Source organism: Arthrobacter sp. T2-23 (genome assembly GCF_055398325.1).
Window position 1 is genome coordinate 1,641,897 of record NZ_AP027917.1, and the last position, 55,225, is coordinate 1,697,121.

The window sequence follows — 55,225 nt, forward strand, 5'->3', positions numbered from 1 at the left end:
GAAGCCTTCCTCCCGGAACTTGTTGTGGAGCGCCTCCAGCCCGGCGTACTGCGGCGTAAAGCCGCACTGGGAAGCCACGTTTACGACCAGCACTACCTGACCACTGAATCGGCCAAAGTCCGTTTCGGTGCCGTCGTTGAGGGTCAGCGGGATGGAATACAGGGATGTCATTGGGGGTTTCCTCGCGGGTTTGGGTGCAAAGGCGGTGCACCTCGTGGTTCGGCACCGGGGCGCGAGGGTATGGGTCCGCGGGCTGCCGCGGATTCTGGTGCGGCGATGACGTTCCTAGGGTTTGGGCGAGGCGGTGGGTTCCAAGGAGGCTGTCGGCTTCGTGGCGGCCGTCTCCTGCGGGGCTGCCGTCGCCGTGGGCGCGGTCACGGCGGGCGGGGTCGCGGTCACGGCGGGCGCGGTAGCCGGCAGTGTCACATCGTCGGCAGGGGCCGACGGCGTTTCGGTCGCCGTAGGGCTGGGAGGCGGCGCCGGCGTAACGGTCGGGGTGGGCGTTACCTCCGAAACCGTCGGCGTGGGCGTCGGCGTGACGGTCGGCGTAGCCGTGGGCGTAGGTGTGCCGGTCAGGGGCGGCGTGACGGTCGGGGTCGGCGTCGGCGTGACGGTCGGGGTTGGCGTCGGCGTCGGCGTCGGCGTGACGGTCGGGGTGGCTGTGGGGCTGGGAGTGGCTCCCGCGAGCGCACTCGTCGGCGTGGGTGTCACCGAGGCAGCGGGCGAGGCCGCGACGGCGGCAGGTGTTGCCTCCTGAACTCCGCCGGTGACCGCACCGGCCTGGTTTTCGGTCACGGGGACGGCCCAGTCCGCGCTGGCGCTGGCCGGGCTATAGCTGACCATCTGGATGTCGTCGAGCTGGTCCACCTGGCGGGTCGGAAGGAAGTTCCAGTCAAGGGGGTTGGTGTGCGAGCCGTTGAGGATCGTCTCGAAGTGGAGGTGGCAGCCGGTGGAGGAGCCCGTCGTTCCCACCCTGGCAATGACCTCGTCAACGCCCACCGATTCCCCCTTCTTCACGGCGATCCCTTCGAGGTGGTTGTACGTGGTGATCAGGCCGTTCCCGTGGTCGATTTCGACCCGGTTGCCGCCGCCCCAGGGATGCCATCCGACAGCACGCACCACACCGGCGTCGGCGGAATATACCCTGGTGCCGCACGGGGCGGCAAAGTCCTGGCCCCAGTGGAATTCCCCGGCGGTTCCGGTCAACGGGCTGGTGCGCAGGCCAAACGGGGACGATGCCACCAACACCTCGAGCGGGGCCATCAGGAAGCCTTTCGGCGGACGCGACAGGCCCGCCGAGGCAACGCGGAGCTCGACTTTGCCCTCCTTGGACGCCGTCCGGACCGTGGTCCGGGCGAACGAAACGAGGGCGCGGCCGTCCGCGGTCAGCGCATCAGGAACGGTCGGGGCGGACTTTCCGCCCCCATCCGGCGCGTTGCCCTCCGGCTCCAGGAATCCCGGTCCCACGGAACCCGTGGCCCGCGGCGGTTGAGGCGCCTCCCTGGCCAATGTCCCGGCGGGCGCAGTGGGCCCAAAGACCAGCACGGCAAGGGCTAGGCCCGTTGCTGCCGCCAGAGCGCGCGCGACTACTCCTGAAGTTTTGGACCGCTCACTCGTTGAGTTTCCCCAGTGTTTTCCCACGACGTGACTCCTGCATTCTGTCCGCCAGACCCCAATCTCAACGGACTCACCCTCCAATGGGACCACAATCGACTGGGTCTGTGAACCTCCGAAATGCGCGGTTTCCGGCGCTTCCGCGGCATCTTCACGCCACCGTTCGGCGACTTGGGTGGCGTCCCAGTAGCGCTGCCCGCGCAAGCGCGTAGGACCTCCGGTCGGGCCGGGTAAGAATAGGAGTATGCGCAATATCCTCAGGGAGTGGCAGGCCGAGCTCAAGCGGACGTTCACCGGGACCCGGGATGCGTTTCCGGAGTGGGTGGGCCGCCTCGCCGAAGGCTCCGACGCCGGCTACCACCTTCCCGGGTCCGCCGTCTGGGCCGTCCATGGGGATATGCCGACGATTGTCGCCGGCATCCGCGCCCTGCTGATGCAGGCACTGCACCCTGGCGCCCTGGCCGGGGTGCACGACCATTCCCGCTTCCGCGAAGACCCCCTGGGCCGGCTCGCCGGCACCATCCGCTGGATTTTTACGGTCACCTACGGGTCCACGGACGCGGCGCGTGCCGCCTCGAACTGGGTGCTGCGCCTGCACGAGTCGGTCCGCGGTGACTACGTCGACGGCCATGGCGTGGTCCGGCCCTATGCGGCCAACGATCCAGAGCTGCTCCGCTGGGTTCACATCGCCTTCACCGATGCCTTCCTGTCCGCGCACAAACTCTGGGGCCGGCCGATTCCGGGCGGCCCGGACGCGTACGTGCGCGAATGGGCGCAGGCGGGGACCTTGATGGGGGTCGAGTCACCGCCGCTGAGCGAAGCTGACATGCGCCGACAGCTCGATCGCTGGTACGACGGCGGCGAGCTCAGTTCCGGCGACAAGGTCGCCGAGACTGTGGCCTTCATTCGGGATCCCCCGCTCCACCCGGTTCTCCGGCCCGGCTACCGAGTGCTGTTCGCGGCGGCGGTGGCCAGCCTTGAGCCCAAATACCGGGAAATGCTGGGGCTGCAGACAGCACGGCTGGGACCACTTCCACTGCCGGTGAAGCTTGCCACGAAGGCGACGCTCGGAGTCGTCCATCTTGCCTTGGGCCGGGTTGGACCGAGCGAGCAGGCTGCACGCCAACGGCTGCGCCGCCTGGGGTATCCGGGTTAGCTGCGGCCGGGTAGCTGCGGGCCGGAACGCAGCAGACTGCAGGCCTGGGAGCCCAAGCCGGAAGCTCCGGGACGCAAAAAGGCCCCGGTCCAAGGGACCGGGGCCAAACGCGGAGAATGGGGGATTTGAACCCCCGAGGGCGTTAACCCAACACGCGTTCCAGGCGTGCGCCATAGGCCGCTAGGCGAATTCTCCAGTAGCTTCTGAATCAAAAGCAGATACTAGACTACCTGACATTCCCGGCTTCGACCAATTGAGCCCTCCGGTCCGCCCGAAACTTGGGCATGTCCCCCGGCTACACCGGCGGATTCGAGGCAGGCCCGATCGTCGGGTAAAGTAGTCGACGGCCCCTCATGTGGCGTCATCCTGTTGAACTCCCCCAGGACCGGAAGGTAGCAAGGGTAAATGGGCTCTGGCGGGTGCATGGGGGGTCTTTTATGTCTGTGCCGATTGGTAGGGTTTAGCTGTGACTGTTACTACCGCTCTTTACCGCAGATACCGCCCCGATTCGTTCGCGGACGTTATCGGGCAGGAACACGTCACCGACCCGCTGATGACGGCCCTGCGGAAGAACCGCGTCAACCACGCCTACCTCTTTTCCGGACCCCGCGGTTGCGGCAAAACAACCTCCGCCCGGATCCTGGCGCGCTGCCTGAACTGCGCCGAAGGCCCCACGGACACCCCTTGCGGCGTCTGCCCCAGCTGCGTTGAACTGGCACGCGGCGGTGCGGGCTCGCTCGACGTGATCGAGATCGACGCCGCCAGCCACGGTGGTGTGGACGACGCCCGCGACCTGCGCGAACGTGCCACCTACGCCCCGGTCCGCGACCGCTACAAAATCTTCATCATCGACGAAGCCCACATGGTCACCTCGGCCGGCTTCAACGCGCTGCTCAAAATCGTCGAAGAGCCGCCGGAACACATCAAGTTCATCTTCGCCACAACGGAACCGGACAAGGTGATCGGCACCATCCGATCCCGCACCCACCACTACCCGTTCCGGCTGGTACCGCCGGAGCCCCTGATGGCGTACCTTGAACTGCTCTGCAAGCAGGAGAACGTCCCGGTGGCTCCCGGCGTGCTCTCGCTCGTCATCCGCGCCGGCGGCGGCTCTGTGCGCGACTCGCTCTCCGTGCTGGACCAGCTCATGGCCGGCGCCGGCCCGAACGGGCTGGACTACGAACTGGCCGTGGCCCTGCTGGGCTACACCCACGCTTCCCTCTTGGACGACGTCGTCGAGGCCGTTGCCGCCTCCGACGCCGCCACCGTATTCCGCGCCGTGGACCGCGTCATCCAGACCGGCCACGACCCGCGCCGCTTCGTCGAGGACCTGCTCGAGCGTTTCCGCGACCTGATCATCGTGCAGGCCATGCCGGAGAGCGCGCAGTCGATCCTCCGCGGCATGCCGGCGGACCAGATCGCCCGGATGCAGAACCAGGCCCACAACCTCGGCGCCTCCGAGCTTTCACGGGCTGCCGATGTCACCAACACCGCGCTTACCGAGATGACCGGCGCGACGTCGCCGCGCCTGCACCTGGAACTGCTCTGTGCCCGCATCCTTTTGCCGAGCTCGGAACAGACCGAACGCGGGATCGCCGCCCGGATTGACCGCGTGGAGCGGCGCCTGAATTACGCCGGAAACGACGTCGGAACACCCGCAGCCGGGCCGGTGGCGGCACCCGAGCCGGCCCAATCCGCCCCGGTGGCTGCACCCGCGCCCGCAGCGGCCGCCCAGGAAATGCAGCAGCAAAGGCCGCCGCTTACGCCGCCACGGGTCAGCACGAACGACTGGCCGGTGGAGGAATCCGCGGCTGCGAACGGCGCCGCGCACCCCGTTACCGCACCGGCAACGGAGCGCGCCCGGGCAGAACAGGCTGCAGCGGCGGGGCAGCCTGCACAGGAAAGCCGTCCGGAGCAGGCGCCGCCGGCCTCCGTGCCCGATGAAACCGCCAACGCCGCGCCGGCACCCTCGGCACCGGCCGAACGCCCGGCTGCCGACGTCCCGGCAGCGGCCCCGTCCACGGTGCCGTCCGCTCCGGCCGCACCTGCTGCGGGCTCCGGACCCGACGTCGAGGTCCTTCGCCGGGCGTGGCCTGAGATCCTGCAGACTCTGACGAAGATCAAACGCAGCACGTGGGCGCTCGTCGAACCCAACGCCCAGGTCGGTCACTTCGAGGGCCAGCAACTGACACTGTCCTTCACCACCCCCGGGCTCGCCGGTGCCTTTGGCCGCGCGGACCACGCGGAGAACCTGCGCCAGGCAATCCACAAAACAATCGGCATCGACTGCCAGATTACGGCCGTGGCCGGCGGCTCCGGCAGCGCAGCGAGCTCTGAGCCAAACCCAAAAGTTCCCGCTAGCCGGGAGCAAGCGCCGGCCACCTCAGCGGACGTTGCTTGGGGTCTGGCCCCCGCAGCGGCCGGGGGTGTACCCGCATCGGATGGGGCACCCGGTTCCGCGGCGGCGGCCGGAAACGGCGAGAGCCTGGCACCTGGAAGAGAGCCAACGACGGCTGCCCAGGCGCCTCAGCAGCCAGAGCCTCAGCCCGCCGGAGCCGCCGCAGCGAGCACTCCGCAGGCCGGCCCGCAGGCCGGGCCGCCCGCCGGGTCGTCCGGTGGGGCGAATCCTGATGCCGTCGGTTCGTACTCCTACCCGGATGACGATTGGGGCCCGCCGCGGGATGAAGATGCTCCGCCTCTGGACGAAGAGCCGCCGATGGACTGGGACCCTTCGGCCCCGCCCGCCGTCCGGGCCGCTCCCCCAGCGGCACCCGCACCAGCGCGGACCGCACCACGCCCCCGATCCGGCGCAGGCGCACCTGCCGCAGGTTCCGCCGCAGCGCTGGCGCCCGGCCAGGCCGGCACCCCTGCAGCGGCTGCCCCGGACACCGCCGCCGACCCGTGGGCACGCGCCGTCGAGCAATCCCCCGGGGTCTGGAGCGTTGGCACCGAGTTGAACGTCGGGCGGCACCCTTCGCCGGCGACCGCCCAGCAGGCGGGGCAGCAGAGCCCGGAACCGGAGCCGCCGCATTATGAGCCTGCGGCTGCGCAGATTCCGGAGCCGGTCGGTGCTTTCCCGGGCGGCTCGGGACACGCCGGCTCCGCGGAACGCGGCCCCGCGCCGCAGCTCGTCGCGGCTGCCGCCGGACCCGCGGTCATCACGGTTGCGGCGTCCACGGTTGTTGCCACGGCCCCGGTGGGCGTACCTCCGGCCTCCGGACGGCAGAGCCTCTACCAGAGGCTGTCCAACAGCCCCGAAGCAGAGGCCGGCCGCGCCAAGGCGCCGGCGCGCGCGGCAGTTGCCGCCACGAGCTACGAACAGGACATCCCCAGCGCCGACGACGAAACGATCGAGGAATCGGGCGTGTTCGGCCGCGCCGCCGTCGAGCGTATTCTGGGCGGGAAGCTGATCGAAGAGCGCTCCTTGGACGGAAGCCCGCTGGCGCCGCGCTTCTAGCCCTCCCGGCGCCCGACCGGGCCGCCCCTCCCCCAAGCGAACGAGGAAATTGTGTACGAAGGTGCAGTTCAGGAGCTGATCGATGAGCTCGGCCGCCTCCCCGGCGTCGGGCCCAAATCGGCCCAGCGGCTCGCTTTCCACATCCTCGAAGCCGATCCGCAGGACATGAAACGCCTGGTCGAGGCCATTACGACGGTCAAGGAACGGGTGAAGTTCTGCACCGTCTGCGGCAACGTCACCGAACAGGAACTCTGCAACATCTGCCGGGATCCGCGCCGCGACCCCTCCATCATCTGCGTCGTGGAGGAGTCCAAGGACGTCCTGGCGGTGGAACGGACCCGGTCCTTCCGCGGCCGCTACCACGTGCTGGGCGGCGCCATCAATCCGATCGCCGGCATCGGGCCGGAACAACTGCGGATCCGCGAGCTGCTGACCCGGCTCAACGACGGCGCCATCCAGGAAATCATTATCGCGACCGACCCCAACCTCGAGGGCGAAGCCACGGCCACCTACCTCGCCCGGATGCTCAAGTCGATCGGCATCGCCGTCACCCGGCTCGCATCGGGCCTTCCCGTTGGCGGAGACCTCGAGTACGCCGACGAAGTCACCCTGGGCCGCGCCTTCGAAGGCCGCCGCAACGCCCTGAGCTGACCGAGCCGGGACAGCCGTCCCCGGCGCGCCCGGCCCATCCCGCCTCGCGACCCTCGCCACCCTTGTGGCCCGCGTGGCCCGCGTGGCCTTTGAGGCCCTTGCTGCGCGTCCCTCGCCGGGCATGCCCATCCGGTCGGCCCACGGATGGACATGTGCAACGTCCCCGCCGGGCATGCCCATCCGGTCGGCCCAGGAATGGACATAGTGACATTATGTCCATTCCCCGGCGCGAACACTGGGCATGTCCATCCGTGGTCCGGCCGCCCCGCCCCGCGCCGGAGCCAGCCTCGTCCGGCATTTCGGTCACAATTCTTTTCCGGGCGCCGGCGGCGATAAACTCAAGGGAGAGGCCGCCGTCGCCGTTTGGCTGGCCCAGAACCCCGATGATCCAGTGAGGGTGCGCGCATGAGTTTGTCCACTACCGAAGTCCATCCCGGAACGCAGCCGCTGCAACTGCCAGTGAAGCCTGGCGCCACCAAACACCTGGTGGTGAAGAAGTTCGGCGGCTCCTCCGTCGCGGACGCGGACGGGATCAAGCGGGTCGCCCGGCGCGTCGTGGACGCCCACAATTCCGGCGACGAAGTCGTCGTCGTCGTGTCGGCCATGGGCGACACCACCGATGAACTCCTCGACCTCGCTGCCCAGGTGACCGATTCCGCCCCGGCCAGGGAAATGGACATGCTCCTTTCCGCCGGCGAGCGCATCTCCATGGCCCTGCTCGCGATGGCCATCAACAAGTACGGCGCCTCGGCCCAGTCCTTCACCGGTTCCCAAGCCGGCATGATCACCGACGGCATCCACGGCAAGGCCCGGATCATCGACGTCGACCCGCACCGGATCCGCACGGCCCTGGACAAGGGGCACATCGCCATCGTCGCGGGGTTCCAAGGGATGAGCCGCACCACGCACGAAATCACCACGCTGGGCCGCGGCGGCTCGGACACCACCGCGGTGGCGCTGGCCGCCGCCCTCGACGCCGACGTCTGCGAGATTTTCACCGACGTTGACGGGATCTATACCGCGGATCCGCGGGTTGTTCCGTCCGCCCGGAAGATCGACCGCATCTCCAGTGAGGAAATGCTCGAGCTAGCGGCCTCGGGGGCCAAGATCCTGCACCTGCGCTGCGTGGAATACGCCCGCCGCTTCGGGGTGCCGTTGCACGTCCGTTCCTCATTCAGCCAGAACGAAGGCACTTGGGTGCTGCCCAGCGCCGATGACAAGATCACGATTCAAGAGGGAGTTGCCTTGGAGCAGCCAATCATCTCCGGCGTTGCGCACGACCGGTCCGAAGCCAAGGTCACGGTGGTCGGCGTTCCGGACATCCCCGGCAAGGCTGCGGCCATCTTCCAGGTCATCGCCGACGCGCATTCCAACATCGACATGATCGTCCAGAACGTCTCCACCCACGGCACCGGCCGGACGGACATCTCGTTCACGTTGCCGATCGTCGAGGGCGCCGACGCCCTCGCCGCCCTCCGCGCCGCCCAGGCCGAGATCGGCTTCGAGAACATCGAATACAACGAGAAGATCGGCAAGCTCTCCCTGATCGGCGCCGGCATGCGTTCGCACCCGGGCGTCTCCGCACGGTTCTTCGCCGCACTCTCCGAGGCGGGCATCAACATCAACATGATCTCCACCTCGGAAATCCGCATCTCGGTGGTGACCCACGCCGACCTGCTGGACGCCGCCGTCCGAGCCATCCACAAGGCCTTCGACCTGGACAGCGAGGACGAGGCTACGGTTTACGGCGGCACGGGCCGCTAGGACAGCGCCGGAGCACCGCACACAAAAAGGGAGCAGCTACTTAGCTGCTCCCTTTCACGTCCGGCCACCGGGCGGGTTAGACCTGCTCCTTCGGGAGGTCCTCCCGACGGACCGCATAGTGGTGTCCCTGCGAGTCGGTCTCGACTTCGAAGCCGGAGAGATCACTCTCCGAGGCCTGCTCGAAGTCATCGTGCCGATGCACGACCGGCGCGGCATAATCCCCGCGCGAAGCAGGGCCAAAAAGGAACCGCGCCCAAGACGACGGGTGCAGATGCCGACGCAATGCAGCCGCCCTCAGTGCACGTGCCATATTTCCCACCCCCTTTCCTGCTGACAGGCCAAGCGAAAGGTGGCGCGGGCGGCGCCAGTGCCCTCATTTTACGCCCGGCGGCGGCGAAAAGGGCAGGGCGGACGACGGCGGGAAAGGTCCCGCGCAGCGGGTCCCCGGCGTCGATCCGGCCCCGACGTCGACCGGGCCGCAGGTCGACCAGGCCGCGGGTCGGTCTAGCGCAGGGACTTGTCCTGAGGGTTGCGGGGCACCACATAGGTGCTGCCGTCCGGCCGGTGGAGGGTTTCCCACTGCTGAGTCTCGGCCTGCCGCTGGGCTAGCAGCTGGCGGTTCTGCTCCGTCATCTCATGGCCAATCGAGGTCCGGCTGGCGGGGCCGAAAATTGCCCGCAGCTTCCCGGTCGCACGCATGAACCGCTGGGCGGTGTTTTCCTTGGCCATTACCCACTCCTTCGAAACGGACGTAGCACCAGTGTACGCTAATCATTAGCGCACTAACTATTCGAAGGAGGCCTGATGGCCATCGCCGACACCGACTCCGCAACCACCTTGGGCACAACCACCCCCGTGGACGAGGACCTCCTCTTGGAACACCAGCTCTGTTTCGCCCTGACCGTTGCCTCACGCAGCGTCGTGGGCGCCTACAAGCCGGTGCTCGACAAGCTGGGCCTCACCCACCCGCAGTATCTGGTGATGCTGTGCCTGTGGGAATCGAGCCCCCGCACCGTCCGCGACATCAGTGATGCCCTCGCCCAGGAACCCGCCACGATTTCGCCACTGCTGCGGAGGCTGGAAGCGGCAGGCTACATCACGCGGCAACGGGCCGAAGGCAACGAACGTAGCCTCGCGGTGCGGCTGACCCCCCGCGGGGCGGCGCTCCGGCAACAGGCGACGGCGGTGCCCGGCACCATGATGGCGCGGCTGGGCCTGGACCGCGAGCAGGTCGGCGAACTGCATGCCTCGATGATGCGCCTCATCGCGGCCACCCGGGCCGCGGACGAGGGCCACGGCGGCTAGGCCGCCGCGGACACAGCCCCACCCCCTCTCCCCCGGCAGCGATGCGGCAGCGGTGCGGCGTTGGGGCGGCGCTAGAATGAGTGAAACCGAGGAGAGCCGACCATGCGTAAGACCCTGATCCCCACCCTGCTCGCCTTGATCACGGCCGCCGGACTGGCCGCCTGCGCACCCGGCGGCGGGCCTACGCCGAGCGCCTCGCCCACCGGCACCACCTCCGCCTCAGCTTCGCCTTCTGCCAGCAGCCCGGGCTCGGGAACGCCGTCCGCCGACACGGAAACCACCGCCACAGCGCCGTCGCCTTCGGCTGCCGCCCCCACAGCCGGACCCGGGCAGGGCAACGCCGAACTCGCTATCATGGTCACGTCCGCCGAAGGTGGGAAGGCAACGAATTATACGCTGGTGTGCCAGAACGGTGTCCCGGCAGCGGAAAGCCAGCACCCGACCGCCGCCGCAGGTTGCGCCGCCTTGAAGGCGAACGCGGCCCTGCTCAGCCCCGCCCCGCGGCCTACGGACAAGGTCTGCACCCAGCAGTACGGCGGACCGGAGGAGGCGACCGTCACGGGTTCCGTGGACGGCAAGGCTGTCGAAGCCAAGTTCAGCCTGCGGGACGGCTGCGAGATCGCACAGTGGAAGGCCGCCAAGGACATCCTGGGATCCACCGGTGGGACTGTCTAAACTGCAGCACCTCCCGCAGGACGAGTGGCTCCAGCGCGAAGCCGCCCACGTCCAGCGCGTCCGCACCTACGCCGATCCCTACCTCGCCCGGAGGTCGGCGGGCCAAAAACACCCGGTGGAGGACTTCCTCTTCACCTATTACACCCAAAAGCCCGGCCAACTGCTGCGCTGGCATCCCGGCGCCGGCGTCGTGCTCTCCGGAGCGGCGGCAGCGGTGCGCTCGGGCTGGAAATACTACCGGATTCCCGACGCCAGCGAACTCGACGCTGCGGGCCTGGCGCCGGACACGGATGCGGTGACGGTCGACGTCGAACGGTTCCTCAGCGAACGCCGCGACGCCGTGCAGTTTGCCGGCATCATCCTGGCGGGTACGGCCGCACGGCCTGCGCAGTTCGGCTGCTTCGGGCTGCACGAGTGGGCCATGGTCTACCGGCAGGACAAGTTCGAACTGCGGCACGAGTACCTGAAACTGCGGCTGGGTTCCGAGCGGACGGACCGGGTGGTCGAGGACAACCGGATCCGGTGCTCGCATTTCGACGCTTTCCGGTTCTATACCCCCGACGCCGTGCCGCTGAACACCCTGGAGCCGAGCCGCGAGAACCAGCGCAGCATGGAACAACCCGGCTGCCTGCACGCGAACATGGACCTCTACAAGTGGGCGTACAAGCTGGCACCCGTGCTGCCCAGCGAGCTGGTCATGGACTGCTTCGAGCTCTCCTGGCGGATCCGCGCCATGGACATGCGCGCCTCCCCTTACGAGCTGAGCGAGTGGGGCTATCCGCCCATCCGGATCGAAACGCCGGACGGAAAAGCCGAATACGTGGAGCAGCAGCGGGCGTTCGCCGCCGCATCGCAGGACCTGCGCCGCCGGCTGCTGCTCGAACTCGCGCCGCTGCTGACGGCTGCCGGCGCCGCGGCTCCCCCGCTCCCCGCAGCCCAGGAAGGACCCCTATGACCGATCCCGCCGGAGCGACCGCCCCGCACGATGTCGACCTCTCGATCCGCCTGACGGAGGCGCCGGGCACCCCGGAGCACACCTTCCGGCTCGTCGCCGACGGCGGCGCCCCCACCGCCGTCTCCACCCTGCCTGACTCCGTTGCCGCGCTTGAGGCCCTCCGCCAGCATGGCGAGGACATCTTTTTCCCCGTGCCCGGACCGCCGAAGCTGTGCACCCAGCAGTACGGCGGCCCGCAGGTGGCGGTGGTCACCGGGCGCTATCTGGGCCGGGAAGTCCACTGCGAATTCAGCCGCACGGATGGCTGCGAAATCGCCCGCTGGCGTGCCCTCGCGCCGCTTTTGGGCGGCACCGCGGGATCAACCGGCGCCAGCTGAGGCCCCTGGTTTAAACGGCAATGGCCGGCGGTACCGACCGCCGGCCATTGCTGTTTTCAGGTGTTGACGCGCCTAGACGGCGTTGTTCGGTGCCTTGAGCAGGTCACCATTCTGGAGCTTGCCCTTCTCCTTCTTCACCTTCTTGCCCTTGTCCTTCTTCGCCTGGTGGTCCTTGCCGCTGTTTCCGGCGTCACCGCTGTCGCCGGGACCGTCATTGCTGTCCTGGTCCTCAGACGTCGGCGGAACCACCACGGCACCGGCCGGGGTGACCAGAACGCTGACGAACGTCGGCTCGCTGGCGCCGGCGTAGGTCACTCGACCGATGTAGGACCCCACCGCCAGGCCCTTCCAGTTCAGCGTGACCTGCCCGGACTTGCCGTTGGCAAGCCGCAGCGGATTGGGGCTCAGGGTGGCGTTTCCAACGTTGGCGCCCAAGACGGCGGCGTCCACGCTCGCCTTCGTGGCCTGATGATTCGGGCTGGCGAAAAGGTTGACGAAGATCCGGTAAGTTCCCGGAGCCGGGTTGGGGATCGACAGCGACTCACTCGCCGACGAGGTGGCGACCTGCACCAGCTGGTTCGCCGGGTTCACCACATACATGTCGAAGTCCGCGTTCGGATCCGAAGAGAGCACAGAGAACTTGGCCAGCGGGGCGCCGGCAGGTACCTGGACGGTCTTTCCGAAGTTCGACGCGTCTGCGCCAAGGATCGCGTCACCCGGGACCAGTTCAATAGCGGAGGAGTCCGCCTTGGACAGCCCGTCCAAGGTCATGTTAATCGGGTTGTTGCTTCCTGAAACCACATTGATGGCACCCGAACCGTTGCCGCCCTCGGAAACAAACGCTACGTCAGATGCAGCGACCACCGCCTGCGGGCGGACCGCAATCGGGGACGAGACGTTCTTGTTGGCGCCCTGCCAGGTCAGTGTGCCCATGGCGAACTTGCCGAGAGCAGCGTTCTGGTTCTCGAAGGACACCTTGAACGTCTTCTTGTCTCCGGCCGCGCCGAAGGTCAGGATGGACGGCGTCACCGTGACCTTGACCCCCGGGAGATCAGTCTTGACCCGGTAGGTGCCCGGGGTCAGTGCGGTCAGGGTGCGGGTGACCTCGATCTTGCCCGTGAGGTTGCCCAGCGCGAAGGACGGAACGTTCATGTCCCGGGGCTTGGTGCTGCCCAGGTCCGGCATGCCGAGGTCGACGCCGGTGCCCTGGATGAACTTCAGGTAGTCCTCGTCGTTGGCGTCATAGACCAGGCCCGGATCCAGCACGCGTGCCGGATCCACCTCGCCTGCGCCCGTTGCGAAAACGTCCGTGTCCTTGCTTCCGTTGGCGAGCTTGACGTCGCTGGCGGTTGTCATCATTGCGGACTTGACCATGGCCGGGGACCACTTCGGGTTCTTGCCGAGGATCAATGCGCCGAATCCGGCCACGTGCGGTGCTGCCATGGAGGTTCCGGACATGAAGCCGAAGTTGTCCCCACCCGTACCGATCGGTGAGACGCCGGCCAGGACGGCAACGCCGGGAGCGGCGACATCCGGCTTCAGCAGGTCCGAGCCGGTGGCGAGCAGCGGGCCGCGGGAGGAGAAGCCGGCAATCTGCGGCTGGGCCTCGAGCGGCAGACCGGTGGTGTCTTTATTGACCAGGGACACGGTGATCGCCGGATTGGCGGTCACCTTGGCCTTGATAGCGTCGGTGGCCGGCGGGTTCACGTGCACGGTCGGGACGGAGTGCTTGTCAGTGTCCAGGGAGGAGTTGCTCAGGTTCACCAGGATCATGCCGACGCCGCCGCCGCGCTTGACCTCTGCGCTCTTGGCAACGCGGTCGAAGACACCGCGGTCACACACCACAACCTTGCCCGCGACCTTGGCCGGGTCCAGCGTATCCGGGCCACAGAGCGCGGCGTTGGCGTTTCCGGCGGTGGCGGCGGCGTTGGCAGCCAGGACAATGCCGGCGCCCTTGACCTCGCGGTTCATGATGCTTGCGCCGCGGAACTTGGTGCCATCGGCGAATTCCACCGTGCCCTGGAGTTCCTGGGAGAAGCTGCTGGCGGCGACCGTGGTCAGCCAGGGTGCGCCGTGGTTGACGGTGCTCGCGGTGGGACCGGAGTTGCCCGCCGAGGCAGCGACGAAGATGCCCGCGGAAGCAGCAGACAGGAAGGCCATCGAGACCGGGTCCGTGGTGGTGGTCGTGGAGCCAGAGATCGAGTAGTTCAGGACGTCAACGCCGTCCACAACGGCCTGGTCAATGGCGGCCACGGATGCCGACGAGTAGCAGCCGCCCGTGTTGGGATTCGTGTCCTCCCAGCACACCTTGTACACAGAGAGCTTGGCGGCCGGGGCCATGCCACTGGTCAGGCCGAAGCTGCGGCCGTCAACGAACGTCTCCACGTTGGCGTTGCCCACGGCGGTGCTGGCCGTGTGCGTGCCGTGGCTGGCGACGTCGACCGGGGAGATCTTCTCCAATGGCGACCGATTCTCCGGGGTGACGTACTTGAGGAAATCATCGGCGAAGTAGTGCGCGGCAAGCACCTTCGAGTTGCAGGCCGACCCGTCAAAGTCCGCGCCGGTGCCTACACCCTTCTGGCATTCGCCGATGAAAGTGTCGCCGTCGGACTTGAGCATGGCGATCTTGCCGTCGCTGGTGCGGTACGGCACTCCAACCACCGGGTCGCCAACCAGCGGTTTTACCTCTTCACCGGCGAAGAAGGCGCTGCCGGGCGTGTAGCCGGTGTCGATGACACCGACGACGACGCCCTTGCCGGCGGCCTCCTGGCCGCCGAACTTGGTGTTCCAGGTGCCGTTGGCGCCGCTCAGCTTGAGGAAGTCCGTGCTCGAATAGTCAGGCGCGTTTTCCGTATCGGGGGCAACCACCAGCACGTCCGGGTTCTTGGCCAGTTTGATGGCCTGGTCCGAGGTCAGGTTCGCGCTGAAGCCGTTGACCGCCGAGGTGAAGCTGCGCTTGATCGCAACGTTCTGCTGCGCCGCTACCTCGTTCTGCTTCTGCTCAAGGTGGGCCTCATACTGCCGGACGGCTGGCTTCTTAGTATCCAGCTTCTTGCCCGACTCGGGTTTGGTGGGCGCAAGGCCCGGTGTTCCGCCGTCGTAGGTGGCCGCTGGTTTCTCGGCCAGCACGACGATGTAGCGGCCATCCGAGTAGCTGGCGGGGTCGAGATTCTTCTGCGCGATCCCTGCGACGGCGGAGCCCTGGCCCGGCGCGGCGGTGGCGGGCGCGATAGCGACTGTGGAGAGGAGAACCGGCAAGCCCAGGGTCAGCGCCGCTGCCCTCCGGAGTCCCCCGCTTCGAAGGAAGCTCTTTCCTGGTGATTTCACGAGTGATTAGAACCTTTCAGAGGGTACGGTCCCGGCGCCATTGCCGGGGACGACGGGCTGGTTCGGGAAGCGGGAACAGGAGTTGACTCTCGCCCACCGGCGGATACCAGCCGATTCATACAGTACAGACCGAGAGCCGGATATGACATAGAACACAACAACAAATCTGGTTTGGTCATATTGGTCGACAAGGCCAGTCGTTCCGGGGCATGGCAAAGCCGGGATGGCCGTGCCATCCCGGCTGGGTCCCGCCCGGCGGCGGGGCAATATGGGGTTGTTACACGCTTACGGCTGGCGGGGGCTACTGGCGGGGCGTCCGGACAACCTCGCTGATCCAGGCTTTGGTCTTCGCGTCCAGCGGGCCGGCCACGTTGCTAGCCCGGTACGCACGGTCGGCCTTGATCTTCTGCAACACCATCCGGCCGAGGCCCGCGAAGACGGCGGCAGCGACCACGGGAAGCAGGACGGATCTCTGTTTCTCAGCCATCCCCACATCCTACTGAGCGCCATCGTCGCAGACCATAGGAACGCCCACAGCGGAGAACGCTGGCGCGCCGGAGCCGGGCGCCGCCCGGGGCGCCGCTGCCGCCGCCTGGTCACGAATACGGCGGGACCCGCGGGGCCCGGTAGAATGAGCGTGCAAGCTCGCGGAGCGCCCGTTCCATGTTGTCCTTCAACACAGTTGTCCTCACCGGATAACGGACCGGCGTGAGACGGCACTACTCCGCTGCGCCCTTACCCAATGCTCACGCACAGGAGTTACCGGATGCCCCGGATCGTTGTCGACGTCATGCCCAAGCCCGAGATTCTCGACCCGCAGGGGAAGGCCATCGTGGGTGCACTGCCCCGCCTGGGCTTCACCGCGTTCAGCTCTGTCCGCCAGGGCAAGCGGTTCGAACTGACCGTCGACGGCGAGGTGACCGAGGAGATCCTGGCCCAGGCCCGGAACGCGGCGGAAACCCTCCTCTCCAACCCGGTCATCGAGGACGTCGTCAACGTCGAGGTCGTCGAGGCCTGAGATGACTGAACTCCCCCTGATCGGCGAGGCCGTCGCCGTCGCCGCGCAGCCCAGGCTCGCCGGTGCGCGGATCGGCGTCGTCACCTTCCCTGGCACCCTCGATGACCGCGACGCCGCACGCGCGGTCCGCCTGGCCGGCGCCACCCCCGTGGCGCTCTGGCATGCGGACACCAGCCTCGGCGACGTCGACGCCGTCGTGATCCCCGGCGGTTTCTCCTACGGCGACTACCTCCGTGCCGGCGCCATCGCCCGCTTCGCGCCGCTGATGGCCAGGATCATCGACGCCGCCAACTCGGACGCCCGGCTGCCCGTCCTCGGCATCTGCAACGGCTTCCAGATCCTGACGGAGTCGCACCTGCTACCCGGTTCGATGATCAAAAACGACCACCTGAAGTTCCTCTGCCGCGACCAGATCCTGCGGGTGGAAAACAACGCCACCGACTGGACGCGCGACTACGCCGCCGGCCAGGAGATTACGGTGCCGCTGAAGAACCAGGACGGCCAGTACATCGCGGACGAGAAGACTCTCGACGCCCTGGAGGCGGAGGGCCGCGTGGTGTTCCGCTACGTCGGCTGGAATCCGAACGGCTCACGCCGCGACATTGCCGGCATCTCCAACGCCGCCGGCAACGTCGTGGGCCTCATGCCGCACCCCGAGCACGCCGTCGAGACCGGCTTCGGCCCGGAGACGGGCGCCGGGACCGAGGGCCTCGGCTTCTTCACCTCTGTCCTGAACACGATCGTGGGAGACAACAAATGACGGAGACCCCGGCAGTGGCGGCGCCCGAGCAGACCGCCAGGAAGTTCAACATCGACACCGTGGAGAATGCGGCGAGGACCCCTGACGTCGACCTTCCCTGGGCCGAGCTGGGCCTGAAGGAAAACGAATTCAACGAGGTCGTCAAGGTCTTGGGCCGCCGCCCGACCGGCGCCGAGCTCGCCATGTACTCGGTGATGTGGAGCGAGCACTGCTCCTACAAGTCCTCCAAGAACCACTTGCGCCAGTTCGGCGAAAAGGTGACCGAGGAGATGAAGAAGGACATGCTCGTGGGCATCGGCGAGAACGCCGGTGTCACGAACCTGGGCGACGGCTGGGCGGTGACGTTCAAGATCGAGTCGCACAACTCGCCGTCGTTCGTGGAGCCCTACCAGGGCGCCGCGACCGGCATCGGCGGCATTGTCCGCGACATCATCTCGATGGGTGCCCGCCCGGTGGCCGTGATGGATCCGCTGCGCTTCGGCGCCATCGACCACCCGGACACCGCCCGCGTCATGCACGGCGCCGTGGCCGGCATCGGCGGCTACGGCAACTCCCTGGGCCTGCCGAACATCGGCGGCGAGATGGTCTTCGACTCCGTCTACCAGGGCAACCCGCTGGTCAACGCCCTCGCGGTCGGGGTCATGCGGCACGAGGACATCCGCCTCGCCAACGCCTCCGGCAAAGGCAACAAGGTCGTGCTCTTCGGCGCCCGCACCGGCGGCGACGGGATCGGCGGCGCCTCCGTGCTGGCCTCCGAATCCTTCGATGACACCAAGCCGTCCAAGCGCCCTGCCGTCCAGGTGGGCGACCCCTTCGCCGAGAAGGTCCTGATCGAGTGCTGCCTGGAGCTGTTCAAGGGTTCCCTCGTTGAGGGCATCCAGGACCTCGGCGCCGCGGGTATTTCCTGCGCCACGTCCGAGCTCGCCTCCAACGGCGACGGAGGCATGGAAGTCGAGCTGACCTCCGTCCTGCTCCGCGACCCCACCCTGACGCCGGGCGAGATCCTCATGTCAGAGTCGCAGGAACGCATGATGGCCGTGGTCACTCCGGAGAACATTGCCGCGTTTGAAGCGGTGATGGACAAGTGGGCCGTGGAGTACTCCTGGCTGGGGGAGGTGACCGACACCGGCCGCCTGATCATCACCTGGGAGGGCGAGGTGATTGTCGACGTCGACCCTCGCACCGTCGCCCACGACGGCCCGGTCTACGACCGCCCGTACGCCCGCCCGGAATGGCAGGACTCCGTCCAGGCCGACTCCTTCACAGGCTCCGTGCAGGACACCGGCCGCCCGGCCGCCCCCGCTGAGCTGGCCGCCGCGGTCACCGAACTCGTCGCGTCGCCCAACATGTGCAGCAAGTCCTGGATCACCAACCAGTACGACCGCTACGTCGGCGGCAACACCGCCATGGCGTTCCCGGACGACGCCGGCGTGGTCCGCGTGGACGAGGAAACCGGCCTGGGCGTGGCTCTGGCCACCGACGCCAACGGCCGCTACACGTACCTCGACCCGTACCACGGCGCGCAGCTGGCGCTGGCCGAGGCATACCGCAACGTCGCCACCTCCGGCGCCGTGCCGATGGCCGTCAGCGACTGCCTGAACTTCGGCTCCCCGGAAGATCCCGACGTCATGTGGCAGCTGGCCGAAGCCATCCGCGGCCTGTCCGATGCCTGCATGGTCCTCGGCATCCCGGTCACCGGCGGCAACGTCTCGCTGTACAACCAGACCGGCACCACTCCCATCCACCCGTCCCCCGTGGTCGCCGTGCTGGGCAAGCTGGACGACGTCGCCCGCCGCACCCCTTCGGGTTGGAAGGAAGACGGCCAGGCCATCTACCTGCTGGGCACGACGGCGGCGGAACTGGACGGCTCGGAATGGTCCAACCTGCGCGGACACCTCGGTGGCCTGCCGCCGGCGGTCGATCTGGCCGCCGAACGCGAACTCGGCGAAATCCTAATCAACGCCTCGCGCGACGGCATGGTGGACGCCGCGCACGACCTCTCCGAAGGCGGCCTCGCGGCGGCTCTCGTGGAGTCCTCGCTGCGCTATGGTGTCGGAGCCCGCATTTCGCTCCAGGACGTGCTGGACCGCGACGGCGTGGACCTGTTCACCGCGCTGTTCTCCGAGTCCCAGGCCCGCGCCATCGTGTCGGTGCCCCGGTCCGAGGAGATCCGTTTCAAGGACATGTGCACGGCCCGCGGCTTCGCACACGTCCGGATCGGCGTCGTGGACGCCGAGAGCGGCAAGCTGGAGATCAACGGCGTCGACACCCTGGACCTCGACGCGCTCCGCGAAGCCCACGAGGGGACGCTGCCGAAGTACTTCGGCTAGTCCCCACCGCCTCCCTCGCCTCGCAAGCTCGGCCAGGGAACCCTGGCGGCGTGGGCCCACCCACCCAGCAACCAACGCGGGGTCACTTACCGCCCAAAAATCCCCTCGGGATGGGCGCCTAGTGACCCCGCGTTGCTTTTAGTCGTCGCTGCGGAGTTCCCGCTGCCGGGCGCTGAGCAGCTCGAGTTCCGGCCGCGCGGCTACGAAGCGTTCGACGGCGGCCAGCACGTCCACGAGGTGGGCCCGGTCCGCTGCCACGAGCCCTGCGCCGATTACGGTGCGCCGGTACTGGTCGTGGTACTCGGCCTCGCTCACCGAAACGTCAAAGCGGCGCTTGAGCTCTGCCAGCACGGGCCGCACCACGGAGCGTTTCTCCTTCAGGCTGTGCACATCGCCCAAGAGGACATCAAGTTCAATCCAGCCGATCCACATGCCTGAATTTTCCCATCGATTGCTGGAGCGGAGTTGGACGGGTCAGATAGTGAGCTCGCCCATCCGGTCCCAGCCGTCGCCGTCGAGCTGGCGGCTGATGATCCGGGGGGTTTCGGCCAGCGCCTGCGGCATGTCTGCCATGGCCTGCTTGAAGTGGCTGCTGTTGACGTGGTCGCCAGCGGCGTCGTCCTTGAAGGCCTCGACCAGCACGAACTCATTGGGGTCGTCCACGCTGCGGGACCAGTCGAACCACAGGTTGCCGGGCTCCTGGCGGGTGGCCTGGGTGAAACCGTCCACGAGGCCGAGCCAGCGCTCGGACCAGTCGGGCTTGACCTTGAATTTAACGACGATGAAGATCACGGGCTGTTGCCTTTCAATCGGGAATTCCGGAGGTTCAATTCTGGCAGAGCCTCAGCAGGCGTCGATGGCCGCCCGGGCCCGTTCCTGCTGCTGCGGGGTGCCCACCCGTTCCGCCCACTGCTCGGCAAGCTGGAACTCCACCATCGCCTCGGTACAGCGTCCGGCGTCGTGCAGGGTCCAGCCGAGGTTGTTGTGCAGCGCCACCATCCACCGCTTGGTCCGGGGATCATGCACCGTGGACGCGTACTCCAGGGCGCTGCGGGTCCAGGCCTCGGCGTGGGCGGTGTCCGCGATCGCCAGCATGTGCAGGGCGTCGACGGCCAGGAATTCTTCGCCCAGGTGATCGGCGAGCTCTGCGGCCTGTTCGAACAGCGGAACCGCCATTTCGGCGTGGCCTCCGGAATTAAGCACCCGGCCGCGTTCCAGCAGCACCCGCACGGCCACCGTGGGCTCGTCGCCGTCGATCGAGTCCAGCAAAGCGTCGGCTTCCTCGTACCGCCCCTGCAGCCCAATGGCCCGGCCCAGCTGGGTGGCGAACTCAGCCCGTTCGTCGTCGTCGTACGCCGGATCCGCGATCGCCGCGCGGAAGCGGGACTCCGAAAGGCCCGGGTCGTCAAAGTTCCACAATCGGTCAAGGGTCTGTTGGTTCAGCATCCACCTGCTCCTGATCAGTTCACACCTGCGGCCAGTTCCTGTGCACTCCTAAGGTATCGGGAAGTGACCAGCCGGCGCGCCCGGGCGGTGACGGCGCCGCCGGCCGCGTAGAACCAGTTCGAGGGCACACCGAAGGCAGTGATCTGGATCAGGACCAGGCCCTTTTCGTCGAGCGAGATTTCGAACGACTCCTCGCCCCGGACCGGATGCCCGGGCAGCGTCCCGTAGCCGAACCCGGCGGACTGCGGACCGCCGCCGGGGACCGGCCGGCGCACCCAGACCACCTCGCAGGGCGCGTCAATCCGGAACGGGCCGACGCCGAAGCCGCTCACCACGCGCGTCCCGGGAAGCACGACGTCGGACTCGGCACGGACGCGCAGCCCGGCCCGCTTTTGCAGTTGCCAGGTCAGCATTCCCTGCACGGCGCGGCGGTAGGCGGCTTCGCCGTCGCCCACATACGCCTGGATGACGACGCCGGCGCTGCCTTCGGGCAGCACACCGCTCTCGGTGGCCCCGATTCCGTCATAGTTCAGTTCCCCGCCGGCGATCCGCCGGGCGTTCACGTCCGGTCCTCCCCGCCGGCGAGGCGGGCCCAGCCAAGCTGCTCCTGCTGGCGGCGGCTCAGGGTGGCGACCACGAGGTCATAGGAGTCTTCCACCATGTCCCGGACCATCGAGTCGGGCAGTGCGCCGTCCAGCCGCACCCCGTTCCAGTGACGCTTGTTCAGGTGCCAGGCACCCGTGATCTCCGGGTGGGCTGACCGCAGTTGCTCGGCGAGGGCCGGTTCGCATTTCAGGCTCACGGCGAAGTCGTCCGGGTCCATCGCGGACAGGGCGAACATCTTGGCCTCGTGGCGGCTCCCGCCGGCCACCGCTGCACGGACCTTGAAGACCGAAGTTTCAGGGCCGAAGGGGAAGTCTTCAAAGGCGCCGGGGAAGCCTAGGCAGATCCGGCGGAGCGCGGCGACATTCATGGATTAACCCTACTTTCGTCCACCGACATTCTCCGGCCCGCGCGGGCCGGTTCAGTCGACGCCGAGGAAGTCTTCCAGCAGCACGACCTCAAGGCCGGCGGCCTGCTGGGCGGCCCGGAACGCGGCCAGGTCGGCCGCGAACCCCGGCCGGAAGTGCATCAGCACGATGTCCCCCGGGCGCAGGGCATTGCCGTACTGGTAGTCCATCCGACCGGCGTTTGCTTTCGCCTCCCAAGTGACGATCGCCTTGATGCCCGCAGCCGCGGCTGCCTGTCGCATGACCGAGGAGTAGGCGCCCCCGGGCGGACGGAACAGTGTGGGGCGGCGCCCGAACTGCTGCTGGACGTAGTCCTGCATCCCGTTGATTTCCGCCAGCTGTTGCGGGTAGCCCAGCTGCGTGACCATGTTGGTGTTGTGACTCACGGTGTGGTTCTCCACCAGGCTCCCCTGGGCGGCGAACTGTTTGAAGAACCCAGGATCCGCCTGCACAAAGTTTCGGGTGAGGAAGATGGTGGCGGGATAGTCGTAGTCGGTCATGAGGTCCACCATTTCCGGGGTCCGCGTGACGCCGTCGTCGATGGTCAGGAATACAACGGGATGCTTCGTCTCAATCTTGGTGAGGACAGGCGCAAGGCCGTTCTGAACCGGGGGCAGCTTGAAATCCGGGATGAAGCTGCGCCGGATGCGTTTGCCGACCGGGCGCCGCAGGGTCTCCGGGGCCGCCGCCGCCGCGGTTGTTGAGCGTTCAGGGGTCAGCGCCGTCGGCAGCGCAGGACCGGGGGCGGAGGGGTCCGCTGCGGCACCCGTCGTGGTGGGTTCCGGAGCAGAGCATCCAGCCAAAGCCGCCGCGAGGGAGGCGCCGAGGAACCCCAACGCTGCCCGGCGCCCGGGACGGGCCTGCAACGCGGGCTGGTGCACTTCGCACATGCGGGAATCCTGGGCTCGACGGGAGGGGTGTCGGCAGAAGAGTAGCAGAGCAAAGTGTCCGGCCGGGGCAGCGAACCGCAGGCTTCGTCTAGAGACCGAAACGCGGAGCTTCCTGGGCCGGACAGGCGTTCATAACAACGTCCAGGCCCGCCGCCGTGGCCCGGGCCGCGGCAGCCTCATCGATCACTCCCAGCTGCAGCCAGACGGCCCTGGCTCCGGCGGCGATCGCCTGGTCCACCACGTCGCCTACCTTCCGGGAATTCACGAAGCAGTCCACGACGTCGAGGGGATGCTTGGCCGCCGGGATGTCGGCCAGCCTGGCGTAGCCGGTCTCACCGTGGACAGGGTCGGCCGGAAGGTTGACCGGGATGATCTCCATGCCAAGCCGGTCCCGGATGTACAGGGAGGTGTCATAGGCGGCACGCCATTCGTTGGTGGTCAGGCCCACGATCGCCCACCTTCCCTTGGTGCGCAAGAGCCGTTCGATGACTGCAGGGTCGTTTACGTGGGTCATCTGCACAGCCTACGTCTCACCCCGGCGGCCGGGCCGCAGCGCACCGGCCGCCGGGGAGGGTGTCCCGAACAATCGGCCGATGGACCGCTCTGGGCGGTGGAATGTCCGAATATTACGCGGCGGATTTGGGGTAACCCGGCATTTCCGTTTTAGTGGGTAGTGACCATCCCGAGCGGCCGAGAGACCTGGATCGATGAAGCCGCAGCAACCCTGGTCGTCGGAGTTCCTCCCCGGAATCCGCCGACAGCAAGGCAACGAGCCACGGGAGCGGCCGGACCGACGATCCGGCCGGAGGCTCGTTCCGTAGGGTGCTACTGCCAGGACCGATGGAGTAACCCTATGACTGCTGTCCTGTCCCCCTCCCCGACCGAGGCGTCCGCCGACGCCCCCGGGGTGCCCCACCCTACCCCTGCCCTGCCGGTGTCCTTCCGCGGGCTGCGCCGGGCCTTCGGCTCGGGTGCCGAGACGCACACCGTGCTGCGGGACGTGAACTTCGACGTCCGCGCCGGAGAAGTCCTCGCCATCCTCGGCACGTCAGGCTGCGGAAAATCCACCCTGTTGCGCGCCGCGGCAGGCCTCGACGCCCCCAGTTCCGGGACCGTGGAGATCGACGGCGCTCCGGTCCAGGGTGTGGATTCCCGCTGTGCCTTCGCCTTCCAGGAGCCGCGCCTGCTTCCGTGGCACACCCTGCAGGCCAACATCGCTATCGGCCTGCCCACCGGCGTCAGCGCCCGCGAGGGCAAAGCCAAGGTTGCACGGCTCCTCGGACTGGTGGGCCTGCAGGACTTCGCCAAGCACCGGCCGCGCGAGGTCTCCGGCGGCATGGCCCAGCGCGCCTCGCTGGCCCGGGCCCTGGCCCGGAACCCCGGCGTGCTGCTGCTTGACGAACCCTTCGGCGCCCTCGATGCCCTGACCCGGATCAAGATGCAGGACCTGCTCCTGGAGGTCCACCGGGCCGAGCCGACCACCGTGCTGCTCGTGACCCACGACGTCGATGAGGCTCTCCAGCTTGCCGACCGCATCATCGTCCTGGGCCGGGAAAACAGCGCAGGGCCGGCCGTTGCGGCGCCGGGCGCCACGATCATCCGGACTGTCGACGTGCCCGGGGACCGCCCGCGCGACCGGGCCTCGGCTGAGCTGGCCCGGCTGCGGGCCTCGCTTCTGGCGAGCCTCGGCGTCGACGGCCACTAACCGCACCGCTTCCCGCACCGGCCGGACGCGCCGCGGGAAGCGCCTGCCGCGCCCGCCCCCACTCTTTCCCCATCCGCACCGTTCTCACCGTTCTCAAAGGAACCTCCATGTCTGTCGCCCGCAACATCACCCGCCGCGCCTCCCGCCGCGCGTTCCTCACCGCCGCGGCCGTCTCCGCAGCCCTGGCCCTCACCGGTTGCGTGGCCGGCGAAGGCTCCGGCCAGCCGACCGCCGGTTCCAACGCCGCGGGTGGCGCCCTCAACATTGACTTCGCCACGTACAACCCGCTGAGCCTCGTGATCAAGAAGAAGGGCTGGCTTGAGACGGCCCTGAAGGACCAGGGCGTGACCGTCAAGTGGATCCAGTCGGCGGGCTCTAACAAGGCCAACGAGGCCCTGCGGTCCGGCGCGATCGACGTCGGTTCCACCGCCGGCTCCGCCGCGCTCCTGGCCAAGGCCAACGGTTCGCCGATCAAGGCCATCGACATTTTCTCCCAGCCCGAATGGGCGGCCCTGGTGACCAAGCAGGGCTCCGGCATCAGCAAGGTGGCGGATCTGAAGGGCAAGTCGGTGGCCGCCACGAAGGGCACGGATCCGTACTTCTTCCTGCTCCAGTCCCTGTCCGAGGCCGGGCTCTCAGCGAAGGACGTCACGGTGCAGAACCTGCAGCACGCGGACGGCCGCGCCGCCCTGGAAAACGGCTCCGTTGACGCCTGGTCCGGCTTGGACCCGATCATGGCGGGCGCGGAGCAGAAGGGCGCCACGCTGTTCTACCGGAACCTCTCCTTCAACACCTACGGCTTCCTGAACGCCACGGAATCCTTCCTGAAGGACAAGCCGAAGCAGGCTCAGGCCGTCGTCAACGCCTACGAGAAGGCCCGGGCCTGGGCCGCGGCCAATCCGGACGAAACCGCGCAGATCCTCGCCGACGCGGCCGGACTGGACCCCGCCGTCGCGAAGACCGTGGTGCTGCAGCGCAGCAACCTCAATGTCAACCCGGCCCCGGGCGAGGCGCAGCGCAAGGTGCTCGCCAAGATCGGGCCGACGTTCGTGGAGACCGGGGACGTCGCGAGCCAGAAACAGATCGACGACGCCGTCGCCTCCCTGCTCGATGACTCGCTGGTGAAGAAGGCGGATGCGTCCGCCATCAAGGATTCGTAATGACACGCCTCGATACCCTCGCCCTTACCGGCAACAGCAGCCGGCGAGCTGCAGCCCTCCCCGCACCTTCCGCGTCCCGGGCGGGGATCCTCGCCAACGGCTGGGCGCGTCTGCTCCTTGGCCTGCTCATCCCCGTGGCGGTGCTGGCCGCCTGGCAGCTGTCTACAGCTGCCGGGGTGTTCAGCGTGGTCCAGCTCCCACCGCCGGCCATGGTGCTGGAGGCCGGCCTGGACCTGCTGCAGCGCGGGCAGCTCGGCCAGCACATTGCGATCTCGACCCAGCGGGTGCTGATCGGTTTTGCTGCCGGCGCCGCGCTGGGGCTGGTTTTCGGATCGCTCGTGGGCCTGTCCCGGTTCGCCGACGCCCTGCTGGCGCCGACCATCGGCGCCCTCCGGGCGGTCCCCTCGCTGGCCTGGGTGCCGCTGCTCATCCTCTGGATGAAGATCGGCGAGGACTCCAAGATCACCCTGATCCTGATCGGCGCGTTTTTCCCGGTCTTCACCACGGTCTCGCTGGCGCTGCGCCACGTGGACCGGAACCTGGTGGAAGCGGCTCGAGCGTTCGGGCTCAACGGCGTGAAGCTGCTGACCACTGTCCAACTGCCGGCCGTGGTTCCTGCCGTGTTCTCCGGCCTCCGGCTGGCCCTGGCCCAGGCCTGGCTGTTCCTGGTGGCGGCCGAACTCATCGCTTCCTCGATGGGACTCGGCTTCCTGCTCACGGACTCCCAGAACAACGGCCGCACGGACCGGCTCCTGCTGGCGATCGTGCTGCTGGCCGGGATCGGCAAGATCACCGACGCGCTGCTGGGCCTGGCCGAAAAATGGGCGGTGAAACGATGGGCGTGACCCTGACGGACCCTGCCCTGCACACACCGCAGACGGAGGCCGAGCGCATCGCCTTCTGGGAAGCCGCCGCGCTGCGCCTCGACTGGGCGGACGCCCCCGCCGGATCCCCGGACCGCTCCGGCAAGCCCTGGCACACCGCCCACCGCCGGGTCCCAGCCGACGTCGACGCCGGCACCGGTCCGGAGATCAGCTGGTTCGACGGCGGCCGGCTCAACGTCGCCACCAACTGCGTCGACCGCCATGTAGCGGCGGGACGCGGGGACAAGGTGGCACTGCACTTCGAGGGCGAGCCCGGCGACCGCCGCACCGTCACGTATGCCCAACTGCAGCGCGAGGTCTCCAAGGCCGCCAACGCCCTGCTGGAGCTCGGCATCGGCAAGGGCGACCGGGTGGTCATCTACCTCCCGGTGATCCCGGAAACGGTGATCATCACCCTGGCGGTGGCCCGGATCGGCGCCATCCATTCGCTCGTCTTCGGCGGTTTTTCTGCCGAGGCGCTCAAGTTCCGGGTGGAGGACACCGGGGCCAAGTTGCTGGTCACCACGGACGGGCAGTTCCGCCGCGGTGCAGCCGTGCCGGTCAAGGGAAACGCAGACGCTGCGGTTGCCGGGGACAATGCGGTCGAGCACGTCCTGGTGGTCAACAGGACCACCGCACCGGAGTTCCTGCACACGGTCCCGATGACCGCGGGACGCGACGTGTGGTGGCACGACGTCGTCGGACGCGCTTCCGAGGTCCACAAAGCGGAGGCGTTCGACGCCGAAACACCGCTGTTCATCATGTACACCTCCGGCACCACCGGCAAACCCAAGGGCCTGGTCCACACCTCGGGCGGTTACCTCACGCAGGCGTCGTGGAGTTTCGAGCACCTCTTCAGCAATCCGGACCCCGCCCTGCGGGACCGGGACGTCCACTGGTGCACCGCGGACCTCGCCTGGGTCACCGCCCACACCTACGAGCTCTACGGCCCGCTCTCCAATGGCGCCACCCAGGTGATCTTCGAGGGCACCCCGAACACTCCGCACCCGGGCCGGCACTTTGAGATCATCGAGCGCTACGGCGTCACGCAGTACTACACCGCTCCCACCCTGGTCCGTTCGCTGATGGGCTGGTTCCCGGACGGCGTCCCGGCCACGTACGACCTGTCCTCCATCCGGCTGCTCGGCACCGTCGGCGAAGCCGTCAACCCCGAGGCGTGGCGCTGGTTCCGGGAGAACGTCGGAGCCGGCACCGCCCCCGTTGTGGATACCTGGTGGCAGTCCGAAACCGGCGCCACCATCCTCTCCCCCGCGCCGACCGACACCGACTTCAAACCCGGCTGCGCCGCCCGGCCGCTGCCCGGCGTCGGCACCCGGATCGTGGACGACGCCGGCAACACCGTCCCGCCGGGCGTCCAGGGCTTCATCGTGGTGGACGCCCCCGGCCCCGCCATCGCCCGGACCGTGTGGGGCAACCCGCGGCGCTACTTCGATTCCTACTGGCGGCAGTACGCCGAGCAGGGCTGGTTCCTCGCCGGCGACGGCGCCAAGTACGACGACGACGGCGACATCTGGATTCTCGGGCGGGTGGACGACACCCTGAACGTCTCCGGACACCTCCTCTCCACCATCGAGATCGAATCGGCCCTCGTTTCGCACCCCGACGTGGTGGAGGCCGGCGTGTGCCCCGTCGCGGACCCGAAGACCGGACACGCGATCGTCGCGTTTGTCGTTCTGAAGGATTCGGCGGCGATTTCCTCGGTAGCCGCGCATCGCGCGAGCGAGGAACGAGCGAGTGTGTCTAAGCGGCGCGAGGAAATCGCCGCCGAACTCCGAGCTCACGTCGCAACGGCGATCGGGCCGATCGCGAAGCCGCGCGACGTCGTCGTCGTGCCGGATGTGCCGAAGACCCGCAGCGGCAAGATCATGCGCCGGCTGCTGACCCAGCTGTTCGAGGGCACTGCGCTCGGCGACACCACCTCGCTCCAAAACGAACCATCCATCGCGGACATCCAGGATGTCCTGCGGACCCGAAATACCCCGGAAGTAAGGAACACCCATGACTGACATCAGCAGCGCCGCCCGTCTTTCCGAACCGCTCAAGTTCGCCTACTGGGTCCCGAACGTCTCCGGCGGCCTGGTGGTCTCCACCATCGAGCAGCGCACCGGCTGGGACTTCGAGTACAACAAGAAGCTTGCCCGGATCGCGGAGAACTCCGGCTTCGAATACGCCCTGACGCAGACCCGGTACGCCGCCTCCTACGGCGCGGACAAGCAGCACGAGGCCACCTCGTTCAGCCTCGCCCTGCTGGCCGCGACCGAGCGGCTCAAGGTGATCTCCGCCGTCCACCCGGGCATGTGGCACCCCGGCGTGCTGGCGAAATACATCATCACCGCGGACCACATCTCCAACGGCCGCGCCGCCGTGAACATCGTCTCCGGCTGGCTCAAGGACGAGTTCACCAACTTCGGCCTCGAATGGCTGGAGCACGACGAACGCTACGTCCGCACTGAGGAGTTCATCCGGGTGCTCCGCGGGCTCTGGACGGAGCAGGACTACAGCCAGTCCGGCAAGTACTACAACATCACCGACTTCACCCTCCAGCCGGCCCCCGTGGACGTGCCGGGACGCGCGCACCCGGAGATCTTCTTCGGCGGCAACTCCACCGCGGCGCAGGCCACGGCCGGCCGGGTCGCCGATTGGTACTTCTCCAACGGCAAGGACCTCGAAGGGTTCAAGGAGAACATTGCCGGCGTCGTGGCCTCCGCAGCTGAGGCCAGGCGCGGGACCGAGGGCCGGCTCGCCGCCCCGAAGTTTGGCCTGAACGGCTTCGTCATCGCCCGCGAGTCCGAGAAGGAAGCCCGGGACACCCTCCGCGAAATCGTCGAGAAGGCGCACAAGCCCGCCGTCGAAGGTTTCCGGGCTGCCGTCCAGGAGGCCGGCGCGTCCACCAGGGACGGCAAGGGCATGTGGGCCGATTCCAGCTTCGAGGACCTGGTCCAGTACAACGACGGCTTCAAGACGCAGCTGATCGGTACCCCGGAGCAGATCGCCGAGCGGATCGTGGAGTATAAGAAAATCGGTGTGAACCTGTTCCTCACCGGGTACCTGCACTTCCAGGAGGAGGTGGCAGCGTTCGGTACGGACATCCTGCCGATCGTCCGCGAACTCGAGGCCGATCTCGCCCGCAAGAACGGCACCGAACTTGTCCCCACCCCGGCCGCGACCGGCGCTACCGGCAAGCTGGTGAACGCATAATGGCTGACCGCAAGTTCGGGTTCCGCACCCGCGCCCTGCACGCCGGGGGCACCCCGGACGCCGAGCACGGCGCCCGTGCGGTGCCGATCTACCAGACCACGTCCTTCGTGTTCAAGGACACCCAGGACGCCGCCAACCTCTTCGCGCTGCAGAAGTACGGCAACATCTACTCCCGGATCGGCAACCCCACGGTTGCCGCCTTCGAGGAACGGATCGCTTCCCTCGAGGGCGGCATCGGCGCCGTGGCCACGTCCTCGGGCATGGCCGCGGAGTTCATCACCTTTGCCGCGCTGACCCAGTCCGGGGACCACATCGTCGCGGCCTCCCAGCTCTACGGCGGCACGGTCACCCAGCTGGACGTCACGCTGCGCCGTTTCGGCGTGGACACCACGTTCGTCGCCGGCACCGACCCGGCGGACTACGCCGCGGCCGTCCGGGACAACACCAAGGCGATCTTTGTGGAGGTGGTAGCCAACCCCTCCTCCGAGGTCCAGGACCTGGAGGGGCTCGCGAAGGTGGCGCACGACGCCGGCATCCCGCTCGTCGTCGACGCCACCCTGAGTACCCCGTACCTGGTGCGGCCGATCGAGCACGGTGCGGACATCGTGATCCACTCCGCCACCAAGTTCCTCGGCGGCCACGGCACCACCCTCGGCGGCGTGATCGTCGAGAGCGGCCGCTTCGACTGGGGCAACGGGAAATTCCCGACCATGACCGAACCGGTGGCGTCCTACGGCAACGTCTCCTGGTGGGGCAACTTCGGCGAGTACGGATTCCTCACCAAGCTGCGCTGCGAGCAGCTGCGTGACATCGGCCCCGCCCTGTCCCCGCAGTCGGCCTTCCAGCTGCTGCAGGGCGTCGAAACCCTCCCCCAGCGCCTGGACGAACACCTGAAAAACGCCCAGGCTGTGGCCGAATGGCTGGAGGCGGACGAGCGCGTGGCCTACGTGAACTACTCCGGCCTGCCCTCCCACCCGCACTTCGAACGGGCGCAAAAATACCTGCCGCTAGGACCCGGATCGGTGTTCTCGTTCGGTGTGAAGGGCGGACGTGCCGCCGGCCAGAAATTCATCGAGTCCCTGCAGTTGGCCTCGCACCTGGCCAACGTCGGAGACTCGCGGACCCTCGTGATCCATCCCGGCTCCACCACGCACCAGCAACTCAGCCCGGAACAGCTCGAATCCGCCGGCGTCCCCGAGGACCTGGTCCGCATCTCGATCGGACTCGAGGACATCGAGGACATCCTCTGGGACCTGGACCAGGCCCTGGACGCCGCGTCGGAGACGGCAGATCCGCATGCACTGTCGGCCGACACCTGCACGATTGGAGCAAACGCGTGAGCACGGAAGAAACCAGGACCTGGACCGGACCCTCGGCCCCTGAGCGACGGAATCTGCTGCGGCAGGCGAAGTCCATCGCCATTGTGGGAGCCTCGGACAAGCCGTCCCGCGCGAGCTACTTCGTGGCGACCTATCTGCAGTCCTCCACCCGCTACAAGGTGTACTTCGTGAACCCGGTGGTGAAGGAAATCCTGGGCCAACCGACGTACGCCTCGCTCGCGGACCTGCCGGAAAGTCCCGACATCGTGGACGTCTTCCGCAAACACGACGACCTGCCCGGTGTGCTGGATGAGGCCATCGCAGCCGGCGCCAAGACGCTGTGGCTGCAACTCGGGTCGTGGCACGAGGACGTGGCGAAGGAAGCCGAAGCTGCCGGGCTCGACGTCGTCATGGACCGCTGCGTGAAGATCGAACATGCCCGGTTCCACGGCGGCCTGCACTTGGCCGGCTTCGACACCGGGGTCATCTCCGCCAGGCGCCAGGTCCTCGCCTAGCCGCACCCACCCGAGCCGCCCTCACGGATGTGATCGAATGGGCGGATGACACACCGCGTGGTAGTGGCCGCCCTGCTCGGCCCTGCGGGAATTCTGCTGTGCCGCAGGAGCTCGGCATCACCATCGAGCGGCCCCGAGGCTCGCCGTCGTTCCAACTCAGCAGGGGCGACGGCGGGCCCGCTTCACTGCAGCTGCAGGCCTGGGCCATCACGGACTGGGACGGCGTGCCGTCCAACGGCGCGCCTGGGGAGCACACGGAGAGCGGCTGGTTCGGGATTCCGCAGGCGCTCAGCCTGAACCTAGCCCACCACGAGTACCGCGCAGCGATCCCGCAACTGCGCGGTGCCTAGTAGTTCCGCTCCGGCAAGTCGGACGACGTCGGCGGCAGATCGGGAACCGACGGGACGGTCGGCAGCGGGCTGCTGGGAGTGTTGCGGCCGTTCTGGCCGTCCTGGCCGGGGACCACGGGGCGCTGTCCCGGCGTCGGCAGCACACCCCCGCGTCCCACTGCGGGAGGCGTGGGAACGGGGCCTGGGTGCTTCGGCGCCGGCACGGTTGCCGCCGGGGAGGGCTCCGCCGGAGTCGTACTGTGCGGGGAGGTGATTGCCGGAACCGGCACGGGAGCCGCGGGGAGATCCGTGGGCGCGGGCGCGGTGGGCGCAGGAACCGGGGCAGGTGCCGCGGGCTGGAAAATGACGGTGAAAGCCTGGCCGACGTCCTCGCGGAAGTCCTGGCTGGAGGCGGCCACGGCGCCGACGCCGAGGCTCATGGCACCCACGACGGCCCCGCCGACGAGCGCCATCCGACGCTTGCGGCCGCGGCGGCGTTCGGCGAGGCTGCTCACGCCTGCCGGCAGGGAGTCCGCCGGCAGGGAGTCCGCGGTCGCGTCCGCTTGGGCTGGCGAGCCTGCGGCGAGGAGCGCCGCGAGGTCGGCGCGGGGCGCCGGTGCCTGCTCCGGAACCAGGGCCTGCATCCGCTCGAGGGTGCTGCGGAGTTCGGTGGCAGCTTCGAGGCCGGAGTCACGGAGCATCGCCTGGATGCTGCCATCCTTTTGGGGGTTGCGCGTGCCGGTCATGATGCTGCGTGGTCCTTTTCGGTTACAAGTTCGCGCAGGGCACTGAGCCCGCGCCGCTGAAGCTGTTTGATCGCACCCGGGGTCTTGCCCATGATGCCGGCCACCTGATCGATGGAGAGATCTGCGACGATCCGCAGGACTAGGACTTCCCGTTGCTCCTCGTTGAGCTGGGAAAGCGTTTGGGACAGTCCGCCCAGCGAACCGAGAGCCTCGTCCTCGGCCGAGGCGGAATGCCTGGCGTCGTTCAAAGGGTCGTATTCGGCCAAGTGCGGCGTTCGCTCTGATCGCCGGTGGTGGTCAACCAGCCTGGCGTGGGCGACGGAGAAAACGAACGTCCGCAAGCCTTTGTGGCCGCCGGTGACATTTTCCAGTTTCGGCAGGACGTCCACGAACACGTCCTGGGTCAGGGCCTCGGCATCGTCAACGCCCTTGGCCCGGAAGTAGCCCAGCACCGCGGGTGACATCACGGTGTAGACGGCGCTGAATCCTGACGGGTCGCCAGCTAAGGCTGCCGACAGTTCGTCATCGCTCAGCTGGTCTGCCAAGAGGCTTTCCTTCCGTTACTGCTTGGGGTGCGGCCCCCGATAGTCTAGCGGCCGCACCCCGACACCTCCGAAAGGGAGGCGTTTGGTGCTTACTTGTTGAGCTTGGGCAGCTCTGCCGACGGCTTCGCCGGGCCAGCAACGTTCAGCCGGGTATCGGCATGCGCGGCACCGGCAGCGCCCTCGGCACCGGCGTTGCCGTTGACATTGGCGCCGTCCTCGTTGGCACCGGCGTTGCCGTTGACACTGGCGCCGTCCTCGTTGGCACCGGCGTTGCCGTTGACACTGGCGCCGTCTTTGTCAGCGGAAACCGAACCCTCGGAGCCCTCAACGGCGGCGTCGCCCTTGGCGGAGCCGTCAACGTTCGGGGTTGCGGGCACGGCCGGAACAGCCGGGGTGGCGGGCAGTTTCGGGGTTGCCGGAACAGCCGGAACGGCCGGAACGGCAGGGGCGGCGGGCGTAGCGTGGTTCACTTCAGCCTGCTGGGTGCTGGACATCTGGGCCGCGTTGGCCAGGCCGATTCCGGAGAAGGCTCCGACCGCGAGAATAGCGGCGCCGACAGCAATCTTTGTGGTCTTGCTAACACTCTTCATGAAAAACGTACATCCTTTGGTTGGTTGAAGGCTGGCCGGCGCCTGATGGGGGCAGGCGCCAGCCGGCACTTACAGTCGAAGTCCTGTCGGCACCTGATGGGGGCAGGTGCCCGTCGGAACTTTCTCTCGAAGTCCGTGGCGCCTGATGGGGGCAGGCACCGCTCGGAGCTTTCTCTGACAAGGCCGGCCGTTGCTGGTGGGGGGACCAGGTTCCGGGCGACGCTTTCAAAGGAGTAATCGCTGCGGCATGCGAAAAGGTTACGCAGGGATCGAGCTTTCTTTTTCTTTATTTAACGACGACGGCGGCGGGCCACCTTTCCAGGTGACCCGCCGCCGTCGTCGTATGCTGCGGAACCGTTAGCCGGTACTAATCAAGGATCAGGTCGTTGACCACGATCGTCTGGTCGCGGTCGGGGCCGACGCCAATCGCGGAGAAACGGGTACCGGAGAGCTTCTCCAGGGCCAGCACGTAGTTCCGGGCGTTCTCCGGCAGGTCCTCCAGCGTGCGGGCGCCGGTGATGTCCTCGGTCCAACCTTCGAAGTACTCGAAGATGGGCTTGGCATGGTGGAACTCGGTCTGGGTCATCGGCATCTCGTCGTGCCGGACGCCGTCAACGTCGTAAGCCACGCAGACAGGGATCTGCTCGATGCCGGTGAGCACGTCCAGCTTGGTAACGAAGTAGTCGGTGAAGCCGTTCACGCGGGAGGCGTGGCGGGCCAGGACGGCGTCGTACCAGCCGCAGCGGCGCGGCCGGCCGGTGTTGACGCCGAACTCGCCGCCGGTCTTCTGCAGGTACAGGCCCATCTCATCGAACAGTTCGGTGGGGAACGGTCCCGCGCCGACGCGCGTGGTGTAGGCCTTGATGATGCCGATGGAGCGCGAGATCCGGGTGGGGCCGATGCCCGAGCCCACGGAGGCGCCGCCGGCGGTCGGGTTGGACGAGGTCACAAACGGGTAGGTGCCGTGGTCCACATCCAGGAAGGTGGCCTGGCCGCCCTCCATCAGGACAACCTTGCCCTCGTCCAGCGCCTTGTTCAGCACGAAGGTGCTGTCGATGACCAGCGGACGCAGGCGTTCGGCGAAGGACAGGAAGTAGTTCACGATCTCGTCCACCTCGATGTCGCGGCGGTTATAGACCTTGACCAGCAGTTCGTTCTTCTGCCGCAGCGAGCCCTCAACCTTCTGGCGGAGGATGGACGCGTCGAAGACGTCCTGCACACGGATGCCCAGGCGGGCCACCTTGTCCATGTAGGCCGGACCGATGCCGCGGCCGGTGGTGCCGATGGCGCGGCTGCCCAGGAACCGTTCGGTGACCTTGTCCAGGACCTGGTGGTAGGGCGCCACGAGGTGGGCGTTGGCGGAGACGCGCAGCTTGGAGGTGTCCGCGCCGCGTGCTTCGAGACCGTCGATCTCCTGGAACAGGGCCTCGAGGTTCACCACGCAGCCGTTGCCGATCACCGGGACCGCGTTGGGGCTCAGGATGCCGGCCGGAAGGAGCTTCAGCTCATACTTCTCACCGCCCACGACGACGGTGTGGCCGGCGTTGTTGCCGCCGTTGGGCTTGACAACATAGTCGACTCGGCCGCCGAGCAGGTCAGTGGCCTTACCTTTGCCTTCGTCGCCCCATTGGGCTCCGACGATCACGATTGCTGGCATGGGATCCTCCCCCATTCGTTCGGGCCGAAATCCGTGTGATTCACCAGGGTGGTCACCGGAATTCAGCGCCGTTCATGAGAATGCCCCGAATCTACCGCTGTGCTCAGTACCACTACGACATCAACGCCAGAGTCCGGGGCTCTTACCACCCAAGTTTAGCCGAAAACGGTCACCGGCACCGTTTTGGCGCCGGTTGTGGGACGCGGCGCCACATAGCGGGCATGACTTGCGGGACGGTGCCCGGGTGGAATTTAGTGGGAGGGACCATCCCGAGCGGCCGAGGGACCTGGCCCGTTGACGCCGCAGCAACCCCGCCGGACACGGGCCGCCTTCCGCGGCCGCCGTGACCGGCCACGGTGCTACTGCCAGGACCGATGGAAGGAATCCTCGCCATGTCCCTGAGCACGCCGTCCCAGAACACCGACCACATCCGGGTCACGCATGCCGGCTCGTTGCCCCGCACCCCGGAACTGATCGCCGCGAACGAGGCCAAGGAAGCAGACGGGATCACCCCCGAGTTCCTGGACCTGCTGGAGACTTCCGTGGTCGACGTCGTGCAGCGCCAAAAGGACCTGGGTATCGACATCCCCAACGACGGCGAGTACGGGCACACCATGTCCAGCTCGGTCGACTACGGCGCCTGGTGGAACTACTCCTTCTCGCGGCTCGGCGGGCTCGAACCTACGGAGGTGGACCGCTGGGCCGACGCCCAGGTGCACCGGTCCACGCCGGGACACATTGTCCTGACCTCTTTCCCGGACCGCCGCGACCGGCAGCAGTTCAACGACGCGTACAACGACCCCTCTTCCGGGATCCTGGCCCACCGCAAGGCCGTCACGCAGCCGAAGATCGCGGGGCCGCTGACGTACACCGGGCAGGCGCTTGTGGCCTCGGACATCGCCAACCTGAAGACCGGGCTGGCCGCGGCCGGCCTCACCGAGGGGTTCGTTGCCTCCCTCTCCCCCGGGTCCTGCGCCCGGGTGGCCAACGAGTACTACCGGAGCGACGAGGAACTCCTCTACGCCTGCGCCGACGCGATGCGCGAGGAATACAAGGCCATCATCGACGCCGGCCTGACGGTCCAGCTCGACGACCCGTCGCTGGCCGAGAGCTGGGACCAGATCAACCCGGAGCCGAGCCTCGAGGACTACCTGAAGTTCATCCAGCTCCGGGTCGAAGCGACGAACTGGGCCCTCCGAGACCTGCCGCAGGAGCAGATCCGGCTGCACGTCTGCTGGGGCTCCTGGCACGGCCCGCACACCACGGACATCCCCTTCGCGGACATCATCGGCTCCGTCCTGCAGGTCAACGCCGGCGCGTACTCCTTCGAGGCGGCCAACGTGCGGCACGAACACGAGTGGCGGGTCTGGCAGGACACCAAGCTTCCGGAGGGCAAGTCGATCATCCCCGGCGTCGTCTCGCACGCCACCAACGTGGTGGAGCACCCGGACCTGGTCGCGGACCGGATCGTGCGCTTGGCCGAACTCGTGGGCCGCGAAAATGTGATTGCGTCCACCGACTGCGGCCTCGGCGGCCGGGTCCATCCGCAGATCGCCTACGCCAAGCTTGAGGCCCTCGGCGAGGGCGCCCGGCGCGCCAGCAAGCGGCTCTGGTAGCCCGGCCGGCCGGGCCGGGCCCGGGCATCCCGGCCCGACTCGCCGGGCATTTCGCGGGGCTTGATAGACTGGTAAAGACCGAACAGGAATCGGTCCACACCACATTTTCACACCACACCGGCCGCTGCGCGCCCTCTCTTTGGCGTGCCCGCAACCGGTCTGGTTGCTTTACCAATCCCGCAGGAGACCCAGCAAGACATGACAGCCCTGGCCACTGAAAATTTCCGCGAACAGCTCCTGAGCCGCCGTTACGAAGCTAACGTCGCGCCCGTCAACGAATTGTGCGACGCACTGCAGACCGCCAAAGCTGGCACCACCGTCCCGTATGTGGATCCCGCGCACGACATCGACGAGTGCCGCATCGTCAGCCTGTACTCCAACATTGGTACTGCGGATCCGTCCGGCTTCATCACCGCCGGCGACGAGGAAGCCGCCACCCGCATGCTCGGCATCCAGTGGAAGCTGGCCCTGCGCCCCGAATTTGTTATGCCGTGGAACGTCCACCCGTGGCACGTCGACGGCGAACCCAACGGCAAGTTCACCCCGGACCAGATCTCGGCTGGGCTCAAGCCCTTGCTGAAGTTCCTTGCCCTGGTCCCGCGCGCATCCGTGATCGTGGCCCACGGCACCGAGGCCAACCGCCTCGCCAACCTGCTGCTCAAGACGGAGGTGCCGATGATCTGGCGCCGCGGCCTGAAGACCTACAAGGTCCGTTCGCTCAGCGGCCGCGCCTTCGCCGGCACCCCGGCCCGCCAAGAGCAGTACCTCGAGGAAATGCGCGTCGCCTACGCCGACGCCATGGCACGCACCGGATTGGCCAAGGCCAGCTAGTTCCAACACAACGACGGCGGGCTCCCACCTTGAGGTGGGAGCCCGCCGTCGTCGTTTAACCCTTGTACCGGGTCAGGCCTGCGCCTCGATGGCCTCCTTGGCCGTGGGATCGGAATCCTTGAGGAACTTCTCGATCCGCTCCGGTTCCTCGGCCTCGCCGATCGCCGCGGAGGCCCGGCCCAGCGAGTACAGGGCGCGGAGGAAGCCGCGGTTCGGTTCGTGTTCCCACGGGATCGGGCCGGCGCCGCGCCAGCCGTTGCGGCGCAGCGAGTCCAGGCCGCGGTGGTAGCCGACCCGGGCGTAGGCGTACGAGTCGATGGTCCGGCCTTCCTTCCACGCTTCCTCGGCCAGCACGGCCCAGAGCAGCGAGGACGTCGGGTGCTTCTCCACCAGGTCCAGCGCCTCGTGGCCCGCGTCCAGCCCGGCGTTGACCTCGGTCTCGGCGGGCAGGAGCGTGGGCTCGGGGCCCATCAGGTTCTTGCGGAACTCGTCGGACACGGTTAGAACGTCTTTCCGGTGGAGCCGAGCTGCTGGGCTGCCTCGACCACGCGGGCCGCCAGGCCGGCTTCGGCGGCGGCGCCCCAGACGCGGGGGTCGTACTGCTTCTTGTTGCCGACCTCGCCGTCGACCTTCAGGACGCCGTCGTAGTTGCGGAACATGTGGTCCGCGACCGGACGGGTGTAGGCGTACTGGGTGTCGGTGTCGATGTTCATCTTGATCACGCCGTAGGAGACGGCGTCCGCGATTTCCTGTTCGGAGGAGCCGGAGCCGCCGTGGAAGACGAGGTCGAAGGGGCTGGTCTTGCCGATCTTGGCGCCGACCTGCTCCTGGATGTCCTTGAGGATCTCCGGACGCAGCTTCACGCCGCCCGGCTTGTACACACCGTGCACGTTGCCGAAGGTCAGGGCCGTGATGTAGCGGCCGTTCTCGCCGGAACCGAGGGCGTCGATGGTGGCGAGGGCGTCCTCGACCGTGGTGTAGAGCTTGTCGTTGATGGCGTTCTCGACGCCGTCCTCTTCGCCGCCGACGGTGCCGATCTCGACCTCGAGGATCATCTTGGCTGCGGCGGTGCGCTCGAGCAGTTCACGTGCGATCCGCAGGTTCTCCTGCAGCGTCTCGGCGGAACCGTCCCACATGTGCGAGTTGAAGAGCGGGTTGCGGCCGGCCTTGACCTCGGCCTCGGAGGCGGCGAGCAGAGGCAGGACGAAGCCGTCCAGCTTGTCCTTCGGGCAGTGGTCCGTGTGCAGGGCGATGTTGACACCGTAGTTCTTGGCGACCTCCCGGGCGAAAGCGGCGAAGCCCAGGGAGCCGGCCACCATGTCCTTGGTGGAGGCGCCGGACCAGTAAGCTGCGCCGCCGGTGGAGACCTGGACGATGCCGTCGGACTCGGCCTCGGCGAAGCCGCGGAGAGCGGCGTTCAGGGTTTGGGAGGAGGTGACGTTGACGGCTGGGAACGCGAAGCCGCCCGTCTTTGCGCGGTCGATCATCTCGGAGTAGATCTCTGGGGTTGCAATGGGCATGCTGACTCCTAAAGTGAATTTCGTCTGCGGGCTGGGTTGACCCTGGAGTGAACCTCGTCGGCTACGACCCATCCTAGCCATTCCTGCGCCACGGCAGTGGTTCCTGTCACGCCGGGGCTGTAACACTATCTCTCGCCGAGAAGGCACTTCGCGCGTTGCCGGCTACCCCGGTATCTGGCCGAACACGTGCCGGCGGATCCAGGCGTGCATCGCAATGGCGGCGGCGGAGGCCGCGTTGATCGAGCGCGTGGACCCGAACTGCTCGATCGAGAGCGTCGCGACGGCGGCCGCATGGACTTCCGGCGTGAGGCCCGGGCCCTCCTGGCCGAAGACCAGCACGCAGTCCCGGGGCAGCTCGTAGGTTTCCAGCGGGACGGAATCGGGGAAGATGTCGATGCCGATCACGGCCAGCCCCTCGTCCTGGGCCCAGGCGACAAAGTCCTCGACGGTGGGGTGGTGGCGGACGTGCTGGTAGCGGTCGGTGACCATGGCCCCGCGGCGGTTCCACCGGCGCCGCCCGATGATGTGGACTTCCTTGGCCAGGAACGCGTTCGCGGTGCGGACGACCGTGCCGATGTTCAGGTCGTGCTGCCAGTTTTCGATCGCTACGTGAAAGTTGTGGCGCCGCGAATCCAGTTCGGCCACGATTGCCTCGTGCTTCCAATAGCGGTACTTGTCCAGCACGTTGCGGCGGTCGCCGTCGGCGAGCAGGTCCGGGTCCCAGTGCTCGCCCTGCGGCCACGGTCCCTGCCAGGGGCCGACGCCGACCTCCGCCTTGGGCTCCGCCTCGCCGTCCGGAGCGGCCGGGGTACCGGCAGGAGGTTCGCTGGGAGTCTCGGGTTCGGTCACTAGTCAACAGTAGACTGGGTCCTGTTGCGGCACACTATTGGCGGAGGGCACCATGGCGGATCAGCACGAAGACCACGGCACGGACCAGCGATCAGACTCCGACGAGGTGCCGTCCACCTCCTCGGTGTACCGCAGCGGCCAGGAGATCGAGTGCTGGCTGACGGACATGGACGGCGTGCTGGTCCACGAAAACCAGCCGATCCCGGGCGCCTCGGAACTCATCCAGCGCTGGGTGGACACCTCCAAGCGGTTCCTGGTCCTCACCAACAACTCCATCTTCACGCCCCGGGACCTCGCCGCGAGGCTGAAGAGTTCGGGTCTGGAAATCCCGGAGGAGAACATCTGGACCTCGGCCTTGGCCACGGCGCAGTTCCTCAAGGACCAGGTGCGCGGCTCGGAATCGGGCAACCGCGCCTATACGATCGGCGAGGCCGGGCTGACGACGGCGCTGCACGAGGCGGGCTTTATCCTCACCGACCAGGACCCCGACTTCGTGGTGCTCGGCGAAACCCGGACCTACTCCTTCGAGGCCATCACCATGGCCATCCGCCTGATCCTCGGCGGCGCGCGCTTCATCGCCACCAACCCGGACGCCACCGGCCCCTCCAAGGACGGGCCGATGCCCGCCACCGGCGCGATCGCCGCGCTCATCACCAAGGCGACCGGCCGGGAACCCTACATTGTGGGCAAACCGAACCCGATGATGTTCCGCTCGGCGATGAACCAGATCGACGCGCATTCTGAGACCACCGCCATGATCGGGGACCGGATGGACACCGACATCATTGCCGGTATGGAAGCCGGGCTGCACACGGTGCTGGTGCTCAGCGGCATCACGCACAAGGACGACATCGCGGCCTACCCGTTCCGGCCCAACCAGGTCCTGAACTCGGTCGCGGACCTGAAGAACCAGATCTAGGGCTAGCTCCGCGGGCAGCTAGAAGGCGGTCTTCTTGCCCCCGCCGGTGGGCAGCGGGAAAAACTCGTCCAGGAGCTGCTCGATGAGCGGCCGGTAGACCCCGGGGTTCCACTGCGGGCTGGCGTGCTCCGGCCGCGCCCCGTCCGTCCGCAGCGAATCCGAGACCATGTTCGGCTTGAACCTCAACATCCAGGTGTCCCGGGCCGTTTCGTAGCTCACGGTCTGATCCCTGGGGTTGCCGATAAAGGCCATCTTCGCGTCGCCCAGCTTGCCGACGAAGCGGTTCAGGTCAAAGTGGTAGATGTAGGCCGATTCTGTCTGGATCAGCACGCTGGACGGCGCGATCGGCGAGAGCTGTTCCAGGGTCTGGTCCAGAATCTGGCCCCAGCTCCGCTCGTGCTTGTTGAGTACCCGCTCACCGAGTTCGTAGCCGCCGCGAAGCACCGTGGGGAACCGGAAGCCGCTCTCGTAGAGGAACACCACACCCTCGAACCAGCTCTGGTCCAGGACGTCGTACCTGCTCGACGGACTGGAGTCGAGCAGGATGAACGCCACCTTGACCCCGTGCAGTTCCAGCAACCGGGCAGCAACTTGCACCGCGACCATGCCGCCGAAACTGTGGCCGTAGAAGTAGAGCGTGTCCAGCCGGTGCGCGCGGACGTGCTCAATGACGGCGATCACGATCTTGTCGATTTCCAGACCGACGTTGGAATAGCCGACGGCGGCCAGTTGGCCGCGCTTGTTCAAGGAGCCGCGCAGCGAGTTGAGGATCCACTGCGCCTCCTCCCAGCTGGTCTTATAACCGGGGAAAAGGAACCAGCCGGCGCGGGGGAAGTAGCGTTCGGCGACGTCGTCGGGAACCGTGAGGATCTTGTTGATCCGTCGTTCGGCCTGCACGCGCCGCGTGAACAGCATGTCCGCGGCCAGGACACAGGCGGCACCGGCGCCTACGAGGAAGTTCCGCCGCGAGAACCGTTCGAGTTCCGCGGCGTGCCGGAGGACGCGGGCCTCGGCGCTGCCGGGTCCGCGTCCGTCGTTCGCTTCCGTCTCACGCGGCACACCTTTACCGTAGCCTCAGAGGCAGGTGGAGCAGAAACGCGCGGATCATACGGCCGGTTAGGCGGGTTCGGACTCGCGGCCGACTTCGCGCCGGGACAGCTCCAGAGTGATGTCGTCGTACCGGGCCAGAAGTTCGGAGGGCGCTCCGCTGGCCGGGTCATCGAGCTTGCCGAAGACGCAGTCGCTCGCGGCCAGCAGTTCGTCGTCGGAGTAGCGCGCCAGCGGCCGGGTTCCGGAAGGGTCGATGGAGGCCACGAAATCTCCGGAGACGTCCAGCGGCTGGAACACCTTCCCGAAGTCGCTGCCGAACATCTGCAGTTCCAGCGAAATTCCGGCCGCGACGGTCATGGCGCCGGCAACTTCGTGCTGGCCCGACCCGCTGTCAATGGCGTTGAGGTCATTGCGCAGGCCGGCAAGGGCGGCTGATTCGACGAACTCGGCGTTGGCGAGGTCAACGCGGATGTGTGAGCTGATTCCCATGCGGCGGATGCGCTGGATGAGCTGCATCAGGGCCGGGCGGGACGCTTGGCTGAGCCGGCCCCGGACATCAATCCGGATGACATCCAGTGCGACATCGAGTTTGACCTGGGCGTTAAGCGAGGGGTCCATAGGTACTCCAAAGAAAGTGTCTATGGCCGACGGCTCAACCTCATTCAGCGTAACGGCAGGAAGGGTAGGGCACAAGTCCCCTATTAGCCGGCTGCCTGCCGTCCCGGTTCCTGGAAATGCGTCCGGGTCGCCGAGCCGCCGACGGACTCCACGAGCGAGGTGGCGATGTCGCGCAGCTTCACGTTGCCGTGGCTCGACGCGTCCGTGAGGATCTGGACGGCCGTTTCCTGGCTGCAGCGGTTTTGAGCCATCACGATGCCGATGGCCATGTCGATGACCGTGCGGGACTCCAGCGTGGCCCGGAGGTTGGTGGCGCTGTCCGTGTGCAGGGAAAAGCGCACCGCCATGCGCAGCGCCTGGGAGATCTGCCGGGTGTAGTCGCGCGCCCGGTCCGCAACGTCGCCGTCGAACTTGTGGGGCGCGTCGGAGTACAGGTTCAGCGCTGCCTGGGCTTCACCCTGCAGGTGAAAAGGCACGGAGAGGACCGAGCGCAGTCCGTGTGAGGCCACGGCGGTGGCGTAGTCAGGGCCCCAGCGGTCTTCCTCGAACAGGTCAGGGACGTAGACTTCGCGCTCTTCCTGCGCCGCCGTCAGGCACGGCCCCTGGGCCAGCCGGTACTGGATTTCGTCCACTTCCCGGGCCGAGTCGCTGCTCCAGCCGATCGTCGCTGCCTTCCGGTCCCGGAGCAAGGTGATCCCGCAAAGGGCGTCGTCGCCCTCGCCGGCGACTTGGTGCGCGGAAAAACGCGCGAGTTCGTTAAGGAACTCTTCGAAGTCGGTGCTGTCGAGGATGAGGTTCTGGACCTGGTCAACGGTGCTGACGGAAGCAGGGTATTCCTGGGGCGGGAGCATAGCGCGTTCTCCAACTATGGGTACGGGAAGTACCGATGGGGGTATTTAAGAAATGATAAGTCACCCCCATAGCACGGTCCATACGTGTCCGCCCCGGGTGAAATGCCTAGCCCAGGCCCAGTTCGTCCTTGCCGAAGGCGAACAGGTAGGGGACGCCGGCTTCGGCTTCGATCTTTTCTTTGGCGCCCGTGTCGCGGTCCACGATCACGGCCACGGCCACGACGTTGCCGCCGGCCCTGCGGACTCCCTCGACGGCGGTCAGCGCCGAGCCGCCCGTGGTGGACGTGTCCTCCAGCACCAGGACCTTGCGGCCCTCCACCGAGGGGCCTTCGACCTGGCGGCCCATGCCGTAGGACTTCTGGGCCTTGCGGACGACGAAGGCATCCACCGGGCGGCCGGCGTCGACGGCGGCGTGCATCACGGCGGTGCCCACCGGGTCGGCGCCCATCGTGAGTCCGCCGGCGCACTCGAAGTCGATGCCGGCGTTGTCCATCAGCGACAGCATGACCTGGCCGACGAGCTTGGAGGCCTCGTGGTGCAGCGTGATGCGCCGCAGGTCGATGTAGTAGTCGGCCTCGGCGCCGCTGGAGAGAATGACCTTGCCGCGGACGACGGCCAACTCCTTGATCAGTTCCAGGAGGCGGGCACGGGCGGCAGCGGCGTCGGCTGCAAAGTCACGGGTGGCAGTCATGGCACTTAGTTTAGTGGCAGGCGGAGGGCCGGATCCCAGTCCGGACGCCGGATGTCGGAGCCTTGGTCCTGGCCGGGACGCACGGCACGGGACTTCCGGCACTGGCAGTCGGCCCGGGGCGGGCGTCCGATGTAAGCATGACGGCAGGAACCGAACCTTCCACCCGTTGGCCCGCGATCCCCAAGGAAACCGGAAGCTTCCGGGTCCGGCCCAACCTGGTGGATTATGAGGCGAGCCGCGCCGCGTTCTCGTGGCAGGAGGCCCGCCGGGAGCTCTCCGGGCTGCCCGACGGCCGGGGACTGAACATCGCCTACGAGGCTGCGGACCGGCATGCCGCCGCCGGCCACGGCGGACGGGAGGCCCTGCGCTTCATCCGGGCCGACGGGACCAGCCACTCGCTGAGTTACGCGCAGCTGGCGGAGCAAAGCAGCCGGTTTGCCGCGGTGCTGCACAGCCTCGGCGTCGGGCGCGGCGAGCGCGTCTTCTCCCTCGCGGGCCGCAGCCCCTCGCTCTACATCGCGATGCTCGGCACCTTCAAAAACGCGAGCGTGTTCTGTCCCCTGTTCTCGGCCTTCGGACCGGAACCCGTGCGTCAGCGGTTGCGGCTCGGCTCCGGCCGGGCGCTCGTCACCACCCGGGCCCTGTACCGGCGGAAGGTGGCGCAGCTGCGCGACTCGCTCCCGGAGCTGCTTCACGTCCTGCTCACCGACGCCGACGGCGACCCGGAGCCCGGCACCCTGGACCTGGCCGCGCTCATCCAGGCGGCCCCGGCGGACCGTGAGATTGCCGCGACCCAGCCGGAAGACATGTCCCTGCTGCACTTCACGTCCGGCACCACCGGGACGCCGAAGGGCGCCATCCACGTGCACGACGCCGTCACCGCGCACCACGCGACCGGCACCTTCGCCCTGGACCTGCATCCGGACGACATCTACTGGTGCACCGCGGACCCAGGCTGGGTGACCGGGACGTCCTACGGCGTGATCGCCCCCCCTCAGCCACGGCGTGACGAGCATTGTGGACGAGGAAGAAATGGACGCGGACCGCTGGTACCGGATCCTTGCCGAACAGCACGTCAGCGTCTGGTACACCGCCCCCACGGCCCTGCGGATGCTGATGAAAGCCGGCGCGGAACACGCCAGCGGGCACGACCTGTCCGCCCTGCGCTTCGTGGCCAGCGTCGGGGAACCGCTCAACCCGGAGGTGGTGGTGTGGGGTCGGGACGCTTTCGGCCAGCCGGTCCATGACAACTGGTGGCAGACCGAAACCGGCGGCATCATGATTTCCAATTTTGCGGCCACCGAGATCCGTCCGGGGTCCATGGGGCGGCCGCTGCCCGGCATCGACGCCGCCCTGGTGGCGCGGGACGAACAGGACAAGCCCGTGGTCCGCGAGGGCCAGGCGGTGCTGGTCACCGAGCCGGACACGATGGGCGAGCTGGCACTGCGGCCCGGCTGGCCCTCGATGTTCCGCGGCTACCTGCACGAGGAGGAGCGCTACCGGCGGTGTTTCGTGGGCGGCTGGTATCTCACCGGCGACCTCGCCAAACGCGACGCCGACGGTTATTACTGGTTCGTGGGCCGGGGCGACGACGTCATCAAGTCCTCCGGCCATCTGATCGGCCCGTTCGAGGTGGAAAGCTCGCTGATGGAGCACGAGGCCGTCGCCGAGGCGGGGGTGATCGGCGTCCCCGATCCGGTGGCTGGCGAGGTCGTCAAGGCCTTCGTGGAGCTGCGCCCCGGCCGGGAACCGTCCGAGGAACTGCGGCTGGACATCATCGGTTTCGCGCGCAAGCGGCTGGGCCCCGCCGTGGCGCCCCGGCTCCTGGATTTCACCACGGCACTGCCCAAGACCCGCAGCGGGAAGATCCTCCGCCGGCTGCTGAAGGCCCGCGAACTGGGGCTGCCGGAGGGCGACACGTCCACCATCGAGGCCCCGGCGCCGGAGCGTCAGCCGGGGGGCCCGGAATGAGCGGGCCGCTGGCGCCGCCCGCCGTTCCCCTGGACCCCGTGCACGGCCGGCACCTGCTGCTGCAGATGCTGCGGGTCCGCAGGCTCGAGGAGAAGTGCGTCGAGTTGTACAGCGCCGCCAAGATCCGGGGCTTCCTGCACGTCTACATCGGCGAGGAGGCGGTGGCGGCCGGGGTGGTGGAAACACTCGCCCCGGAGGACGCCGTCGTCGCCACCTACCGGGAGCACGGTCACGCACTGCTGCGGGGTGTTTCCGCCGGCGCAATCCTCGCCGAAATGTACGGCCACGTCGAGGGCTGCTGCCGCGGACGCGGCGGCTCCATGCACCTGTTCGACGCCGCCACCCGGTTTTACGGCGGCAACGCGATCGTCGCCGGCGGCCTGCCGCTCGCCGTCGGGCTGGCGCTGGCGGACAAACTCTCCGGGCGTTCCCGCGTGACCGTGTGCTTCTTCGGCGAGGGGGCCGTCGCGGAGGGTGAGTTCCATGAAAGCCTCAACCTGGCGGCCCTCTGGCAGCTTCCGGTGCTGTTCTGCTGCGAAAACAACCTCTACGCGATGGGCACGGCGCTGGGCCGGTCCGAATCGCAGACCGACATCGCCCTGAAGGCCGCCGGGTACGAGATCGCGGCCTGGGCGGTGGACGGGATGGACGTGCTGGCCGTCGAAGAAACCGCCCGGCGCGCCGTGGACGCGGTGCGGGCAGGCGGCGGACCGCACTTCCTTGAACTGCGCACCTACCGCTTCCGCGCCCACTCGATGTTCGATCCGGAGCGGTACCGGGACAAGGCCGAGGTCGCGCGCTGGCTCGAACGGGACCCGATCACGCTGCTGCGCACATCGCTGACGGACGCCGGCCAGCTCACGGACGCGGACTGGCAGCAACTGCAGGCCGATGCCGAGGCCGAGGTCGCCGCCGGCGTCGAGTTCGCGGAGGCGGGCACGCCCGAACCGCTCGAGGACCTTACCCGCTTCGTGTACAGCGAACCCGGCACCCGGGAGGAGGTGCCCGGGACATGAAATCCAGCTACCGGGAGGCGCTCCGAGCCGGAATCCGCGACGCCCTGCAACGCGACGACCGGGTCTTCCTGATGGGCGAGGACGTGGGCGCCTACGGCGGTTCCTTCGCCGTGAGCCTGGGCCTGCTGGAGGAGTTCGGGCCGGAGCGGATCCGCGACACCCCGCTCTCCGAATCCGGGTTCGTCGGTGCCGGCATCGGCGCCGCGCTCGGCGGGATGCGCCCGATCGTGGAGGTCATGACCGTCAACTTCAGCCTCCTGGCCCTGGACCAAATCGTGAACAACGCCGCGTCGCTGCTGCACATGTCCGGCGGCCAGTTCAACGTGCCGCTGGTGATCCGGATGACCACCGGAGCCGGCCGCCAGCTCGGGGCCCAGCACTCGCACAGCCTGGAGGGCTGGTACGCGCACATCCCCGGGCTGCGGATCCTCACCCCCGCCACCCTCGAGGACGCGCGCGGGATGCTGTGGACCGCGCTGCAGGACCCGGACCCGGTGCTGATCTTCGAACACGGCTCGCTCTACAACGTCCCGGGTGAACTCGCCGACGACGCCGGCGCGGTGGACATCACCAGCGCCGCCATCCGGCGCCCCGGGGCCGACGTCTCCCTCATCACCTACGGCGGGACCCTCCCCCTCACGCTTGAGGCGGCCGAGCGGCTCGCCGCTGAGGGCATCGACGCCGAGGTGCTGGATCTGCGCACGCTCCGGCCGCTCGACGACGACGCCATCGTCTCCTCGGTGACCAGGACCCACCGCGCGGTGGTGGTGGATGAGGGCTGGCGCAGTGGCAGTATCTCCGCCGAAATCAGTGCCCGGATCAGCGAACACGCCTTCTTCGAGTTGGACGCGCCCGTCGGCAGGGTCTGCAGCGCCGAGGTGCCGATCCCCTACTCCAAGCACCTCGAACTGGCCGCCCTGCCTTCCGCGGACCGGGTCGTCGCTGCGGCGCGGGAGGCGGTCGGGGCGCGTGGCTGATTTCCTGATGCCCTCGCTCGGGGCCGACATGGAGCACGGCAAAATCGTCGAGTGGCTGGTCAAACCGGGCGACTACGTCCGGCGCGGGGACCTCGTGGCCGTGGTGGACACCGACAAAACCGTGATGGACGTCGAATCGTTCCAGGAGGGTGTGGTCGCCGACCTGCTCGTGGAGATTGGCGAGACCGTGCCGGTGGGGACTCCGCTGGCGCGGATCACGCAGACCCCGGCCGAGGTCGGGCCCCCCAGCCCTGAGCCGCCGCCCCGCCCGCCGGCCGCGCAGGCTCCCCCGGCCGCGCCGGCTCCCCCGGCCGCGCCGCCGGTTCGGCACCTGGCGCACCGGCTCGGCGTCGACACCGGACGGATCCACGGCACCGGCAGGGGCGGCGCCATCACCCGCGCCGACGTGGAACACGCAGTGGCGGCGCGGCCCCCGGAAGCCGGACGGGTACGCTCCTCGCCGCGCGCCCGGCGGCTCGCCGCCGAACTCGGCGTCGAGCTCTCTTCCGTTTCCGGCACCGGACCGGAGGGTGCCGTGACCGTGGAGGATGTGCAGCGCGCCGCTGGGCCCCCCGCCGGGGGAAGCGTCCCTGCGGGCGCTCAGGCCGAGCCCGCACCGGAAGCCGCAGTCCCCGCGGAAACCGCCGCGCCCCGCGCCGAGCCCGCACCGCCGGAGGAGCAGCCCTCAGCGGCCCGCGAGCGCGTGGCGACGCTGCGCCGGGCCATCGGGGCGCTGATGTCCCGTTCCAAGCAGACCATCCCGCACTATTACCTCAGCACCACCCTCGACCTGCGCGCCGCCGTCGGCTGGATGCAGTCCGTCAACGCCCAGCGCCCGGTGGCCGCCAGGCTCGTCCCGTCCGCCCTGCTGCTCAAGGCGGCGGCGCTCGCGGCCAAGGACGTCCCGGAGGTCAACGGCTTTTACCTGGACGGCGCGTACCGGCCCAGCGCCGCGGTGCATCTGGGCGTCGCGGTGGCCCTGCGCCAGGGCGGGCTGGTGGCACCGGCAATCCACGACGCCGACACCCTGCCCCTCGATGTGCTGATGGAACAACTGCGGGACCTGGTCAGCCGCGCGCGGGCCGGACGGCTGCAACGCGCGGAGATGGCGGACCCGACCATCACGGTAACCAACCTCGGTGACCTCGGTGTGGACAGCGTTTACGGCGTGATCTATCCGCCGCAGGTGGCCATGGTGGGCTTCGGCCGGGTCCTGGAACAGCCCTGGGCGGAACACGGAATGCTGGGCGTCCGGGCCGCCGCAATCGCCACCCTGTCCGCCGACCACCGGGTCAGCGACGGGCTGCGCGGCGGCCGCTTCCTGGCCCGCATCGACGAGCTGCTGCAAAAACCCGACGAACTGTGAAAACGGAGACACCATGAACGAACAGGATGCCCGGGCCGCGGTACGTGCCGCGCTCGGGAAGGTCGCTCCCGACGTGGAGTTGGACGACGTCGGCGGCGATTCCCGGCTCCGCCAGGACCTTGACCTCGACTCGCTGGACTTCCTGCGGCTGGTGGAAACCATTGACACGGCCACCGGCGTCGACATCCCGGAGCGGGACTACCCCGCCGTCGCTACCGTCGACGGCCTGATCAGCTACCTCGCCGCGCACGGCTGAGGCGCATCCGCTGCTCCTAAACTGCCGTTTCGGGGGTCCAACAGGGCGGTTTCGGAGCAATCGACGGGGCCGGGGAGCTACGGCTGGGGCTGCGGCGCGGCCCCGATGCGCCGCGCGAACGCCGGAGCGTGTTCGGGTCGCGGCCCGAAGCCGATGAGCCGCGGAATAATTCTGCGGACCGCGGGAACGCGCCGGGCCACGAAGAGGGCGGCGGCCGGAAACTTTGTCCGTTTCCCTTCCATGATGGGGCCGAAGACGGCCCGGTGCATGAGCCGCTGCGCGGTCTGCACAACGACGGTGGGTGGCCGCCGCCGTCGTTCGACGCGTCGCAGGTCTGCGGTGCTGACCCGGCCCCGGAGCAGGGCGGGCGCCAGCAGTTCGGCCGCCGCCACGGCGTCCTGGACGGCGAGGTTGATCCCGACGCCGCCGGCCGGGGACATCGCGTGCGCGGCGTCGCCGATGCAGAGCAGGCCGTTGATGTGCCAGGACTGCAAACGGTCCAGGCGAACGTCGAGCCAGTGCAGGTCATCCAGGGAACGGATGGCGTCAACGCGGTCGGCGAGGTCCGGGCGCAGCGCCGCGATCCGGCGTCGGAAGCCCTCGACGCCCTCCGCGCGGATCCGGACGTCGGTGCCCTTCGGCGCAAGGTAGCCCATCTGGTAGTAGTCGGTGCGGGTCAGGCCCACCAGGGCCTCCCCGGGGCCGAACGCGGGAACCAGTCCGGCCACCTCGCCGGCTTCGTTGGGATGCCGGGGAAGCCGGAACCACCAGGTGTCGAAGGGCACCGGGAACTCCTTCGGCGCCAGCCCGGCGGCGGCACGCAGCACGGAATGGCGTCCGTCCGTGGCGACCACCAGGTCCGCCGGCAGATCGGCCTGCGCCCCGTCCGGCGTGCGCAGGCGGACGCCGCGGACCCTGCCTCCGTCCCGGATCAGCGCGGTGGCCGAGTGGCTCATGAGCAAGGTGAATCCCGGTTCCTCGGCAGCGGCGCGGGCCAGGAAGTTCAGAAAGTCCCATTGCGGCATCATGGCAATGTAGTTGTACGGCGGCGGCAGCGCGTCAAAGTCGCCCATGGTCACCGGCGGTCCGTCCGGAACCGGGAACACGACACTTTTCAGTCGGCTCTGCGGTAGCTGGCGGAACTCCTGGCCGAGGCCGAGTTCGTCGATCAGCCGGACCGTGGAGGGGTGCACGGTGTCGCCGCGGAAATCGCGCAGGAAGTCCGCGTGTTTCTCCAGGACCGTCACCTGCACGCCGGCCCGGGCCAGCAGCAGGCCGAGCATCATGCCGGCCGGGCCGCCGCCCACCACCGCGCATCCCGTCTTCTCCATGGCCATACGCTACGCCTCGAATGGGCTGGAACGGGAGGGTATTTCGCACCGCACCGACCGCAATCCGCGACGCCGGAACGGCGGATGCGGTTGAGCCTGATTGACACTGCTGGCTAGGCTGTGAGGCATGCGTGAACTCCAGGCGAAGATCATTGAAGAAATGGGCGTGCAGCCCCGGATCGACCCGGCCGGGGAGGTGCGCAAACGCGTCACGTTCCTTAAGGAATACCTCAAGGCCAGCCACACCAAGGGCTTCGTCCTCGGCATCTCCGGCGGACTGGATTCCTCCCTCGCCGGCCGGCTGGCCCAGCTGGCGGTCGAGGAGCTCGACGCCGAGGGGGTGGAGGCCAATTTCGTGGCCGTGCGCCTTCCCTACGGCGTGCAGCACGACGAAGACGACGCCCAGGCGGCCCTGGACTTCGTGCGGGCCAAGACGGAATGGACCTTTAATATCTCCGCGGCGGTGGACGGCTTCGAGGATGAGTTCGAGAAGACCGTGGGAAACGGCATCTCCGACTTCCACAAGGGCAACACGAAGGCCCGCACCCGCATGATCGCCCAGTACGCGCTGGCCGGCGAGCACAACTATCTTGTGATCGGCACCGACCACGGCGCCGAGTCCGTGACCGGCTTCTTCACCAAGTACGGCGACGGCGGGGCGGACATCCTCCCGCTGTTCGGCCTGAACAAGCGCCAGAACCGCGCCCTGCTCTCGGAACTCGGCGCCCCTGCCCGCGTCTGGGAAAAGGTGCCGACGGCGGACCTGCTGGACCACAAGCCCGGCCGCACCGACGAGGACGAACTCGGCCTGAGCTACGACACCATCGACGATTACCTCGAGGGCCGCGACGTCCCCGACGCCGCGGCCGAGCTGATCGAGCAGAAATACCTGCGGACCCGGCACAAGCGCACCGTCCCGGTCACCATCTTCGACACCTGGTGGAAGCAGTAACCCCGCGGGAACGGCACCGTCACGGGACGGTGCGCCAGCCGGTGCGCAAGCCGGTCACTCCCGGACTTCCACCGTTCCCTTCATGCCCATGAAGTCGTGCAGGGCGCAGATGTAGTCGAACTCACCAGCCTTGGTAAAGGTCACCTTGAAGCTCTTCTGCGGCGGGATGATGCCCGAGTTCAGGTCCCCTCCGCTGAATTGGGTCGGATCGCCGAGCGGGGCAAAGAAATTCGCCGGTTCCTTGCCAAAAGTGACGGTGTGCGGGGCTCCCATGCCGCTGTTGACGAACGTCACCGACTCGCCCACGCGAACTTCGATCTTCTGGTGGATGAAGCGCATCACCATCGAGGTGCCGTTATCCGTTCCAGCGATCACGGTGTGCTTGTCCGTCTGGTCGCGGGCTGCGTCCCACTGCTCGTGTCCGTCGCGCAGGATGGCCCGTTCCTGCTTCTCCGCCTGGTGGTCGTACTGGGACTGGCGGTACGGGTACTCCGTTCCCGCCGCCCGCACATGGACCGTGCCTTTCATGGCCATGCCGTGGACCAGGCAGTAGTAGGTGAAGTCGCCCTCGTTCGGGAACGCCAGGGTGTACTTCTTGACCTGGTTGAACCCGCTGTTGGACACGTTGGTCATCACGCCGGAGTTGTAATACGAGTGTCCGTCATAGTCCTTGCCGCCCATCTGGTTGACGTCCTCCGGAACCGCGGGGTTGAAGGGCTGCGTGGATTCCAGGGACTGGCCCTCGGCGAGGAACGTCACGGTGTGGATTTCAGCGGAGTTGGCCCGCCAGGTGACCTTGTCGCCCGCGTTTACGTAGATGTTTTCGGGCAGGAACGCCATCCCCTGGATGGCTTGGTCCGAGGATTCGGAACCGACCTGGACCGTCCACGTCCGGGTTGATTTTCCGCCGTCGGCGGTGGCGGCGCCGCTGACGGCGGCCGGCAGCACCAGGGCGGCCGCGAAAGCAATGAGGAGGCGCAGCAAACGCGGCGCATGGTGTATTTCAGTTTGGCGAGTCATGAGACTCATTCCTTCTTAGCTGGAGGCAAGCAGCCGGGGACCCGGCTAGTCAAGTGCGCCGCCGTCGCCGCTGGCGACGCCGGTTGGCTCCGGCCTGGACTGCGTCCGCCGCGCTCTTCTCCTGCTCCCAGTCCCCCAGCATCAAGGCGGGGAAGTAGTTTTTGGGCCAGACGCGCCACCCGGACTAAGGAGTAGGCGCAGTGTCTGCGCATGCAGCCGCGGCTGCAGTTCCCATCGTGGCCCGCGGGCGCCGGTTTGTCGAGATGTCCCGGCAGGTTCGGCTCAGCTGCCCTGCAGCTGCAGGGAGATCCGGTGCGCTTCGTCCATCAGCAGCCGCCCCAGGTAGTCGCGGCGGTCCTCGCGGAAGCGGGGTTCGATTCCGGTGAGGGACAGTGCCCAGGCGGGCCGGCCGCGTTGGTCGAAGACGGCGGCGCCCATCCCCCAGCTGCCTTCCAGGACCAGGCCGGGGTTGACCGAGTAGCCGGCCTGCCGCGTGGCCTCCAGGTTCGCGCGGACCAGGTCCTCAGTGTGCGCGGCCGCGAAACTGCCCGCGTGGCCGGCCCAGCCGGCCAGCAGCTCCTCCTGCTCCGCCGCGGGCAGAAAGGCCATGATGGCGGTCCCCGCGGACGCGACCCCCAGCGGGAAACGGACGCCTTCATGCAGCACGAACGAGCGCACCGGGAAGCTGCCTTCTTCCCGGAGCAGGCACACCGTCTCGGCGCCACGGCGGATGGAGAAGAAGGCGCTCTCGCCGGTCTCCTCGGCCAGCCGGCGCAGGCTGGGGCGGGCGATGTCCTCCAGCGGGAACCGCGCCGACGCCACCGAACCCATCAGCAGGATCTCCGGGCCGAGCACCCAGTTGCCGCTGTGCGGGTCCTGGTCCAGCAGGCCTTCGGCGGCCAGGGAGGTCAGCAGCCGGTGCACGGTGGGGCGCGTGAGCCCTGATTCGCGGACCAGCTCCGCGAGCGGGGAGCCTTCCGGTTTACGGCCCACGATCCTCAACAGGGCCGCGACGCGGCTCACAACCTGGGCGCCCTGCACGGGAACAGTCATCATTTTCCTCGCAATTACCGGATCAACCTACCCGAACATCCACTGCATCATCCACAATGTGGACAGTGTCCAGCCTAGCGTCCACACTGTAAAAAATGCAGTGGATTTCGGAGAATTTTGGCGTTGACAGTGCTCCACACCACACCATAGGCTCCTTCATCAGGCAAACAGTCCACAACGTGGATCGCGGAAGCGGGCCCCGGACACCGACCTCCGGGGACCATCAGCTCAATGAGGAGATGCAAATGTCAAAGGTGAAATCCAGCGCGGCCGCCGCGTTGCAGGACGTGCTGCGGGACGGCATGACACTCGCCGTCGGAGGCTTCGGCCTCAGCGGCATTCCGGCCGACCTGATCGAGGCGGTACGCGATTCCGGCGTCAAGGATCTCACCGTGGTCTCCAACAACATGGGCGTCGACGGCAAGGGCCTCGGCGTGCTGATCGAGGCCGGCCAGGTCCGCAAAGTCATCGCCTCCTACGTGGGCGAAAACAAGCTCTTCGCCGAGCAGTACCTCGCCGGCAAGCTGGAAGTCGAGTTCACCCCGCAGGGCACCCTCGCCGAGCGCCTCCGCGCCGGCGGTGCCGGCATCCCGGCCTTCTACACCAAGACCGGCGTCGGCACCCTCGTCGCCGAAGGCAAGCCGCTCGCGGAGTTCGACGGCGAAACCTACCTCCAGGAGCGCGCCATCAAGGCCGACGTCGCCCTGGTGCACGCGCACACGGCCGACACCGACGGAAACCTCATCTACCGCTACACCGCGCAGAACTTCAACCCGGTGGTCGCCACCGCGGGCGCCGTCACGGTGGCCGAAGCCGAGGTGATCGTCGAACCCGGCCAGCTGGACCCCAACCACATCGTCACGCCGGGCGTCTTCGTCCAGCGCCTGGTCCAGGCCAGCGACCGCATCAAGGACATCGAGCAGCGGACGGTCCGCCCCCGCACCGAGGCGCCCGA

At 68.0% G+C, this 55,225-nt stretch carries 55 protein-coding genes, 1 tRNA gene, 1 other RNA gene and 1 pseudogene (2 of these 58 only partly in view); 30 read left to right on the forward strand and 28 right to left on the reverse strand.

What is annotated here, in order from left to right:
* Positions 1-171 carry the beginning of a glutathione peroxidase gene (locus ACZ5Z0_RS07475; protein ID WP_464110558.1) on the reverse strand. It extends 315 nt beyond the left edge of the window, so only the first 171 of its 486 coding nucleotides appear in the window; the start codon lies at positions 169-171; the stop codon falls past the left edge of the window.
* A 114-nt stretch (positions 172-285) separates the two neighbouring features.
* The gene (locus ACZ5Z0_RS07480) at positions 286-1,467 is read right to left on the reverse strand and encodes a M23 family metallopeptidase (protein WP_464110559.1); all 1,182 of its coding nucleotides are present in this window, start codon (positions 1,465-1,467) and stop codon (positions 286-288) included.
* A gap of 391 nt (positions 1,468-1,858) precedes the next feature.
* Here ACZ5Z0_RS07480 and ACZ5Z0_RS07485 point away from each other — a divergent pair, with 391 nt between their 5' ends.
* Entirely contained in the window at positions 1,859-2,770 is a 912-nt protein-coding gene (locus tag ACZ5Z0_RS07485) for an oxygenase MpaB family protein (protein WP_464110560.1), read from the forward strand.
* Between the two features lie 110 nt (positions 2,771-2,880).
* On the opposite strand, the gene ACZ5Z0_RS07490 is transcribed toward ACZ5Z0_RS07485, so the two are convergent.
* Positions 2,881-2,965: transfer RNA gene (locus ACZ5Z0_RS07490), tRNA-Ser, on the reverse strand.
* Between the two features lie 147 nt (positions 2,966-3,112).
* Here ACZ5Z0_RS07490 and ffs point away from each other — a divergent pair.
* From ffs to ACZ5Z0_RS07510, 4 genes are all read left to right on the forward strand, one after another.
* Positions 3,113-3,209, forward strand: an RNA gene (gene ffs / locus ACZ5Z0_RS07495) — signal recognition particle sRNA small type.
* Positions 3,210-3,236: 27 nt separating this feature from the next.
* Positions 3,237-6,227: a DNA polymerase III subunit gamma and tau gene (locus tag ACZ5Z0_RS07500; protein ID WP_464110561.1), complete on the forward strand. Its 2,991-nt coding sequence runs from the start codon at positions 3,237-3,239 to the stop codon at positions 6,225-6,227.
* A 51-nt stretch (positions 6,228-6,278) separates the two neighbouring features.
* A complete protein-coding gene (recR, locus tag ACZ5Z0_RS07505) occupies positions 6,279-6,878 on the forward strand; it encodes a recombination mediator RecR (protein ID WP_138767540.1) in 600 nt (199 codons plus the stop codon).
* A 405-nt stretch (positions 6,879-7,283) separates the two neighbouring features.
* Entirely contained in the window at positions 7,284-8,642 is a 1,359-nt protein-coding gene (locus tag ACZ5Z0_RS07510; protein ID WP_464110562.1) for an aspartate kinase, read from the forward strand.
* A gap of 76 nt (positions 8,643-8,718) precedes the next feature.
* On the opposite strand, the gene ACZ5Z0_RS07515 is transcribed toward ACZ5Z0_RS07510, so the two are convergent.
* Entirely contained in the window at positions 8,719-8,925 is a 207-nt protein-coding gene (locus ACZ5Z0_RS07515; protein ID WP_464110748.1) for a hypothetical protein, read from the reverse strand.
* Between the two features lie 221 nt (positions 8,926-9,146).
* Positions 9,147-9,371: a hypothetical protein gene (locus ACZ5Z0_RS07520; protein WP_138767544.1), complete on the reverse strand. Its 225-nt coding sequence runs from the start codon at positions 9,369-9,371 to the stop codon at positions 9,147-9,149.
* A 75-nt stretch (positions 9,372-9,446) separates the two neighbouring features.
* On the opposite strand from ACZ5Z0_RS07520, the gene ACZ5Z0_RS07525 reads away from it, so the two are divergent.
* From ACZ5Z0_RS07525 to ACZ5Z0_RS07540, 4 genes are all read left to right on the forward strand, one after another.
* A complete protein-coding gene (locus ACZ5Z0_RS07525) occupies positions 9,447-9,947 on the forward strand; it encodes a MarR family winged helix-turn-helix transcriptional regulator (protein WP_464110563.1) in 501 nt (166 codons plus the stop codon).
* A 102-nt stretch (positions 9,948-10,049) separates the two neighbouring features.
* Positions 10,050-10,622 (forward strand): SSI family serine proteinase inhibitor, encoded by a 573-nt coding sequence (locus ACZ5Z0_RS07530; protein ID WP_464110564.1) that lies wholly within the window; start codon positions 10,050-10,052, stop codon positions 10,620-10,622.
* Positions 10,609-11,577, forward strand: a complete 969-nt coding sequence (locus ACZ5Z0_RS07535) for a 3-methyladenine DNA glycosylase (RefSeq protein WP_464110565.1) — start codon at positions 10,609-10,611, stop codon at positions 11,575-11,577. The genes ACZ5Z0_RS07530 and ACZ5Z0_RS07535 overlap by 14 nt, the downstream gene beginning before the upstream one ends.
* Positions 11,574-11,954 carry a serine protease inhibitor gene (locus ACZ5Z0_RS07540; protein ID WP_464110566.1) on the forward strand — a complete coding sequence of 127 codons (381 nt, stop codon included), beginning with the start codon at positions 11,574-11,576 and terminating at the stop codon, positions 11,952-11,954. The genes ACZ5Z0_RS07535 and ACZ5Z0_RS07540 overlap by 4 nt, the downstream gene beginning before the upstream one ends.
* 72 nt (positions 11,955-12,026) lie before the next feature.
* Here the strand turns inward: ACZ5Z0_RS07540 and ACZ5Z0_RS07545 are convergent, their stop codons facing one another.
* Together ACZ5Z0_RS07545 and ACZ5Z0_RS07550 are read right to left on the reverse strand one after the other, a co-directional pair.
* Positions 12,027-15,281 carry a S8 family serine peptidase gene (locus ACZ5Z0_RS07545; RefSeq protein ID WP_464110567.1) on the reverse strand — a complete coding sequence of 1,085 codons (3,255 nt, stop codon included), beginning with the start codon at positions 15,279-15,281 and terminating at the stop codon, positions 12,027-12,029.
* A gap of 301 nt (positions 15,282-15,582) precedes the next feature.
* Positions 15,583-15,768, reverse strand: coding sequence for a hypothetical protein (locus ACZ5Z0_RS07550; protein ID WP_464110568.1), 186 nt, complete (start codon positions 15,766-15,768; stop codon positions 15,583-15,585).
* A 279-nt stretch (positions 15,769-16,047) separates the two neighbouring features.
* Here ACZ5Z0_RS07550 and purS point away from each other — a divergent pair, with 279 nt between their 5' ends.
* The 3 genes from purS to purL are packed head-to-tail and all read left to right on the forward strand — an operon-like array spanning position 16,048 to position 19,389.
* Entirely contained in the window at positions 16,048-16,299 is a 252-nt protein-coding gene (gene purS / locus ACZ5Z0_RS07555) for a phosphoribosylformylglycinamidine synthase subunit PurS (protein WP_011690410.1), read from the forward strand.
* Between the two features lies 1 nt (position 16,300).
* Positions 16,301-17,059 (forward strand): phosphoribosylformylglycinamidine synthase subunit PurQ, encoded by a 759-nt coding sequence (gene purQ, locus ACZ5Z0_RS07560; protein WP_464110569.1) that lies wholly within the window; start codon positions 16,301-16,303, stop codon positions 17,057-17,059.
* On the forward strand, positions 17,056-19,389 hold the full coding sequence (purL, locus tag ACZ5Z0_RS07565) for a phosphoribosylformylglycinamidine synthase subunit PurL (protein WP_464110570.1): 2,334 nt from the start codon (positions 17,056-17,058) through the stop codon (positions 19,387-19,389). The genes purQ and purL overlap by 4 nt, the downstream gene beginning before the upstream one ends.
* A 138-nt stretch (positions 19,390-19,527) precedes the next feature.
* Here the strand turns inward: purL and ACZ5Z0_RS07570 are convergent, their stop codons facing one another.
* The 7 genes from ACZ5Z0_RS07570 to ACZ5Z0_RS07600 form a co-directional block, all read right to left on the reverse strand.
* Positions 19,528-19,821 carry a DUF503 domain-containing protein gene (locus tag ACZ5Z0_RS07570; protein WP_464110571.1) on the reverse strand — a complete coding sequence of 98 codons (294 nt, stop codon included), beginning with the start codon at positions 19,819-19,821 and terminating at the stop codon, positions 19,528-19,530.
* 42 nt (positions 19,822-19,863) lie between these two features.
* Positions 19,864-20,181 (reverse strand): putative quinol monooxygenase, encoded by a 318-nt coding sequence (locus ACZ5Z0_RS07575; protein WP_464110572.1) that lies wholly within the window; start codon positions 20,179-20,181, stop codon positions 19,864-19,866.
* A gap of 51 nt (positions 20,182-20,232) precedes the next feature.
* Positions 20,233-20,835: a hypothetical protein gene (locus ACZ5Z0_RS07580; RefSeq protein ID WP_464110573.1), complete on the reverse strand. Its 603-nt coding sequence runs from the start codon at positions 20,833-20,835 to the stop codon at positions 20,233-20,235.
* A gap of 14 nt (positions 20,836-20,849) precedes the next feature.
* Positions 20,850-21,398, reverse strand: coding sequence for a DUF1990 family protein (locus ACZ5Z0_RS07585; RefSeq protein WP_464110574.1), 549 nt, complete (start codon positions 21,396-21,398; stop codon positions 20,850-20,852).
* Complete coding sequence (locus ACZ5Z0_RS07590) at positions 21,395-21,808, reverse strand: MmcQ/YjbR family DNA-binding protein (RefSeq protein ID WP_138767556.1); 414 nt, start codon at positions 21,806-21,808, stop codon at positions 21,395-21,397. The genes ACZ5Z0_RS07585 and ACZ5Z0_RS07590 overlap by 4 nt, the downstream gene beginning before the upstream one ends.
* Before the next feature lie 51 nt (positions 21,809-21,859).
* Complete coding sequence (locus ACZ5Z0_RS07595; protein ID WP_464110575.1) at positions 21,860-22,735, reverse strand: polysaccharide deacetylase family protein; 876 nt, start codon at positions 22,733-22,735, stop codon at positions 21,860-21,862.
* An 88-nt stretch (positions 22,736-22,823) separates the two neighbouring features.
* Entirely contained in the window at positions 22,824-23,249 is a 426-nt protein-coding gene (locus tag ACZ5Z0_RS07600) for a CoA-binding protein (protein WP_464110576.1), read from the reverse strand.
* 339 nt (positions 23,250-23,588) lie between these two features.
* On the opposite strand from ACZ5Z0_RS07600, the gene ACZ5Z0_RS07605 reads away from it, so the two are divergent.
* The 8 genes from ACZ5Z0_RS07605 to ACZ5Z0_RS07640 all read left to right on the forward strand — a co-directional run bounded on the left by ACZ5Z0_RS07605 (position 23,589) and on the right by ACZ5Z0_RS07640 (position 31,866).
* On the forward strand, positions 23,589-24,440 hold the full coding sequence (locus tag ACZ5Z0_RS07605; protein ID WP_464110577.1) for an ABC transporter ATP-binding protein: 852 nt from the start codon (positions 23,589-23,591) through the stop codon (positions 24,438-24,440).
* 107 nt (positions 24,441-24,547) lie between these two features.
* The gene (locus ACZ5Z0_RS07610; protein WP_464110578.1) at positions 24,548-25,600 is read left to right on the forward strand and encodes an aliphatic sulfonate ABC transporter substrate-binding protein; all 1,053 of its coding nucleotides are present in this window, start codon (positions 24,548-24,550) and stop codon (positions 25,598-25,600) included.
* Positions 25,600-26,445 carry an ABC transporter permease gene (locus ACZ5Z0_RS07615; protein ID WP_464110579.1) on the forward strand — a complete coding sequence of 282 codons (846 nt, stop codon included), beginning with the start codon at positions 25,600-25,602 and terminating at the stop codon, positions 26,443-26,445. The genes ACZ5Z0_RS07610 and ACZ5Z0_RS07615 overlap by 1 nt, the downstream gene beginning before the upstream one ends.
* Positions 26,436-28,490 (forward strand): acetate--CoA ligase, encoded by a 2,055-nt coding sequence (gene acs / locus ACZ5Z0_RS07620; protein WP_464110749.1) that lies wholly within the window; start codon positions 26,436-26,438, stop codon positions 28,488-28,490. The genes ACZ5Z0_RS07615 and acs overlap by 10 nt, the downstream gene beginning before the upstream one ends.
* Entirely contained in the window at positions 28,483-29,682 is a 1,200-nt protein-coding gene (gene sfnG / locus ACZ5Z0_RS07625) for a dimethylsulfone monooxygenase SfnG (protein WP_464110580.1), read from the forward strand. The genes acs and sfnG overlap by 8 nt, the downstream gene beginning before the upstream one ends.
* The gene (locus tag ACZ5Z0_RS07630; RefSeq protein WP_464110581.1) at positions 29,682-31,022 is read left to right on the forward strand and encodes an O-acetylhomoserine aminocarboxypropyltransferase/cysteine synthase family protein; all 1,341 of its coding nucleotides are present in this window, start codon (positions 29,682-29,684) and stop codon (positions 31,020-31,022) included. The genes sfnG and ACZ5Z0_RS07630 overlap by 1 nt, the downstream gene beginning before the upstream one ends.
* Complete coding sequence (locus ACZ5Z0_RS07635) at positions 31,019-31,516, forward strand: CoA-binding protein (RefSeq protein WP_464110582.1); 498 nt, start codon at positions 31,019-31,021, stop codon at positions 31,514-31,516. The genes ACZ5Z0_RS07630 and ACZ5Z0_RS07635 overlap by 4 nt, the downstream gene beginning before the upstream one ends.
* A 98-nt stretch (positions 31,517-31,614) precedes the next feature.
* Complete coding sequence (locus ACZ5Z0_RS07640; RefSeq protein WP_464110583.1) at positions 31,615-31,866, forward strand: hypothetical protein; 252 nt, start codon at positions 31,615-31,617, stop codon at positions 31,864-31,866.
* On the opposite strand, the gene ACZ5Z0_RS07645 is transcribed toward ACZ5Z0_RS07640, so the two are convergent.
* The 4 genes from ACZ5Z0_RS07645 to ACZ5Z0_RS07660 form a co-directional block, all read right to left on the reverse strand.
* Positions 31,863-32,591, reverse strand: a complete 729-nt coding sequence (locus ACZ5Z0_RS07645; protein WP_464110584.1) for a hypothetical protein — start codon at positions 32,589-32,591, stop codon at positions 31,863-31,865. The two genes, ACZ5Z0_RS07640 and ACZ5Z0_RS07645, sit on opposite strands and share 4 nt — an antisense overlap.
* A complete protein-coding gene (locus tag ACZ5Z0_RS07650; protein WP_464110585.1) occupies positions 32,588-33,136 on the reverse strand; it encodes an RNA polymerase sigma factor in 549 nt (182 codons plus the stop codon). The genes ACZ5Z0_RS07645 and ACZ5Z0_RS07650 overlap by 4 nt, the downstream gene beginning before the upstream one ends.
* A gap of 89 nt (positions 33,137-33,225) precedes the next feature.
* Complete coding sequence (locus tag ACZ5Z0_RS07655) at positions 33,226-33,726, reverse strand: hypothetical protein (protein ID WP_464110586.1); 501 nt, start codon at positions 33,724-33,726, stop codon at positions 33,226-33,228.
* Positions 33,727-34,093: 367 nt separating this feature from the next.
* A complete protein-coding gene (locus tag ACZ5Z0_RS07660; protein WP_464110587.1) occupies positions 34,094-35,383 on the reverse strand; it encodes an adenylosuccinate synthase in 1,290 nt (429 codons plus the stop codon).
* Between the two features lie 392 nt (positions 35,384-35,775).
* On the opposite strand from ACZ5Z0_RS07660, the gene ACZ5Z0_RS07665 reads away from it, so the two are divergent.
* Positions 35,776-36,999 carry a cobalamin-independent methionine synthase II family protein gene (locus ACZ5Z0_RS07665; RefSeq protein ID WP_464110588.1) on the forward strand — a complete coding sequence of 408 codons (1,224 nt, stop codon included), beginning with the start codon at positions 35,776-35,778 and terminating at the stop codon, positions 36,997-36,999.
* Positions 37,000-37,197: 198 nt separating this feature from the next.
* Complete coding sequence (locus tag ACZ5Z0_RS07670; RefSeq protein WP_464110589.1) at positions 37,198-37,830, forward strand: uracil-DNA glycosylase family protein; 633 nt, start codon at positions 37,198-37,200, stop codon at positions 37,828-37,830.
* Between the two features lie 72 nt (positions 37,831-37,902).
* Here ACZ5Z0_RS07670 and ACZ5Z0_RS07675 read toward each other — a convergent pair whose 3' ends face one another.
* The 3 genes from ACZ5Z0_RS07675 to ACZ5Z0_RS07685 all read right to left on the reverse strand — a co-directional run bounded on the left by ACZ5Z0_RS07675 (position 37,903) and on the right by ACZ5Z0_RS07685 (position 40,199).
* The gene (locus ACZ5Z0_RS07675) at positions 37,903-38,328 is read right to left on the reverse strand and encodes a DUF3151 domain-containing protein (RefSeq protein ID WP_464110590.1); all 426 of its coding nucleotides are present in this window, start codon (positions 38,326-38,328) and stop codon (positions 37,903-37,905) included.
* Positions 38,329-38,330: 2 nt separating this feature from the next.
* Positions 38,331-39,350, reverse strand: a complete 1,020-nt coding sequence (gene fbaA / locus ACZ5Z0_RS07680) for a class II fructose-bisphosphate aldolase (protein WP_138767573.1) — start codon at positions 39,348-39,350, stop codon at positions 38,331-38,333.
* A 162-nt stretch (positions 39,351-39,512) separates the two neighbouring features.
* The gene (locus tag ACZ5Z0_RS07685; protein WP_464110591.1) at positions 39,513-40,199 is read right to left on the reverse strand and encodes a TrmH family RNA methyltransferase; all 687 of its coding nucleotides are present in this window, start codon (positions 40,197-40,199) and stop codon (positions 39,513-39,515) included.
* 52 nt (positions 40,200-40,251) lie between these two features.
* Here ACZ5Z0_RS07685 and ACZ5Z0_RS07690 point away from each other — a divergent pair, with 52 nt between their 5' ends.
* Entirely contained in the window at positions 40,252-41,118 is an 867-nt protein-coding gene (locus ACZ5Z0_RS07690; RefSeq protein ID WP_464110592.1) for an HAD-IIA family hydrolase, read from the forward strand.
* 18 nt (positions 41,119-41,136) lie between these two features.
* On the opposite strand, the gene ACZ5Z0_RS07695 is transcribed toward ACZ5Z0_RS07690, so the two are convergent.
* The 4 genes from ACZ5Z0_RS07695 to pyrE all read right to left on the reverse strand — a co-directional run bounded on the left by ACZ5Z0_RS07695 (position 41,137) and on the right by pyrE (position 44,328).
* A complete protein-coding gene (locus tag ACZ5Z0_RS07695) occupies positions 41,137-42,177 on the reverse strand; it encodes a thioesterase domain-containing protein (protein ID WP_464110593.1) in 1,041 nt (346 codons plus the stop codon).
* 57 nt (positions 42,178-42,234) lie between these two features.
* Positions 42,235-42,786 carry a hypothetical protein gene (locus ACZ5Z0_RS07700; protein WP_464110594.1) on the reverse strand — a complete coding sequence of 184 codons (552 nt, stop codon included), beginning with the start codon at positions 42,784-42,786 and terminating at the stop codon, positions 42,235-42,237.
* Between the two features lie 83 nt (positions 42,787-42,869).
* Positions 42,870-43,637 (reverse strand): GAF and ANTAR domain-containing protein, encoded by a 768-nt coding sequence (locus ACZ5Z0_RS07705; protein ID WP_464110595.1) that lies wholly within the window; start codon positions 43,635-43,637, stop codon positions 42,870-42,872.
* Positions 43,638-43,743: 106 nt separating this feature from the next.
* A complete protein-coding gene (gene pyrE, locus ACZ5Z0_RS07710; protein ID WP_464110596.1) occupies positions 43,744-44,328 on the reverse strand; it encodes an orotate phosphoribosyltransferase in 585 nt (194 codons plus the stop codon).
* Positions 44,329-44,465: 137 nt separating this feature from the next.
* On the opposite strand from pyrE, the pseudogene acsA reads away from it, so the two are divergent.
* The 5 genes and pseudogenes from acsA (at position 44,466) to ACZ5Z0_RS07735 (ending at position 49,914) form a co-directional block, all read left to right on the forward strand.
* A pseudogene (gene acsA / locus ACZ5Z0_RS07715) lies at positions 44,466-46,299 on the forward strand (acetate--CoA ligase).
* The gene (gene pdhA, locus ACZ5Z0_RS07720; protein ID WP_464110597.1) at positions 46,296-47,315 is read left to right on the forward strand and encodes a pyruvate dehydrogenase (acetyl-transferring) E1 component subunit alpha; all 1,020 of its coding nucleotides are present in this window, start codon (positions 46,296-46,298) and stop codon (positions 47,313-47,315) included. The pseudogene acsA and the gene pdhA overlap by 4 nt, the downstream one beginning before the upstream one ends.
* Complete coding sequence (locus ACZ5Z0_RS07725; RefSeq protein WP_464110598.1) at positions 47,312-48,292, forward strand: alpha-ketoacid dehydrogenase subunit beta; 981 nt, start codon at positions 47,312-47,314, stop codon at positions 48,290-48,292. The genes pdhA and ACZ5Z0_RS07725 overlap by 4 nt, the downstream gene beginning before the upstream one ends.
* Positions 48,285-49,658, forward strand: coding sequence for a dihydrolipoamide acetyltransferase family protein (locus ACZ5Z0_RS07730; RefSeq protein WP_464110599.1), 1,374 nt, complete (start codon positions 48,285-48,287; stop codon positions 49,656-49,658). Before ACZ5Z0_RS07725 ends, ACZ5Z0_RS07730 begins: the two co-directional genes overlap by 8 nt.
* Before the next feature lie 13 nt (positions 49,659-49,671).
* Entirely contained in the window at positions 49,672-49,914 is a 243-nt protein-coding gene (locus tag ACZ5Z0_RS07735) for a phosphopantetheine-binding protein (RefSeq protein WP_138767585.1), read from the forward strand.
* A 77-nt stretch (positions 49,915-49,991) separates the two neighbouring features.
* Here ACZ5Z0_RS07735 and ACZ5Z0_RS07740 read toward each other — a convergent pair whose 3' ends face one another.
* On the reverse strand, positions 49,992-51,245 hold the full coding sequence (locus tag ACZ5Z0_RS07740) for an FAD-dependent oxidoreductase (RefSeq protein WP_464110600.1): 1,254 nt from the start codon (positions 51,243-51,245) through the stop codon (positions 49,992-49,994).
* Between the two features lie 127 nt (positions 51,246-51,372).
* On the opposite strand from ACZ5Z0_RS07740, the gene nadE reads away from it, so the two are divergent.
* A complete protein-coding gene (gene nadE / locus ACZ5Z0_RS07745) occupies positions 51,373-52,197 on the forward strand; it encodes an ammonia-dependent NAD(+) synthetase (protein WP_464110601.1) in 825 nt (274 codons plus the stop codon).
* 54 nt (positions 52,198-52,251) lie between these two features.
* On the opposite strand, the gene ACZ5Z0_RS07750 is transcribed toward nadE, so the two are convergent.
* Positions 52,252-53,217 carry a plastocyanin/azurin family copper-binding protein gene (locus tag ACZ5Z0_RS07750; protein WP_464110602.1) on the reverse strand — a complete coding sequence of 322 codons (966 nt, stop codon included), beginning with the start codon at positions 53,215-53,217 and terminating at the stop codon, positions 52,252-52,254.
* Between the two features lie 282 nt (positions 53,218-53,499).
* Positions 53,500-54,273 (reverse strand): IclR family transcriptional regulator, encoded by a 774-nt coding sequence (locus tag ACZ5Z0_RS07755; protein WP_464110603.1) that lies wholly within the window; start codon positions 54,271-54,273, stop codon positions 53,500-53,502.
* 242 nt (positions 54,274-54,515) lie between these two features.
* On the opposite strand from ACZ5Z0_RS07755, the gene ACZ5Z0_RS07760 reads away from it, so the two are divergent.
* On the forward strand, positions 54,516-55,225 hold the 5' portion of the coding sequence (locus ACZ5Z0_RS07760) for a CoA transferase subunit A (protein WP_464110604.1). The gene runs 22 nt beyond the window's last position; only the first 710 of its 732 coding nucleotides appear in the window; it begins with the start codon at positions 54,516-54,518; the stop codon falls past the right edge of the window.

Bases quoted from the DNA above. Each gene is read 5' to 3' on its own strand.
- ACZ5Z0_RS07740 (WP_464110600.1), bottom strand. From the start codon at position 51,245: ATGGAGAAGACGGGATGCGCGGTGGTGGGCGGCGGCCCGGCCGGCATG.
- ACZ5Z0_RS07655 (WP_464110586.1), bottom strand. From the start codon at position 33,726: ATGAAGAGTGTTAGCAAGACCACAAAGATTGCTGTCGGCGCCGCTATT.
- ACZ5Z0_RS07660 (WP_464110587.1), bottom strand. From the start codon at position 35,383: ATGCCAGCAATCGTGATCGTCGGAGCCCAATGGGGCGACGAAGGCAAA.
- ACZ5Z0_RS07540 (WP_464110566.1), top strand. From the start codon at position 11,574: ATGACCGATCCCGCCGGAGCGACCGCCCCGCACGATGTCGACCTCTCG.
- ACZ5Z0_RS07645 (WP_464110584.1), bottom strand. From the start codon at position 32,591: ATGACCGGCACGCGCAACCCCCAAAAGGATGGCAGCATCCAGGCGATG.
- ACZ5Z0_RS07755 (WP_464110603.1), bottom strand. From the start codon at position 54,273: ATGATGACTGTTCCCGTGCAGGGCGCCCAGGTTGTGAGCCGCGTCGCG.
- pyrE (WP_464110596.1), bottom strand. From the start codon at position 44,328: ATGACTGCCACCCGTGACTTTGCAGCCGACGCCGCTGCCGCCCGTGCC.
- fbaA (WP_138767573.1), bottom strand. From the start codon at position 39,350: ATGCCCATTGCAACCCCAGAGATCTACTCCGAGATGATCGACCGCGCA.
- ACZ5Z0_RS07610 (WP_464110578.1), top strand. From the start codon at position 24,548: ATGTCTGTCGCCCGCAACATCACCCGCCGCGCCTCCCGCCGCGCGTTC.
- ACZ5Z0_RS07520 (WP_138767544.1), bottom strand. From the start codon at position 9,371: ATGGCCAAGGAAAACACCGCCCAGCGGTTCATGCGTGCGACCGGGAAG.
- ACZ5Z0_RS07705 (WP_464110595.1), bottom strand. From the start codon at position 43,637: ATGCTCCCGCCCCAGGAATACCCTGCTTCCGTCAGCACCGTTGACCAG.
- nadE (WP_464110601.1), top strand. From the start codon at position 51,373: ATGCGTGAACTCCAGGCGAAGATCATTGAAGAAATGGGCGTGCAGCCC.
- ACZ5Z0_RS07590 (WP_138767556.1), bottom strand. From the start codon at position 21,808: ATGAATGTCGCCGCGCTCCGCCGGATCTGCCTAGGCTTCCCCGGCGCC.
- ACZ5Z0_RS07605 (WP_464110577.1), top strand. From the start codon at position 23,589: ATGACTGCTGTCCTGTCCCCCTCCCCGACCGAGGCGTCCGCCGACGCC.
- ACZ5Z0_RS07700 (WP_464110594.1), bottom strand. From the start codon at position 42,786: ATGGACCCCTCGCTTAACGCCCAGGTCAAACTCGATGTCGCACTGGAT.
- ACZ5Z0_RS07595 (WP_464110575.1), bottom strand. From the start codon at position 22,735: ATGTGCGAAGTGCACCAGCCCGCGTTGCAGGCCCGTCCCGGGCGCCGG.
- ACZ5Z0_RS07725 (WP_464110598.1), top strand. From the start codon at position 47,312: ATGAAATCCAGCTACCGGGAGGCGCTCCGAGCCGGAATCCGCGACGCC.
- ACZ5Z0_RS07615 (WP_464110579.1), top strand. From the start codon at position 25,600: ATGACACGCCTCGATACCCTCGCCCTTACCGGCAACAGCAGCCGGCGA.
- pdhA (WP_464110597.1), top strand. From the start codon at position 46,296: ATGAGCGGGCCGCTGGCGCCGCCCGCCGTTCCCCTGGACCCCGTGCAC.
- ACZ5Z0_RS07690 (WP_464110592.1), top strand. From the start codon at position 40,252: ATGGCGGATCAGCACGAAGACCACGGCACGGACCAGCGATCAGACTCC.
- purQ (WP_464110569.1), top strand. From the start codon at position 16,301: ATGACTGAACTCCCCCTGATCGGCGAGGCCGTCGCCGTCGCCGCGCAG.
- ACZ5Z0_RS07485 (WP_464110560.1), top strand. From the start codon at position 1,859: ATGCGCAATATCCTCAGGGAGTGGCAGGCCGAGCTCAAGCGGACGTTC.
- ACZ5Z0_RS07530 (WP_464110564.1), top strand. From the start codon at position 10,050: ATGCGTAAGACCCTGATCCCCACCCTGCTCGCCTTGATCACGGCCGCC.
- ACZ5Z0_RS07510 (WP_464110562.1), top strand. From the start codon at position 7,284: ATGAGTTTGTCCACTACCGAAGTCCATCCCGGAACGCAGCCGCTGCAA.
- sfnG (WP_464110580.1), top strand. From the start codon at position 28,483: ATGACTGACATCAGCAGCGCCGCCCGTCTTTCCGAACCGCTCAAGTTC.
- ACZ5Z0_RS07550 (WP_464110568.1), bottom strand. From the start codon at position 15,768: ATGGCTGAGAAACAGAGATCCGTCCTGCTTCCCGTGGTCGCTGCCGCC.
- ACZ5Z0_RS07600 (WP_464110576.1), bottom strand. From the start codon at position 23,249: ATGACCCACGTAAACGACCCTGCAGTCATCGAACGGCTCTTGCGCACC.
- purL (WP_464110570.1), top strand. From the start codon at position 17,056: ATGACGGAGACCCCGGCAGTGGCGGCGCCCGAGCAGACCGCCAGGAAG.
- ACZ5Z0_RS07580 (WP_464110573.1), bottom strand. From the start codon at position 20,835: ATGCTGAACCAACAGACCCTTGACCGATTGTGGAACTTTGACGACCCG.
- ACZ5Z0_RS07570 (WP_464110571.1), bottom strand. From the start codon at position 19,821: ATGTGGATCGGCTGGATTGAACTTGATGTCCTCTTGGGCGATGTGCAC.
- ACZ5Z0_RS07665 (WP_464110588.1), top strand. From the start codon at position 35,776: ATGTCCCTGAGCACGCCGTCCCAGAACACCGACCACATCCGGGTCACG.
- ACZ5Z0_RS07630 (WP_464110581.1), top strand. From the start codon at position 29,682: ATGGCTGACCGCAAGTTCGGGTTCCGCACCCGCGCCCTGCACGCCGGG.
- ACZ5Z0_RS07670 (WP_464110589.1), top strand. From the start codon at position 37,198: ATGACAGCCCTGGCCACTGAAAATTTCCGCGAACAGCTCCTGAGCCGC.
- acs (WP_464110749.1), top strand. From the start codon at position 26,436: ATGGGCGTGACCCTGACGGACCCTGCCCTGCACACACCGCAGACGGAG.
- purS (WP_011690410.1), top strand. From the start codon at position 16,048: ATGCCCCGGATCGTTGTCGACGTCATGCCCAAGCCCGAGATTCTCGAC.
- ACZ5Z0_RS07525 (WP_464110563.1), top strand. From the start codon at position 9,447: ATGGCCATCGCCGACACCGACTCCGCAACCACCTTGGGCACAACCACC.
- ACZ5Z0_RS07735 (WP_138767585.1), top strand. From the start codon at position 49,672: ATGAACGAACAGGATGCCCGGGCCGCGGTACGTGCCGCGCTCGGGAAG.
- ACZ5Z0_RS07750 (WP_464110602.1), bottom strand. From the start codon at position 53,217: ATGACTCGCCAAACTGAAATACACCATGCGCCGCGTTTGCTGCGCCTC.